Below are 55,612 nucleotides of genomic sequence, written 5' to 3'. Positions count from 1 at the left end.
CGGCAAACCAGCCGTCGTTGCGTTGCAGATACCAGGCAAACGCCCCAAGTGTCAGGCTGCGCAGCAACATGAAAAGCAGGAAGGTCAGCCATAGACCATGGTTGCCCAACCCTTGCAGCGCCCAGGCGAAGGGCAGCAGCAGGGCCACCGTCAACAACATGCCATTGCGCATTTCCCGGGCGCGCGTAGCGCCGATGAACAGGCCATCGAGCAGGTAGCTCCACACGGCAATCAATGGCAGCGCGGCCAGGTAGGGCAGGTAGATGAACGCAGTGTCGCGCACACTCTGGATATCGGTCTGCATCTCGATGAACAGATGCCCGCCAAACAGGAACAGCACGGCAAAACCCAGGCTCGCCAGCAGCGACCAGCCGCAGGCGACCACCAGGGAGCGGCGCAACGCCTGCCGGTCACGGGCGCCAATGGCATGGCCGCACAACGCTTCCACAGCGTGGGCCAGGCCATCCAGTGCATGAGCCGTCAGCAACAGGCCGTTGAGCAGCAGCGCATTGGCGGCGACAGTAGCGTCGCCCAGCCGCGCACCTTGCACGGTGATCAGGAAAAAAATCGACTGCAGCGCCAGGCTGCGAATGAAGATGTCGCGATTGACCGCCAGCAAGGGGCGCCAGCTCTGCCAGATGGCCAGCGCCGCCCAGGCGATGTGCCCGGGGTAGGCGCGCAGGGCCTTGCGGGTCATCAGCAGGCCGATGATTGCTCCGGTCCATTCAGCAATGACCGAGGCCCGGGCGGCCCCTGTCACCCCCCATTCCAGGCCCAGAACGAACCACAGGTTCAAGGCAATGTTGACCAGGTTGGTGCTCAGCAGTATCGCCAGGGGTGCCCGAGCGTTCTGCGTGCCGAGGAACCAGCCAACCAGTGCATAACTGGCCAGGGCTGCCGGCAGCCCGAATAGTCGGGTGTGAAAGAATTCGCGGGTCAGTTGGTCCAGCTCCGCCGAAGGCTGCATGAAGTGCAGCGCGACTCCGCTCAGGGGTACGCCTGCTGCGCCCAGGACAATCGCCAGCCCCAGGGCCAGCAACAAGCCCTGCAACAGGATCTGCCGCAACGCCGCGCCATCGCCTCGGCCGGCCGCCTGCGCGGCGAAACCGGTGGTGCCCATGCGCAGGAAGCCCATGCCCCACGCCAGGAAGGTGTAAAGGCTGGCGCCCACGGCCACGGCGCCGAGTTGATGGGCATGGGGCAGGTGGCCGATGACGGTGCTGTCGACCAGCGCCACCAGCGGTACCGAGATATTGGACAGAATCATGGGCGCGGCAAGCGCCCAGACCCGGCGATGGGTCAGGCGGTCGCGCCAGTCGTTGCTCAGGTTGGACATGCAGGCTCCTTGGGGGAGCCATTGTGTGTCAGTGGATGATCCAGCTCAACAGCCACAACCCGAGCAGCAGCCAGATGATCCCCATGATGATCGACGCATTCATGAACGCCCGAATGGCCGACCACAAGAGCATCAGGCCCAGGACCAGCGCGATGATGCTGATGATCGAAGTGTCCATCCCCAGCGCCCGGGACAGCCCCTCGACGAAGTTGGCGCCGGCATGGCTCAACAGATTGAACAGGCCGCTGAGGCCGTCGACGATAAAACGGATGACTGAGCCGAGTGCCTGCCCGAGCCATTCGAAAAAGCTTTCTACCTGCATGTGTAGTTCGTCCTGAGAGAATGATGAGCCCCGTAGGAGCTGCCGCAGGCTGCGATCGTTTGATCTTGATCTTTGGCGCTAATGACTATGCCAAAAGATCGCAGCCTGCGGCAGCTCCTGCACAGGGCATCGACTGTGGATTATGGGGCAAAGTTCGACACTCCATCGATACGCTTGCAGTCCTGGGCCAACCCCTTGAAGCTATACGTCTTCAGGAGAGCCCGATGAACCTTGTTGAACTGACCGAACGCCTGCACGCCATCCGCGATCGCAATGACTGGCGACAATTTCACAGCCCCAAAAACCTGGCCATGGCTGCCAGCGTGGAAATGTCCGAGCTGGTGGAGATCTTCCAGTGGCTGACCGAAGACCAGTCGCGCCAGCTGCCGGCCGAGAAACTCGCCCATGCCGGTCAGGAAGTTGGCGACATTGTGCTTTATCTGCTGCTGTTGTGCAGCGAGTTGGGGTTGGACATGAATGAAGTGGTACGCAGCAAGCTGGCGGACAGCGAACGGCGGTTCAGCTGATGAGTGACCGTCATTTCGATCAGCTGGCGACGCGCTTCGCCGAAAAAATCTACGGTGGGGCCAAGGGCGCCATTCGTCTGGCCGTGCTCCAGGCCGACCTGGCCGAAACCCTGCCGGACCGGCCGTTGCGCGTTCTGGATATCGGCGCGGGCCTGGGCCACATGTCGTTATGGCTGGCCCAGCGCGGGCATGACGTCACGCTCGCCGAACCTGCCGAACCGATGCTTGAAGGTGCTCGGCAGCGCTTCGCCGAGGCCGGGCAACACGCGACTTTTATCCAGGCACCCTGGCAGGATCTGCTCGGCCAGCTTACCGAACCCTACGACCTGGTGCTGTGTCACGCAGTGCTGGAATGGCTGGCCGAGCCCCACGCGATATTACCAGTCTTGCATCAACTGACCCGGCAGGACGGCTGGTTGTCCCTGGCGTTCTACAACCGCGATGCGCTGATCTACCGCAACCTGCTCAAAGGCCACTTTCGCAAGATGCGCAAAAACGACATGGCGGGGGAAAAACAGAGCCTGACGCCACAACAGCCCCTGGACCCGCGTGAACTTGCGGCGCAACTTGAGGGCCTGTGGCGGGTCGAAACCCAAAGCGGGGTACGGGTTTTCCACGACTACATGCCGGTGGAATTCCAGGCCCGCGCGGAACTGGTGGACCTGCTTGAAATGGAACTCGCGCACCGCCGTCACCCAAGCTTTGCCGGGCTTGGGCGCTACTTGCACTGGATCTGCCGGCCGATCTGATCGGAGCATGAAATGAAAAGTCGTTCGGGTTTACTGATCATCTGCCTGGGGTTGGCGGCCTGCCAGGGCAGCAACCCTTATGTCGCGACCTCCAGGCCGTTGCCGCCCGCGCCACCTCAAGCCGCCACTACCTTCGACCGCAGCGCCTATCCGGCACCTGCGCGCGACTACGGCCGGTATCGCAGTTGGGCCTGGTTGAACGGGCAATTGCCGCCGGGGACTGCCTGGGCGGATTCGGCGCAGGTGGTCGAAGCCGTCAGCAACGCCCTCGACCAGCGCGGCTTGCGACCCTTGCACGACAATCGCCCGGCCGACCTGTTCGTCAGCGCTGACCTGCGCCTGGAAACCCGCTTGCGTCAGGTGCGGGATGACTACTATGGCGGTGCCGGTTATTACGGCGGCGGTGGCGGTTATAACCGCTGCTGCGGCAGCGGCTATGGCATGTACAACACAGTGCCGATCGTGCGCACCTATCAGGAGCAGGTCGTGGTCGTGCGGGTCGACCTGTTCGATGCGCAAAGCGGCCAGCCGGTGTGGAGCGCCAGTGCCGAAACCAGCAACCAGGGCAAGCAGAGCGCCAGGGCCGATGCGATCAGGGAGGCTGTGGAAAAAGCCATGTCGGCGTATCCTCCCGGTTAACTAAAGTAGATAAGACGCATTACGCAGGTTCATGCCTCACTCGGAGAATCATCATGTTCCGCCGTCTCGCTTTACTGGTCGTGGTCGCGCTGCTCGGCGCCTGTGCCTCGGACCAGGTCAACCATGACTTTGATGCCAGTCGTGACTTCGCCGCTTACCGTAGCTGGAGCTGGAAAGAGCCGGCCCTGCAATACCGCCCCGATGACCCGCGAATCAAGAGCGATCTGACCGAGCAGCGCATCCGCCAGGCGGTAACCGAACAGCTCGACCAGCGCGGCCTGCGCCCGGCTGCCGCTGGCATCAAGGGTGACCTGAGCGTCCAGACCTACCTGATTGTCGAGCAGCGCCAGCAGCAGGTCACCACCAACTACGGCGGTGGTTGGGGCGGCCCATGGAATGGTTACTGGGGCGGGCCGATGTACAACGAAACCCGCAACATCACCTACAAGGTCGCGACGGTCCAGATCGACCTGCTCGATGGCAAGGACGGCAAGCTGGTTTGGCGCGGCAGCGACGAACAAATGCTCGCCCGCTCGCCGAACCCGGCTGATCGCAGCACCGCGATACGCGAGACGGTGGCGCGGATATTGGCAAATTACCCGCCTAGATAAAAACTTGAAGCAGCACCGCAATCAACCGTAGGCGCTGTCTAGTGCAACGAGGCTGCGATCTTTTGATCTTGCTTTTGAACATTACACAGCCAAAAGATCGCAGCCTCGTTGCACTCGACAGTTCCTGCACACCGCTCATGTGCAGCTCTGAAAACCCTTGTCTACACTCTCCCATACCCATGGAGGTAACCCCTCGGCAGTACGCCGGCAAAGGAGTGCACAATGTCTCCCCGCTTGCAGTTTCACGGTCCCGCCCGGCAACGTGGCGCGATCGGTCTGGTAGCCGCGCTTACCCTCGGCCTGGCAATGATGTTCATGTTGCTGGTGCTCGACAGTGGCAGGCTCTACCTGGAGCAGCGCAAGCTGCAGCGAGTCGCCGATGTGGCGGCCCTTGAAGCCGTGACGCGCGACGGCGATTGCCTGGCCAATCTCACCGCGGCCAGGTACGCCACTGAAAGCGCCACCCGCAACGGCCTGACCGTCGCAGACGGCATTACCCTGACCACCACCTGCGGAGTCTTGCAGACCGGCGCCGACAAGCTGCGCAGCTTTACGCCGGATGCCAGTAAAAAAGCAGCCATCCGCGTGATCGCCACCCGAGTGGTCCCCACCAGCATCGCCGCCGGTGTCGGTGCACTGTTCAGTCCCGGCCCGGTCAGCCTCAATACCCGGCTCACCGCGACAGCAGTCGGTGCCCCGGCCGTGCTGCCGCCCCTGGCCATGTTGACGATCGGCAGCACAGCGCTGGTGGTCGACTCCAGCAAGTCGGCGGCCTTGAACCTGTTGTTGGGGAAAATGCTCGGCGGCAGCCTTAATCTGAGCGCGGTGGGCTGGCAAGGCCTGGTCGATACCAACATCAATCTGCTGAGCTACCTGAATCAACTGGCCCTGGACGTCAACGTCAGTGCCGGCAACTACACCGAATTGCTCAACAAGAAAATCAAGCTGACCCAGTTGCTGGACACCGCGATCACCGTGCTCCAGGCTGGCGGCACAACGGCTAGCGTGGCAGTCAGTGGCCTGACCGATCTCAAGGTGGTAGCCGGCAGCACCGAGCTTGCATTAGGGCAACTGCTGCAGTTGCAGACCGGCACGCCTTCGTCGGCGCTCAATACCAATCTGCAAGTGTTCCAGCTGGTGGAAGCCTTTGTGCAGCTGGCCAACAGCCAGAACGGCATCGTGGTCGACCTTCCACTGAATATTCCTGCATTGGTCAATGGCTCGGTGCGGGTCAAGGTGATCGAGCCGCCGCAGCTGTCGGCGGTGGGTAATCCGGCACTGGCCAAAGCCAACCCGATGGGGCCCGACCGTATTTTCGTGCGCACGGCGCAAGTGCGCACCGTGTTGTCGCTGAATCTACCGCCGTTGTTGACGGGAGTGGCCGGTCTGCCCGCTGCCATCTTGAATACGTCATTGATCTCAGGCGTGACCGACGCCCTGAACAACGTGTTGCACCTCAACCTCGGCGGAGCGCTCCAGTCAGTCTTCTGTGTTCTGGGCGGCACCTGCCAGCGTACGAACTTGCTCATCCTGCCCACCTCCAGAATTGATATCGCCCTGGAAGTCGGCAGTGCCAACAGCCGTGTGACCGACTACACATGCGCCAGTGATGCCACCAAAACGCTGACGACCCAGACCAATACGGCCCTGGTGAAACTGAAGGTCGGCAAAATCGACACGACCAACGCATTCTCGTCTTCGGCAGATGTAACGGTGCAGCCGTTGCCCTTGATCGACGTTGGCGCCATCACTTGCAAGATTCCCTTGCTGGGCTTGGGGCCAGAAACCTGCGATCTGTCGACACGCAAGCCGTTTTACGGCGGCGGCCTTGGGGTCAAGGTCGATTCGCCCGTCGCCAGCACCCAGAGCACGCACATTTACAACCAGCCTCCAGAGATCAAACAACCTCCGTTGTTTTACAGCCTGGGTACGCAGGGCATTGTCGACAGCTTGAAAACCACCCTGGCGGGTGTTCAGGTGCAGGCCTACAAACCTGTGGCTCCAAATGTACTGGGTGATTTACTGACCACTGTGAAGGGGGCGCTGGACGCAGTTAACAACACGCTGGGCGTGGTCATTGATGGCCTGCTCAGCAAAGTCCTCGACCCCATCCTCGACAACCTGCTCGCCGCCCTCGGCATCACCCTGAACAAAGTCGACGTCGGCGCCAACCTCAGTTGCAAACCCCCGGGTCGCGCCGGGCTGGTGATTTAAGACTGGGGCAATATCGGCAACTCGATGCAGAAGCGTGCGCCGTGTGCCGAATTGCTCACACTGAGCCGTCCGCCCATGTTCTCGACAATGCCGTAACTCACGGACAACCCAAGGCCAGTGCCGACACCCACTGGCTTGGTGGTGAAGAAGGGTTCGAAGATCCGCTCCATCAGCCGCGGATCGATACCGCCACCATTGTCCTCGACCCACAGGCGTACGTGTTGCGCATCGCGCTCGGCGTCCAGCGCGATCCACGGCTGGAACGGGTGATCATCCTCGCGCTTGGCCAGCAGGGCATCCCGGGCATTGACCATCAGGTTGATCAGCACCTGTTCCAGCTGATCGACATGACCGCGCACCTGCACCTCGAAGCCGGCCTCGCCTATTCGCAGCTCCAGCCCTTTGCCGCGCATGCCTTCGGCCAGCAACGCCAGGGTTCCTTCAATGGCATGTAACGGATTGAATGGTTGCTGCTCGATCTCGGAACGGCGACCGAACACGCGCATGTGGTCCACCACCCGCGCTGCGCGCTGGACCTGAGCGTCGATGCGCTTGAGCTTTTCGGTCAGGTAATCGACCTGCACATCGCCATTGCCCAGGCGCTTGAGCACATTGACGACGGCCATGCGCATCACATTCAGCGGCTGATTGATTTCATGGGCCAGGCCCGTGGCCATCTCGCCCAATGTGGCCATTTTTGCGCTCTGGGTGAGTTGCTGTTGGGCGCGCCGCACCTCGGTGTTGTCGCGGCCCACGGCCTGGATTTCAAGAAGGCGCCCCTGATCATCGAACACCCCGCGATCCGACCAGACCCACCATGCATGCTCGCGTCCCGGCAGTTGCAGATTGATTTCCGCGGTACTCACCGCAAACTCGGGGGTCAGTTGGCCCAGGCGCGATACAAACGCCTCGCGCTGTTCCGGCGACATCCAGCTGCCGAGGTTCACACCGGGTAACGCTTGCGGCTCGCATTCCAGATAGGCCGCCAGGGGACGATTGCCGAAGGTCAGCGTGAGGTCGGGCAGGTAACGGCAGATCATCGCCGGGGAGTCTTCCACCAGGAGGCGATAGCGTTCCTCGCTTTGTCGAACCTGCTCGGCAGCCTGGGTGGCTTCAGTGACATCCAGCCACAGGCCCACGGCCTCCACCGGCAGGCCGAGATCGTCGCGCAGCAGGCGGGCTTCATCGAGCAGCCAGTGGTAATCGCCAAGACTGTCGCGCATCCGGTAACGCGCCTGCACCGAACCCTGGCGCAGCAACTGTCGGGTGCGTTCAAAGTACTGGTCGCGGTCATCCGGGTGCACTCGCTCGACCAGCATCGCGGGGCTGCAGTCGGCGAGGGAGAAGCCCAGTAACGGCAGCAGGCTGTCACTGAAGAACGTCGGCAGCAGCGCGCCCTCGACGTAGCGCTGAACATAGATCACCGCCGGTGAACTGGCGATCAGGTTGTCCAGCCGCGCATGCGCCGTTGCCGCGTGCTGCTGCTGGTTTTTGATGTCGCTGATGTCGAGCATGAAACCGATGATTCGCCGCTGTGTCCCCGCGCCGATGGCCTGGCCTTGCAGGCGATACCAGGTCGGCGATTGCGCGGCATCGGCCTGCAGCACGCGGATGCACAGCAGCAGGGGTGCACTGTTGTCCTGCAGGTCGAGCAGGCGGGCATTGAGTTCTTCGCGATCGGCGGGGTGTACCCGTTCGAGCCAGTCGCGCACCGGTAAAAACCTCCGGTCCAGGCCCAGGTCGCTGGCAAGCGATGGGGCCAGTTGCAGCTCGTGGCGATCACCGAAAAGCTCCCACCAGCCGGTGCCCAGCAAGGTTTGCAGGGCTTCCAGGCGCTCCATGTGCAGATGGTGGCGCTGCTCGCGCAAACGCTCCAGCAGGGGCGCTGCCAGCGCGGCCATCAGCTGTAACCAGTCGCGATGGCTCAAGTCGGGCGCGCGCTGTTGCACGGGGTAAAAACCGCACAACAACCAGGCCGCGACACCCTGGGCGTCCTGGTACGGCACGACGAAGCCTTCGGCATGGCCGAAAATATCCTGCAGGCGCGGATGTTCGCCGCTGATCAACGGCTGGGGGGCGCCGCTGTTCAAGGTGTCGAGGCCAGTGCCCAGGCGTTGCCCCAGGTGCCATAACTGCGGCGCGTCGAAGGCCCTGGCATGCTGATGCACTTGCCAGCCCTGTGCCTGCTCGTCGAGCAGCGCCACGGCAATGCAAGGGATGTGCAAACGTTGGGCGAGAAGTTGCAGCTGGTCGGTCAGCACCTGGGGCAAGCGCGGCAGACTGCACAGGCGCAGTTGCTCGCTGATCTGGGTTGTGAGCAGCTGACACTGCTCGCGGCTGCGTGCCTGACGGCGTTCGAGCAACAGGTCACCGATGTCCAGCAGCTGCAATAACCAGCCTTCGGCTTGAGTATGCACCCAGCCGCGCAGGTGCACGGGCTGATCGCCCAGGCCTTGAAAGTCGAGGTCCAGGCTGTGCCCAAGCCAATCCCCAGGCGAACCTTCGATGGACAGGCAACTGTGGGGCATCAGGTAGTCGCGCAGTGGTACCGGCTGGGCGCTCACGGCCTGACGGGCGAGTGCGTGCCTGAGCGGTCCCGCCAGGTGCATCACTCGAGCCGCGGCATCCAGCTGGATGTGTAAACCGACTCCGGGCGCGCTCATGGCGTGCCCGGTGATGAGGGCTTTCGCCGGTTGCCGTTGCAGCAGACGCCCGAGCAACGTATCGCCGGAACTCAAAACTGCAGGCTCGATTGTGCGCTGAGCGTGGTCGGCAGGCTGGGTACCGGGCCGATCCCGGGCAGCACCAGCGAAGGCAGCACGCTGTTCAATTTGCTGCTGGGATAGTCGATGCGCACCGTCAGCACTCCGCCGGCGTACTCCGCCTTCGCGTCGCTGGCGACACTGAAATTCAAGGCCGGCGGGATCCACGACAGGCGTTGAGTCAGGACGCTGGTCGCCAGTGTCTCGACGGTCTGCTTGTAGTTGGCGGTGGTCGGGTCCACGGCCACGCTGCGCCGTACCGCTTCGGCGGTCGACTCGTTGAACGATTGCATCAGCAATAACGGCAGGCTGTAACTGAGCAGGCCATACAGCACCGCGAAAAAGATCACGAACACCAGCGCGAACTCAATCGCCACGGCACCTTTTTGTTTACGGGGAAGGGCGGTTTTCATGTGTGCGTCTACCCTGACAATCACGACGTAATATCAGCATAGAATCATTCAGCCAAAACGGACGGCTTTTACCTCATGCAGAGTTTTTTCCTGATCATCTGGCTGATGGTGTGCGCCGCGCAGGACGCTCGAGAGCGACACATTGCCAATGTCCTGACCCTCGGCGCTGGCGCGTTGGCACTGGTCTGGTTGCTGTGGACCGGCAGCACCTGGCTGGGCGCCGAGGCCATTCAGGGCGGCCTGGCGTTCCTGCTGGCGCTGGCCTTCACGCTGCCGGGCTACTGGATGGGTCGTATGGGCGCCGGTGATGTGAAATTAGTGACAGCTTTGGCGCTTGCGACGGACGGTATGCACGTTCTCGGCACGATCATCGGCGCAGGAGTGGTCAGCGTTTTGTGGTTGTTGATTTCGCCAAAACTCTGGCTATATATGAGTCAATCACTTAGGGAACAATTGCGCTATATGGGCCCGCAAATGTCAAAAAAACAACCATTTGCACCGTTCGTACTGGCGGGCGCCGTGCTGACCATGGCCTGGCTCCGCTAGTCGCTTGTCGTGTGTACAGAGTCGAAAATTACGTCTACTTTCAAGTCAGTCGTAGTTGTACAGCCCGTGGCTGTCAGTACAGGAATAGCCAGATTTTGGCGTTGGCATGGAGTAGCACGTGAACAAGCTCACCTCGGCAGTAAAAGTCCTTGTGGTTGATGATCAGCCGTTGATCGTGGAAGAACTTGGCGAGTTTCTCGAGAGCAGTGGTTATCAGTGCGTACCCTGTGGCTCCAGTCAGGAAGCGATCGAGCGTTTTTCCGATGACGCCGATGTCGGCCTGGTGCTGTGTGACCTGCACATGCCCGGCATGGATGGCATTCAGCTGGTTCAGGAGTTGCAACGCCTGTCCGGCAAGCATCGGGTGTTCGAGGCCATCATGTTGACGGGGCGCGCGGACAAGCAGGACGTGATCAAGGCATTACGCGCAGGCTTTGCCGACTACTATCAGAAACCCATCGACCTGGATGAATTGCTGGACGGTTTGCAACGCCAGGAAGTGGCGTTGCAGGAGCGGCAAAAGAGTCTGCAGCTGGGGCATTTGAATCAGAAGCTGCAGTACCTTTCCGAGTCCATCGATGATCTGTATCAGGACCTGGACAAGGTACGACGCGATCCGTCAGCCCGTGGCGGGGCAGAGGCCTCGGACGATGCTTTCATTGATCCGGACCGGCTGCAGATACCGTCGATTTTCAATCAGCTGTCCCCTCGGCAACTGGACGTGGCACGGCTGGTGGGCAAGGGGCAGACCAACTATCAGATTGCCTGTGAGTTGGGGATTACCGAAAACACCGTGAAGCTGTATGTGTCGCAGGTTTTGCGTCTGACCCACATGCACAATCGCACGCAATTGGCACTGGCGTTGTCGCCCAATAACTCAGGTTTGCGCCAAAGAGTCACAGCCCACTGAGTGGCAAAAATCCACCGTAGGAGCTGCCGAAGGCTGCGATCTTTTGATCTTTAAAAAGACAAAAGATCGTCCGAACGCGGCCCGAGCCTTCGGCAGCGCCTACGCGGATGTGCATAAGGTATCCGAAGGCCTCTCAATTCCCCTCCAGCGACCCGCCCGTATCCTGCTCATAAAACTCCGGTATCGGGTACTCAAAACTTTTCAGGAACCGCGTCATGGCCCGTTCCCGCTCGGCCGCCGTGGCCGTTTGCGGGATGTTGGACGCCACCTGGTTTCGGCTCTGCAAAACCAGCCAGCCTTCGGTTTCCTGCTGTTGTGGTGAAGAGGGGCCGGCGTCGAGGGCCAGGGCTGGCAGGCTCAGCAGGGGCAGGCAGCACAGGATGGTCAGTTTCATGGTGTTCTCCTCTACTTCAGCGCGTCAGTGACAACCGCCACCTGGCCGCTGGTGGACGGCCGTGGCGGGGCGGGTGCCTTGAGTGATTCGGCGCGGGCCTTGGCGTCGCCGAATTGTTCCGGGCTCAAGCCGGCACGGCTGACGAGTTCACCAGCCTGTTGCCAGTTGTCCTGATAGATCAACAATGCCACCAGGTTCACCGCCGCCAGTTGATCGCTCTGCTTGAGTTCGATGGCGGTCAGGAACTCGAAGCGTGCGTCGTCCAGGCGCAGCTGGTTCATGTAGACCACGCCCAGGTCATTGCGGATTCTTTCGTCAGTCGGTGCCAGCCGTGCGGCCCGTTGCAGATGCGCCTGGGCCTGGCCGTTGTCACCCCGACCTGCGGCGAGTTGGCCGAGACCGTGTTCGGCTTCGGCGGCGCGGCAGCTGCCCAGCAGGCTGCGGTACAAGGGTTCGGCATCGCTGCGTCCAAGCAGGCGATACACCCGGGCCTTGCGCAGGCGTACATCCGCCAGGTTGTCCGGCAGGCTCTGCAGGTTGGCGAGGCTGGCGTGCAGCTTGCCGTCCTTGGCCATGTCATCGGCCAGGTTCAGCGCCAGCTCCTGATCGGCGCTGGGTTTGGCGCAACTGGCGGAGGTCGTCAGGTTGGACCAGGGCGCTTGGCCGTTGGTGGCACATCCGCTCAGCATCAGCAGACTCATCACGGCTATCAGTGCTTTCATAAGTAACCTCTTCAAGAGCCCAAATCAGGACGAGAACGCTCGGCCAATCGCGGTAAACCCCGGCCCGGCCAACACGATCAACAGCGCTGGAAACAGAAACAGCATCATCACCACCGACATCTTCGCCGACATCTTGGAGATGTATTCCTGCAGGTTGGTCAGGCGCCGGTCGTCGAGCAGCTGCTTGAGCGCCAGCAGCGACTTCATCGCACCGCCGCCCTGCTGGATCAGTTGCTGCAGGATCACGCAGGTGTCGGTGAACTCGTCGATAGCCAGCACGTTGGCCGCCTTGTTCAGCTCCTGTCCCAGCTCCAGGCCGGAGTCGACCCGGGCCAGAATAAGACTCAGCTCCTGGGTGGTCTGCGGCAGCAGCCGCTGGGCTTCGACGCTCAAAACGCGCAGGGCCTGCTCAACGGCCATCCCCGACTCGAACAGAATGCGCAGCAAAGGAATGAGCGTGGAGATTTCCACCGCGATCTGTTTTTGCCGGCGCTTGGCCGCGTAGGCCAGCAGGCGCTTGGGCAGCAGGTAGCCAATGGCCAAGGCAAAGAATGGCGCGATCCAGTGGTTGCTGGCCTGTGGATAGAACAGCGTTTGCAGCCCGATCACCAGGCCCATCACCACGAACGGCGTGCCTATTTGCAGCGCGGCAAACATCGAGCGCTGGCGGGCGCGGCGCCATCCCACGCGGTTGAGCAGCACCTGGGTTTCGTTGTCGAGACTGACGCTGCGTTGTCCCACCTTGCTGTCGCCCACGGCGCGCAGCCAGGTGCCCAGGCGGTTGTCCCGCACCATCTGCCCCTGCAGGCGCTGGCTGACCTGGCGTTCGCGGCGGTGGCGCTCGAACAGGCTGGCGAACATCAACATCACAGCGCCCAGCAGCAGCAACGAGCTGACAAGCATTGCTATGGCCATCTCACACGCTCCGCAACATGCGCCACAGCGCCAGGCAACCGGTGACTTGCAGGCACACGGCGATGATCAGCATCTGCCGTCCACCTTCGTCGTTCCACATCCCCAGCATGTAGCCGGGATTGCTCATCATGAAATAGCTCACCAGGATCAACGGCAGCGAACCCAGGACCCAGGCGGTCATGCGGGTTTCACCCGTAAGTGCACGCAACTGGCGAGCCCCCTGGTCGCGCTCGCGAATCAGTTTGATCAGGTTCTCCAGCAGCTCGCTGGCGTTGCCGCCATAACGGTGATTGACCTTCAGGCCCAGGGCGAACATGCGCAGTTCGTCCTGCTCATACAGTTCGGCAAAGTCATTCACGGCGTCGGGCAGGTTTACGCCCAACTGCACGTTGCGTTGAACCCTGCCCATGGCGGTTTTCAATGGATCCTCGCTGGCGTCGATCGAGCCCATCACTGCGTCCGCCAGGGTACGACCGGACTTCAGACTGCGTACCGTGTGGTCCAGCATCTGGGGTAACTGCTCGACGATCCGGTGGATCCGCCGGCGATAGCGCCAGGACACATACACCCGTAGCGCCAACGGTGGCACCACCAGCAACAGCAGGAAACCGGCCCAGCTTGCGACGGCAGAACCCATCAGCATCGACACCACCCACAGCGCCAGCCAGATACCCAGGCGGTCGGTGGGGCGCCCCAGGCCTGCGCGCAGGAATGCCCGCTCCAGGCCCGTCCAGCGAGTTTTTTCCGGTAGCCGTTCCGGCTGCCCCTGGCCGAGGCGTTCCAGGACCCTTTCGCTGCCGGATTTGCGCACGCCCTGGTAGAACAGGCGCACGGAAAAGGTCAGCAGCAACAGGCACACCAGGCACAGCAACAGAGGACCGATCATGTGCGCCTCGCGGTCACTGAAGGTCGCCGAACGACTCGCGGCGCAGCTTGTCGCCGGCGGGGTTGACCGCCTCGCGCAGAAAGCCGAAACCGGTGCGTCGATCGAGCCGGAACAGGGTATTGGTGACATACACGTCGTCGCGGATACCCACCACTTCCACGACTTCGCTGACGCAGCGGCGTCCGTCGGGCATGCGCGTCAACTGGATCACCACATCCAGCGCGGCGCAGATCATCTGCCGCAAGGTACGCTCGGCGATGCTGCGGCCGGTCAGGCCCACCAGGGTCTCCAGGCGCAGCAACGCATCCTGCGCGTTGTTGGCGTGCACGGTGCTCATCGAGCCGTCGTGACCGGTGTTCATGGCGGTGAGTACGTCGACCACTTCGACGCCACGGATCTCGCCGAGGATGATCCGGTCGGGACGCATCCGCAGGGCGTTGCGGATCAGGTCGCTGGCCTTCACTTCGCCGTGGCCTTCGGCATTCGGCGGGCGGGTTTCCAGGCGCACCACGTGGGGGTGGCCCAGTTGCAGTTCGGCGACGTCTTCGATAGTCACCAGGCGTTCGTGAGGGTTGATCAACTGGCTGAGGATATTCAGCAAGGTGGTCTTGCCCGTGCCGGTGCCGCCGCTGATCAGGATATTACAGCGCTTGCCGACAGCCTCCTGGATGAAATCAAAGATCGCCTGGTCGATGGTTTGCATCGCCATCAAGTCCGAACTCTTGAGCATGTCCTTGCGAAATTTACGGATCGACAGGCACGGGCCATCGAGGGCGATTGGCGGGATGATCGCGTTGACCCGGCTGCCGTCGGGCAGGCGCGCATCGACCATTGGCGAGGACTCGTCGAGCCTTCGCCCGAGGGGCGCGAGGATGCGCTGCATCACGCGTTCGACATGGTGAGCATCGATGAAGCGCAAGTCGCTCTGATGCAGCACGCCATCGCGTTCGATAAATACCCGGTGCGGGCCGTTGACCAGGATCTCGGTCACCGCCGGGTCGCGCAGCAGCACTTCGAGGGGACCGAAGCCGGTGAGTTCGTCGACAATCTCTTCGGCCAGGCGCTCCATTTCATAGCGGGAGATTGCCAGGTGGAGGCGGGCGATGTACTCGGCGATCTTGTCGATGACAAACTGCGCCAGCACCTGCCGGGTACCCTCCAGCAGGTTTTTTCCGGACTCTTCGATGGCATCGATGATGTAGCGGTGCAACACCAGTTTGAGGCCTTCATGGTCGGTGTTGCCGACGGCGCCACGGGTTGGCGCGCCGAACAGCTTTTCACTGTTCATTGCGCACCCCTCAGGCGGTCGAACCATCCCGCCTTGCGCTTGATGATGCCTTCGGAGCGTTTCGCCAGGCGTTCGCCGAGGGTGCGCAGGCCCTGGGTCAGGGTTTCTCGCGGGGCCAGTTCGAACAGCGACACGCCCTGGTTCTTGGCGTTGAGTCGCACCTGCGGGCTGTTGGCGAGCGTCGCGATGACCTCCATGCCGAAGCTTTTACCCAGGGTCTCGGCGTCTGGGCTAACGTCGCGCAGGTAGCGGTCCACCAGCAGCCGGGAGTGGTCAAGCTTCATGCCTTTTTCGCGCCAGAAATTGAGGATCGCCAGGTTGCGCCGGCAATCGAGCACGTTCTGGTCGGTGTACCACAGCAACTTGTCGCAGTGGCTGACAAAGGTTCGCAGCGCCTCGCTGTCCTGCTGCCCGGTGAGGTTCACCACAATGTGCTGGAAGTGATGACGCAGCGCGCTGAGCAGCATGTACAGCTCGGCCGCACTGGTGTGTTCCAGCGGTTCATCGGTACTGGCATAGGCGAGGATCCGCAAGCCGCCCTCGCAGCGACTGAACGCGCTGTCGATCAACGTGGCGTCCAGGCGTCGCAAGTGCCGCAGGGCATCGCCGAAGTGAAACGAGCTCTCCAGGCCCAGCAAGGCCAGGCTGTCGCCCCGTGGTAATCCGAGGTCCAGCAACAGGGTTTGTTGCCCGCTCTTCTGCACCACTTGCGCGAGATGGGTGGACAGCAAGGCGCCATCGGCATTGCTCTGCACGCTGTACAGCACCGTCAGGCCGCCCAGGTGATTACTGGGCGTGACAGGCGGCAGGCGCTTGCTCAGGCGCCGCACCAGGCCTGCGACCTCACTGGAGCGCGAGCCGTACGCGACGAAATCCCGGGCCCCTGCGCGCATGGCGTTAAGCACCAATTGATTGTCCATGCCATCGCCCAGCGCGACGATTGCCAGCATCGGCTTGGCTTCAAGGGCCCCTTCGATCAGCGCGCTCTGGGCCACCACGTGGTCGCGGTCCAGGCCGATGAACACCAGGCTGGCGAACGTCACATCCACCAGTGCCAGCAGTTCGTCAAGGCTGCCGCCACCGACGCTGACCACCTGGCCCAAGGGTGCCAGGGCGCCCTGCAGCCACTCCAGGTCAGTGTCGTTGCGCGTAATCGCGAGAAAGGTCTGGCTCAGGCTCTGGCTCATTGCGATAACCCGCTGCGTTTATCGAAGTTGCCGTTTTCAAGGAAGTACATGCGGTAGAAATTCGGATCGTAGTTGCGCAACTTTTCCCCGGGCAGCGAGGGCAGTTGCGCGTTCGCCGCCAGTGGCTGCACCAGGTGCGGGGTGACAATCATCAGCAGCTCGCGCTCTTCGCGATTGATGTTCTGGTCGCGGAAAAACGCACCCAGGATCGGGATGTCGCCAAGCCCCGGAAACTTGTTCACTTGGGAGCTGTTGCGGGTGCTGATCAGGCCGCTGATGACAAAACTTTCGCCATCGGCCAAAGAAATGCTGGTGTCGGTGCGGCGTACCGTCAGCGCCGGGACCACGGTGCCAGCAATGTTGACGCCGTTGCTGTAGTCCAGTTCGCTGACTTCCGGCGCAACTTTCAGGGCGATGCGATTGCTGCCGATGATGGTCGGGGTCAGCGTCAGGCGGATGCCGAATTCCTTGTACTCGATCGAGACGTTGTCACTGCCGGAACTGGGCACCGGGATGGGGATTTCGCCGCCGGCCAGGAAACTCGCGCTTTGCCCGCTCAGCGCCACCAGGCTGGGACGTGCCAGGGTGTAGGCGAAACCGCTGCCTTCCAGGGCGTTGATCATCACCATGGTCTTGCCGCCAATCCAGGAAATATTGAACTGATCGTTATTCACCGGCAGTCGCGGCTGCACCACGCCGTCGATGGTCGGCAGGGTGCGGGGCGCGCCGAACAGGAAGTTGCCACGGGTACCGAAAACCGAGGTCGAGGCTTCCTTCAATTTGGATCGGCTGACTTCGACGAAGCGGATGTCGGTCTGCACCTGGGAGGGCAGCAGCGGTTCCTCGGAAGCCAGGGCGACGCCGGTCAGCGCGGCGGTGGCCTTGCCCTGGACGAACACCATGGTCTGGCGCGGTGTGGTCGAGCAGGCCGTCCAGACCATCAGGCTGGTCGCGCCGGGTGCCATCCCGGTGAGCAGGAAGCCGCTGGCGCCGGTGGTGCGCACGTCGGCGATCTTCGGGTCGCCGACGGCCAGGCGAGTGATCGCAACCGCAGATTGCAGCTCCTGCTGCAGGCCTTCGCCGACTTCCAGCACGCTGGGCAACGGGCTCAAGGCCGTGCAATTGCTGGAGGCGGCAAGGCTGGTGTCAGCTGCGGTCAACACCAGGCAAGCGAACAGCGGGCAAAGTATCGGCATGGAACGACTGGGCATAGAACTGCATCCTTGCTCGATCAGGGAGTTTGTTGGGTGATCTGGTTACCACGAATGACTTCCACCCCAGGCCGTGCGACGGCCGTGCGCACAGGGCTGCTGACGGGTGTTTTCGGCGCGCCGCCCAGGGCCAGTTGGGTGAATTGGATCAGGCCTCTGTTGGCAGCATCAAGATTGCCGGGCGTGTCGCTTTCGCCAGCCCAGTAACGGGCCAGGCGCTGCTCCTCGGCGCTGCGCACCGCCAGGCGTAAAGTGCCTGCCTGGGTCGCCAGCATCAGGCGGCTGAGCAATGGTTCCGGCACGGCCAGCAGTACGGTGCGAGCGGCGATGCGGCGCTGATCCTGCTTGATCTTTTCTTCAGCGTTCAGGGGCGGGGTGGCAGGCTTGCCGTCGTTGGTCAGGCCGAGCTGGTCGCCGACCCCGAGCACACGCATGGCCGGGATGACGATCTGTGCCGACTGTTGCGGGTTGCTCTCGTCCTGGCGCAAGTACAGCAGCACGTCGACATAGTCCCCCGGCGCCAACTGCCCTGCGGCACCAATCACTTCATCGACGGCGACCGCGAGTGCGCGCTCGTCACTGCGAATCATGCGTGCCACGGCACCACCGCTTTCAAAGCTGTCCTCACTCAGCCAGGTGCCGGCGGTGAGTGTGCGCCATGGTGTACGCCCGAGCGCCTGGTCGATGTTGCCCAGGCTGCCGGCCGGCGCGCTGCGCAGTTTTTCCACGGCGAGGTCGGCGGCGGTCAATGGCGTGAATGGGGCCACATCGCGTACCACTACGACCACCGACTGGCGGGTCTGGTCTTCGGCAGTGGCGACGGTTTTTTCGATGGCGGCAACCGCGGTTGGAGCCTCGACCGGTTCGGCAACAGGCGCACGACTGAGCATCAAACCCCAGTAGCCGGCGACCACTGCGCCCACTAGCAACATCCCTGCAAGACCCATGGTGACGCGACTGTTCATGACGGGCTCTCCTTTTCCTGCTGCAAGACTTGGCCCATATCCAGACGGGGTAATTCGTGCTTAAGCAGCTATGAACATTCAACGATTTCGCTATTTGACGGTAGCGCAGGTAAAGCGAAATGCCATTAACCACAATGAAAATAGCTGTCAAAAGTTGAAGAAGTGGCCGAAATAGCAGGTTTTTTTTGGGTGCATAAGAAAGTGCTAATACTTAGTAATTAAACCGTTCTTACAGTTGCTGGGGGCCGGTTTGTTGACAATGCTTTGGTGGCACGGAGCAATCATGTCTCGGTCCGTGATACCGGTGCCCAGGGGCCCAAGGAGTTGTCAGATGTTTCTTAAACTGTATGTGAAAATTCGCGTGTTTTTTGAAAGTACTGAAGGCGCTTCGGCGATCGAGTATGCGATTGTGGCGGCGATGGTAGCGGTTGTTGTTGTGGTGTTTATTACCCCCATTGGAGATCGGGTCAGCGAAATTTTCACCGAACTTAACAAAGGAATTGGAGGCAAGGCTGTCGTGCCAAGCAGTTAAGATAATCAGCCGTATTTCTGATCGTCGGCTAATGTGGTTAAACCTAGGATTGCCGTAGCGGAAACGCCACATGACATTATCTTCACCCCCACGCCAGCAGTTGCTCTTGGTCGACGACGAAGAAGACGCGCTGCTGGAGCTTGCCGAACTGCTGGAGGGCGAGGGCTTTTGTTGCTTCACGGCAACGTCGGTCAAACTCGCCCTGCATCACCTAACCCGCCATCCCGATATCGCTTTGGTGATCACCGATCTGCGAATGCCGGAGGAGAGCGGCATGTCGCTGATCAAGCGGTTGCGCGAGCACACTTCACGTCAGCATCTCCCCGTGATCGTCACGTCCGGGCATGCGGACATGGAGGACGTCAGCGACATGCTGCGCCTGCAAGTGCTCGACCTGTTTCGCAAGCCGATCTATCACGTGCGATTGCTGGAAACGCTGAACAACCTGTTCCCTCAGCCCCTGGCCCAAGTGACCTCCGGCTGAACAAACCCGGTCCTACCGATTCATGCCGCCAGCACCCGATCCCGTAGGAGCCTGCGGCAGCTCCTACCGGGGGATCGTTCGGCTTCTACGCCGGCGTGTCGATTTGATCCAGTACGCGGTTCGCTGTGATCTCCGCCAGCATGATCGTGTTCGAAATACCCAGCAGCGCATTGCGCGACTCGCCGTCCAGGTGATCCACCAGGTGATGGACCATCACATCAACCGAGGCCAGGGTCTCGACCAGATACGTCATCAGGGTTTCAGTCGAGGCGCCAGGGTCCACGCTGAACAGGCTACAGGGCGTGCGTGGGGCGCATTTGATGTCGGCGAGGGATGGGGAGTCGAGGGTGCCTTCGGATTCGGCGGGGGTGTTTGATTCGGGGGGATTGGGGCTGTGTTTGATCATTGTGAAACTCCATTCGAGGACAAGGAGTTCGCCACGACTGCGACCAAGCAGGTGGGTGGCAAACCGTACGCAGGTTGGTCGACCAGGGAATGGAACCCGGCAGGGCCGAAGCCCTCCCACGCACAGCTCGCCATGAAGCAAGCACTAAAAGTGCGCCATTCTAAACCCGGGCGACCAAACCCGTTCGCTGAATTTGCAGCGACACCCAAAGCGTACATTCCCCGCTTCCGAAACAACAACCGACACAACCTGTAGGAATTTTCCCCAGCCCACTCTGGGTATGCAGGACGTGCACTTATTTCCTCAGCGCCACCCCGGTCAACTGTAGGAGCGAGCTTGCTCGCGATGGTCGTGAACGATAACGCTGGCAGCCTGACATGCCCGCGGCGTTCCCGGGCTCATCGCGAGCGAGCTCGCTCCTACAGTGGGTTCGTATAGGCCACCGTCCTTCTGGCAATCGTTAACCGTCGCCATCACCAGCAAACCGGTCCATGACTCAAAGCTGGTAACTGAAACTGATGCTGTACCGCGGCTTGCGGTTGAAGGTATCCAGTGCTTGCTCGGACATCGGCTTGGCGGCTTCCAGGGCGATGTTGTAGTACTTGGCATCGCCAAACCGCAACCCGATGGCGCCCGAGGACAGATTATTGCCCTGCACCGGCAGCTTGTTAAACCAGGTCTTGGAGCGATCCAGGACGACGTAGGGCTGCAGGATTTTTACCCAGCTCCAGTCGCGGTTGAAGCTGTAGTTGACCTCGTACGCGATGCCCCAACCCTTGTCGCCCGACGCATGATCGTCGGGATAGCCGCGGCCGAAATTCTGCCCGCCGAATACCGCGCGTTCGCTGTCGGGCAGGGTGTCTTCACTCCAGTAGAGCGCGGCCGAAAGCACCCCCTGCCAGTTGTCGAAAAACCGGTCGCTCTGCACGCCGGATAAACGCAGACGGAAGAAGTCCAGGTCGAGGTCGGTGTTGTTGGTATCGGCCCCCATGCCATCGATGCCCTGATAAACCCCGCCACTGAGGATCCGCAATTGTTTGGCATCGGCCTTGCGCCAGTCACCTTCAAAAGCGAGGGCGCGCACGTCGCTGTTGATGTCGACGCTCAATGGAAAGCCGACCACCTTGTAGCGGGTCTTGTCATTGACCGCGTACACCCTTGAGCTGACGCTGAGTTGTTCGTTGGGTGACGCGATGATTGGGTGGCTCAAGCCGACGGAGTAACGGTCATTCTCCCGGTGAGGTTTGAGCTCCAGGCCATTATCGGTCAGCACGTTGGTGCCAGGGTCGGCGCGGTAGCGTGAGGCGGAGAGCGCCAGCTGCGTGCCCTCGGCATTCAGAAACTGGTTGTAGTCCAGGCGGTAGTACTGCTCGTGATCTTCCCCTGGTGGAAACAGGCCGCTGAGGCTCAGTTGCTCGCCCATGGAAGTCTGGGAGTTGCTGCTGAGGCCGAGCAGGGCCTGGGTGCCGTTGCGGCTGCTTTCTGTGGCGCTCAGGGTGCTGGTGAAGGGTTTGCGACTCGCCTGGGCGACCAGGTAGGCCGCACCGTCGGTGGTGCCCGGTGGCGGCACCTGCGCCTGCAGGGTCACCCCGGGAATTCGACTCATGAGCGTGGTGTAGCGCTCGAAGGTCTTGCGCGTCAGCGGGCGTTCGGCCTGCAGCTTGGCCACCAGCTTGTCGAGCAGGCCCTTGACCCGCCCGACGTCGCCCTGCAACTGGTAATCCTTGATATAGCCTTCCACCAACACCACCCGCGCCACGCCATTGTCGAACGTCTGTTGCGGCAGGAAGGCATAGGACAGCAGGTAACCGTCCTGCTGGTAGCGGCGGGTAATGCTGCGGGTTGCTTCGATCAGGTCGGCGAGGCTGGTTTCCTGGCCGATCAGGGGTTGGTAAAGCGTGGCCAGTTCGCTGAGGGGGTAGACGGTTCCGCCTTCGATCTGCACGGTTCTGAGCTTGATTCGGGTGTTCATCATCAGCGGCTGGGCCTGGGTGGCGCCGGGTTCCGGCACCGAGAGCGGCGCAGTGCTGGGGCGGTAAGCATCGGCGGGCAGGTTGGGTACCGGCAGGTTGCGCGTGGTTTCGTTGCTGTTGAGGAAGCTGGGAAGGGTGTCGGCGAGGGCGCAGGTACTGACGGTCAGAGCTAGCAAGGAAGCCAAAAGGCGCATAGGACACTCCATGTTCAAGTTACAACTTCGCCTGGATCATCATGTTCAAAAGAAAAAGCGGAAGACTCTTTCGAATCTTCCGCCTTCAACCAAGCGTAGGCGCTGTAGATAAGGCCGTCGAATCGGCCAGGTGCAAAAACTAACGGTTCTTGCCACTCAGCTTGCCGGTGAGGCCGCCCAGCAAGCCACCCAGCCCCCCGGTGGCGCCGCCCTCGCCAGGCGCTCCGTTCACCAGGCCGCCTACGGCACCGACGGTGCTGCCCACCGTGGTGACTGTGTTGCCGACCGCCGCCACGACCGGGTTTGGCGTGCTGGTGGCGATCGCTGTACCCAGATTACTGACCGCACCACCCACCTGATTGGTCAGGCCGTTGACGGGTGCCCCAAGGCCTGTCGCTGCGCCGACGTTCTGGGTCAGGCCCGTGACGGCGGTAGTGACTGGATTCAGGCCAGCGCCCACCGCGGTGCCAAGGTTCGCCAAGGGCGCGGTAGCTGCCGTATTGGCGACGCCGGAGCCGCCCAGTACGGTGTTAACCGACGCAACCAGATTGCCCGCTGCCCCGGCCGTTACACCGCCTGCACTGACCACGCCACTGGTGCTGCCAGCGTTAAGCCCGCTGCCGACATTGACCACCGCGCCGCCGACGGTCTGCAGCAGACCTGTGCCGCCCAAGGCGCCACCCAGACCTCCACCCAGGCCGCCACCCGCGCCTGAACCACTGCCATTGGACACCAGCCCGCCAGCTTTGCCGACCGCCGTGCCGGTGTTGCTCAGTGCGCCGCCGACGGTGTTGGTCAGGGCATTGCCCTTGCCGGCCAGGGTAACTTTGTCGCCAACGCCATTCACGGTGCTGCCGACTTTGTTCACGAGGCCCTTGAGTGGATCACCGAGCCCGGTGGCGTCGCCAATCTTGTCAGTGGTGGTCTCGACCATGGCAATCACCGGCACGAGTTTGCTGCCGACTTCCTTGGTCACTGTCCCCAAGGGGCCGGTAGTGGTGGCAGTGCTCAGGGTATCGCCGAGCATGGTGACTTTTTCGCCAACGCCGTCCAGCACGGGGGCGACTTTGGTGACGACCCCGCCCACCACAGGAATGCTGCTGGTGGCCGTGGCGAGTTTGCCGCTGACGTCTGAGACGCCATTGCCGACATCCTGCACCACGCCGCCCACCGATGCCGCCGTGACGCCCAGCCCATTGGGGTCGGTGTCCAGCTTGCCGATGCCGTTGGCGACGCCATTACCCAGGGTGCTGACGACATTGCCGGTGGTGTTGACTGCACTTTGCACCACACCGCCGACCACGGGCACGGTGCCCAGGCTGTCGCCGACCTGGCCGACGCCATCGCCTACGCCACTGACGGTTTTGCCGACGTCCTGGACCAGGGTGGTGGTCACCAGCGGAGTGACGCCCGGGTTGGTTGGATTGGTGGGGTCGGTCGGATCTGTGGGGTTGGTCGGGTTGGTCGGGTCAATGGTGCCGCCGCCAGTGCCACCGTTACCGCCTGTGCCTCCGGTGCCACCCGTGCCCGCAGTATTGTCGCCACCGGTGCCGCCAGTTCCACCCGTTCCGCCAGTGCCTGCGGTGCCGTCACCTGCGCCACCGGTGCCACCTGCGCCTGTTCCGCCCGAGTCTCCGGAACCGCCCGTTCCCGCGTCGGCAGTGCTGTCGGGGGATGAGCTGTCGGAGCTGCTGTGATGACCGCCGCCGCCACTGCTGCAGCCGGTCAGGCCGAGGGACAGGGCGAGCGCCATGGCGATTGCTGATTTGCACCAAACTTGGGTTTTCATGAGAGGTATTCCTTGCACCTGTTACAACGTTCGCTGTCTTCGATGGCTTGCTGGTTTCTGTTGCCAGCAATGCCTTCGTCCGTTGTAGACATAACAGTCGCAAGAGGGCGCCAATACCATTCTCCAGTTGGTATTAACGCCTTGTGTAAGGGGGGCTGACAGGTGAAAAGTTATCCGCAGAATCAACGGCTTAGTATGGCTTTGAATGATTCATAAACTTTGGATATATATACAATTTGAATCACTGTGCGAGAGCAAAGCTTGCCCCGGCCGGCGTTCCGACTATGGCGATCTCCAAGGCGCTCAAGCAATCGGCGCCCAATGCCCCACCATATGCTCCAGGTCACCCGCCCCCAGCAGTTGAAAGTCCCCGCTCGATCCTGCCGCACTGGCCATCAACGTCACCTCACTGGGCAATCGCACCGGCTTCAGGAATTGCACGGCAATGTCCACATTGGCCGTGGGCAAATGATCGGCGAGCGCCGCCAGGGTCCTGGCCTTGTTCCACAACCCATGGGCGATCGCAGTGGGGAAGCCGAACAGCTTGGCGCTCACGGCACTCAGGTGGATCGGGTTGTAGTCCCCGGAGACCTTGGCGTACTGCCGGCCAATGTCCGCCGGGGCTTGCCACTGCGCAACCTGGGTCATCGGCAACATCGGCGCGAGCACTTCCTCCGCCGCTTCGCCCTGCAGCTTGACGCCGCGACACAGCATCCGGCTTTCGGCCTCCCATAGCGCGCCGAGTTGATCGTCCAGGGTCGTTATCAGGTCGAAGGTTGCACCTTTGGCGTGGGGCTGCAGGTTCTGCACCCGCACGCTGACCCGCACCCGGCCCACGCCGCCCATCGGGCGCAGGACGCGAATGCGATTACTCAAATGGATGAGACCGAGCAACGGAAAAGGAAACTCCCTGGCCGTCAGCAGTTGCATCTGCAAGGCAAACGCGAGTACGTGGGGATAGGTGGGTGGAAGCAAGGCATTGTCGGCAAAGCCGCAGACTTTGCGGTAGGCCACAAGGCGCCCGGAATCGACATCGACCCCGGTACGCAGCCCGGAATCAGGCAGGGTAGTGCCCGTGATTTTGCGGCGAGTGGCGGCCTTGACGTACAGGTCGGCCAGGCTCGGCTCGCGATCGAGGGTGTGCCAGTCGGTCGTCATGTCTAGGCCCCCAAAACGCTTTGTCCGCAGACCCGCAAGGCCTGTCCGGTGAAGGCGCCCGTGCCGGGCTGGGCCAGCCAGGCGACCGCTTCGGCGACGTCTTGCGGCAAACCACCCTGGCCCAGGGAACTCATGCGGCGGCCGGCTTCGCGCAGGGCGAAGGGGATGTGTGCGGTCATCTGGGTTTCGATGAACCCGGGGGCCACGGCGTTGATGCTGATGCCGCGCTCCTTGAGCAACGGCGCCCAGGCTTCTGCCAGGCCGATCAGCCCGGCCTTGCTGGCGGCGTAATTGGTTTGCCCGCGGTTGCCGGCGATGCCGCTGATGGAGGCCAGCAGGATCACCCGGGCATTGTCGCGCAGGGTGCCCTGGTCCAGCAGGGCCTTGGTCAGCACTTGCGGTGCATTGAGGTTGACCGCCAGCACGGCATCCCAGAACTCCGGCGTCATGTTGGCCAGGGTTTTATCCCGGGTGATGCCGGCGTTGTGCACCACGATGTCGATGCCATCGGGCAGGTGGTCGATCAGTTGTGCGGCGGCGTCCTCGGCGCAAATGTCGAGGGTGACGCTGCGCCCGCCGAGGCGTGCGGCGAGGGCTTCGAGGTCGGACTTGGCCTGAGGCACGTCCAGCAGCACCACCTCAGCGCCGTCACGGGCCAGGGTTTCGGCGATGGAGGCGCCGATGCCCCGCGCCGCGCCGGTGACCAGCGCCTTGCGCCCGGCCAGCGGGCGGGTCCAGTCGGTCACCGGGGTGTCGCAGGCGGTCAGGCGGATGACCTGGCCGGAGACGAACGCGCTTTTTGGCGAGAGGAAAAACCGCAGCGGACCTTCCAGCTGATCCTCGGCACCTTCACCGACATAGATTAATTGCAGGGTGCCGCCGCTGCGCAGTTCCTTGGCCAGGGACCGGCTGAACCCCTCCAGGGCCCGCTGGGCGCTGGCGGCAAAGGGGTCGTTCAAGCCTTGTGGCGAGCGACCGAGGATCACCAGGTGCGCGCTGTGATCGAGGTTTTTCATCAGTGGCTGGAAAAACTCGCGCAAGTGTTTGAGTTGATCGGTGTGCACCAGGTCGCTGGCATCGAACACCACGGCCTTGAGTTTCGGACCGTGCCCCGGAATCCACGGGGTAGCCACTGAAGGCTCGGTGCCGTAACCGTAGATCGCGTCGGTGAGACGGTTGGCGAAAGCACTGACTTTCTCCGCCAGCGGGCCGCCGCCAATCAGCAGCGCGCCCTCGACCGGACGCAGCCTGCCAGCTTGCCAGCGCTCCAGGCGAACCGGCGACGGCAGGCCCATGGCACCGACCAGGCGATGGCCGATGGATGAATTGGCGAAGTCGATATAGCGGTCAGACATGGAACGCACTCCGGTAGCTGGGGTTCAAAGTGTGGACCATGAATGGCGATCAGTCGTTCGATCCACGAGATAAGGCCTACGCTTGACTCTGCAGGACCCAGCAAGCTGGCTCCTGCAGGGTGTGCCGTTTGAATTGGAATATTTCATCAGGAGCTTTTCATGACTCAACTGCGCCGCGTCGCGATCATCGGTGGTAACCGTATTCCCTTTGCTCGCTCCAACGGACCCTACGCCACCGCCAGTAACCAGGCCATGCTCACTGCTGCGCTCGAAGGGCTGATCGAACGCTACAACCTGCATGGCCAGCGCATCGGTGAGGTGGTTGCAGGGGCGGTACTCAAGCTGTCACGAGACATGAACCTGACCCGTGAGTGTGTGCTCGGCTCGCGCCTGTCGCCCCACACCCCGGCCTACGACATTCAGCAAGCCTGCGGCACCGGGCTGGAAGCGGCGTTGCTGGTGGCAAACAAGATTGCCCTGGGCCAGATCGACTGCGCGATTGCCGGTGGCGTCGACACCACTTCGGATGCGCCGATCAGTGTCAGTGAAGGGTTGCGTCGAATTCTGCTGCAGGCCAATCGCGGCAAGACCACGGCCGACAAACTGAAAACGTTCCTGCAACTGCGCCCCCAGCACCTGATTCCCGAGTTCCCGCGCAATGGCGAGCCGCGCACCGGCCTGTCCATGGGCCAGCACTGCGAATTGATGGCGCAGACCTGGAACATTCCTCGCGAAGCCCAGGACCAACTGGCCCTGGCGAGTCATCGTAATCTGGCCGCGTCGTACACCGAGGGCTGGCATAACGACCTGATGACGCCGTTCCTCGGGCTCACCCGCGACAACAATCTGCGCCCCGACCTGACCCTGGAAAAACTCGCGGGGCTGAAACCGGCTTTCGAGAAAAGCGCCAAGGGTACCCTTACGGCGGGCAACTCCACGCCGCTCACCGATGGCGCGTCCCTGGTGTTGCTGGGCAGTGAGGAGTGGGCCAAGGAACGCGGCTTGCCGATCCTCGCCTACTGGCGCGACGGCGAAACGGCTGCGGTGGATTTCGTCAACGGCGCCGAAGGCCTGCTGATGGCGCCGGTGTATGCCGTGCCACGCTTGTTGGCGCGCAACGGCCTGACGCTGCAGGATTTCGATTACTACGAAATCCACGAAGCCTTCGCCGCTCAGGTGCTGTGCACCCTGAAGGCCTGGGAAGACCCGGAGTACTGCAAGACGCGCCTGGGCCTTGACGCGCCATTGGGTGCCATCGACCGCAGCCGGCTTAATGTCAAAGGCAGCTCCCTGGCGGCAGGTCATCCATTCGCCGCGACCGGCGGACGCATCGTCGCCAACCTGGCGAAGCTGCTGGACGCGGCAGGCAAGGGCCGTGGCCTGATCTCCATCTGCGCCGCAGGCGGGCAGGGCGTGACGGCGATTATCGAGCGTTGATAATCCCGTGCGCCGTTGAAAAGTCCGCTGAAAGCGGCCAAATTGACGGGGCATAATCGGCACATTGTGTGCATCTTTAGGCAGATAGCAGCGTTCATAGGTCGGCAACCCCTCCCACCGGCGAGTGGATTGCCGTATAACGAATGACTTTCGCGTGTTTGGTAATAAAGGACCCACAATAAAAGCTGATGAAGACTCCAAAACGCATTGAACCCCTGATCGAGGACGGTCTGGTCGACGAGGTGCTGCGCCCACTCATGAGTGGTAAAGAAGCAGCTGTTTATGTGGTGCGCTGCGGCAACGAGTTACGTTGCGCGAAGGTTTACAAGGAGGCGAATAAACGTAGTTTCCGTCAGGCGGCCGAATACCAGGAAGGCCGCAAGGTGCGCAACAGCCGTCAGGCCCGGGCCATGGCCAAGGGCTCGAAGTTCGGCAAGAAAGAAACCGAGGACGCCTGGCAGAACGCCGAAGTGGCGGCTCTGTTTCGTCTGGCCGGTGCTGGCGTTCGGGTGCCCAAGCCTTACGACTTCCTCGAAGGCGTGCTGCTGATGGAACTGGTGGCCGACGAGTACGGCGATGCTGCGCCGCGTCTGAACGACGTGGTGCTGGAGCCGGACCAGGCGCGCGAGTATCACGCGTTCCTGATCTCGCAGATCGTGCTGATGTTGTGTACCGGCCTGGTGCACGGTGACCTGTCCGAGTTCAACGTACTGTTGACCCCGACCGGCCCCGTGATCATCGACTTGCCTCAGGCAGTGGACGCGGCGGGGAACAACCACGCGTTCAACATGCTGGAACGGGATGTGGGCAACATGGCCTCATACTTCGGGCGGTTTGCTCCGGAGTTGAAGCAGACCAGGTTCGCCAAGGAGATGTGGGCCTTGTACGAAGCCGGCACCTTGCACCCGGCCAGCATCCTGACCGGCGAGTTCGACGAGCCGGAAGAGTTGGCCGACGTTGGCGGCATCATGCGCGAAATCGAGGCGGCACGCCTGGATGAAGAGCGCAAGCAGGCGGTGCGCGCGGCAGATGACGCGCCACCGAATAAAACCGAAGAACCGCCTCCGCCCTGGATGCAGTGACTGGTTGATGAAAAACCCGGCTTCGGCCGGGTTTTTTGTGAACCCTACCCTGCGGGAGCAAGGCTTGCCCGCGATGGTCGTTAACGATGACGCGGGACAGTTGATACCCAGCAGCGTCTTAGACCCGTGTAGGAGCGAGCTTGCTCGCGATGGTCGTCAACGATGACGCGGGGCAACTGATACCCCGCGGCGGCCTCTGGTTTTTCGCGAGCAAGCTCGCTCCTACAGGGGGGCTCGCGGTCTGGTTGTTTGATGGGCAGGCTCAGCGCAGCAGCCCGACTCCAGGTTCTTGAGGATCGGGCAGTCGGGCCGATGGTCGCCCTGGCAGTGCTCCACCAGGTCCTGCAGCGTGTCGCGCAGCTGGCCAAGCTCGTGGATCTTCTGGTTGAGCTCGTCGATATGCTGGCGTGCCAGGGCTTTTACATCGGCGCTGGCGCGCTGGCGATCCTGCCAGAGGGTCAGCAGCTTGCCGACCTCTTCCAGGGAAAACCCCAGGTCCCGGGAACGCTTGATGAAGGCCAGGGTGTGCAGGTCATCGTCGCCATACACGCGGTAACCGCTGTCAGTGCGATGGGCGGCTTTGAGCAGGCCGATGGATTCGTAGTAACGAATCATCTTGGCGCTCAGGCCACTTTGGCGGGCTGCTTGGCCGATGTTCATCGGTTGTCCTCCAGGTCCTTGGGCTTCCAGGTTTTCAACAGTAGCGCATTGCTGACCACGCTGACGCTCGACAATGCCATCGCCGCGCCCGCCAGCACCGGATTGAGAAAACCGAAGGCTGCCAGCGGAATCCCGACCAGGTTGTAGACGAAGGCCCAGAAAAGATTCTGCCGGATCTTGGCGTAGGTCTTGCGGCTGATCTCCAATGCCGCAGGCACCAGTCGTGGATCACCGCGCATCAAGGTGATACCGGCTGCGTGCATCGCCACGTCGGTGCCACCGCCCATGGCAATGCCGATGTGGGCGGCGGCCAGGGCCGGGGCGTCATTGATCCCGTCGCCGACCATGGCCACGACTGCGGTTTTCTTCAGCTCGACCACGGTGGCGGCTTTGTCGGCCGGCAACACTTCGGCGTGGACATCCTCAATACCCAACGCGTCGGCGACCACTTTGGCGCTGCCACGATTATCACCGGTCAGCAGATGGCTGCTGATGTGGCGCGCGCCGAGTTGTTGCACAGCCTGCAGTGCACCCGGCTTGAGGGTGTCACCGAAGGCGAACAGTCCCAACACCTGCGGCTCGGGGCTTTGCTCGATCAGCCATGACAGCGTGCGCCCTTCGGTTTCCCAGGCGCTGGCCGAGTCCGCCAATGCGCCGGCGTTCAACCCGCACTCTTCCAGCAGGCGTCGGTTACCCAGGGCCAGGCGCCGTCCGTCAAGCGTGCCGGCAATTCCACGCCCGGTCAGGGACTGGCTGTCGCTGACATCGGCGACGCTCAGCCCGCGCTCGGCGCAAGCATCCAGCACCGCTTTGGCCAAGGGGTGCTCGCTGCCTCGCTGCAAGGCGCCGGCTTTTTGCAGCAGTGCATTTTCATCGCCGCCTATGGCGCTCAAGTGAGCGATGCGCGGCGCACCCGACGTCAGCGTGCCGGTCTTGTCGAATACCACTGCACTGACTTCATGGGCGCGTTCAAGTGCCTCGGCATCCTTAATCAGGATCCCGTAGCGTGCAGCGACCCCGGTACCGGCCATGATTGCCGTGGGAGTGGCCAGGCCGAGGGCGCAAGGGCAGGCGATCACCAGCACGGCAACGGCGTTGATCAGCGCTGTTTCGACGGGCGCACCGTAAAGCCACCAGCCCACCAGCGTTGCCAATGCGATCAGCAGCACGGTGGGGACGAAAACCTGGCTGACCTTGTCCACCAGTTTCTGGATGGGAGCCTTGGCCGCCTGGGCGTCTTCCACCAGGCGAATGATCCGCGCCAGCACGGTTTCGGCCCCCAGTGCCTGGGTGCGCACCAACAGCCGGCCCTCGCCATTGATCGCGCCGCCCGTGACTTTGTCCCCAGGTTGCTTGGGCACGGGCAGGCTTTCGCCGCTGATCAGGGCCTCGTCCGCATGGCTTTGGCCTTCGACCACGTCGCCGTCCACCGGAAAGCGTTCGCCGGGTTTGACCAGCACCAGGTCACCCAGGCGCAGGGCGCTGATGGCGACGTCCTGTTCGCGGCCATCGACCACCTGAATCGCCCGTTCCGGTCGCAGGGCTTCGAGGGCGCGGATGGCGCTGGCGGTCTGGCGCTTGGCGCGGCTTTCAAGGTATTTGCCCAGCATTACCAGGGCGATCACCACCGCCGAAGCCTCAAAGTACAGGTGCGGCATGCGCCCGGCAGCGGTGGCCCATTCGTAAATACTCAGGCCGTAACCGGCGCTGGTGCCCAGGGCAACCAGCAGGTCCATATTGCCCGCGCCGGCGCGGACGGCTTTCCAGGCGGCCACATAAAAGCGAGCACCCAGAATGAACTGCACGGGCGTGGCCAGGGCGAATTGCGCCCAGGCCGGGAGCATCCAGTGCACCCCGAACGGCTGCAGCAGCATCGGCAAGACCAAGGGCAGGGCGAGCGCGATGGCCAGGATCACCCTCCAGCGTTCGCGATGCAGGCGTTGTTGTTGGTTGTCGGCAGCAGCGTGCTCGACTTCCCGCACGCTGGCCGAGTATCCCGCCTTGCTGACGGCTTCGATAAGGGTTTGTACAGCGACCTGGCCCAGCAATTCGAGGTGCGCGCGTTCGTTGGCCAGGTTGACGCTGACGCTCTTCACCCCTGCAACCTTGGCCAGCGCCCGTTCCACGCGGCCGACGCAGGAGGCGCAGGTCATGCCATCGATGCTCAGTTCCAGGGTTTGCTGTGGCACGCTGTACCCGGCCTGTTGCACAGCGTCCATCAGGGCCGGCAGGCTGTCGCCGGGCGCCTGCACCCGGGCCTGTTCGGTAGCCAGGTTGACACTGACGGCGCTGGCGCCCCGGACTTTGCTCAAGGCGCGCTCGACCCGCCCGGCGCAGCTGGCGCAGGTCATGCCGGCGATCGGCAGGTCGAACGTAGTGGTCTCGCTCATGGTCAAGCTCCCTGTAGTGGATGCCTACAGGATCAACCTTGCCATGCGGGCAAGGTCAAGCGCCAATATCACCTTGATCCGATCTGTGGCGCTCAGTAGTTCAACGCCGCAGGCTTGAGGTACATCCCTTCCTGCGACATCGCAATCCGGAACTTCAACACATCCCCGGCCTTGAGCGTGATGGTTTGCGAACCCGGTGCGAGCATCCCCGGATTGCACCCCGGGGCCTGGCCCGGCAGCAGTTTCAGGCGCAGGGAGACATTGCCCGGCGGCAAGTTGAATGACGTGCTTTGCTCCTGGAACAGCCGAGCGGACAGCTGGTCTTGCAGGTACACGCCAATTTCGCAATTGGTCGACACTTCCAGGCGCTCGCGGGAAATGATCAGCACCCCGTAGTCCTCCCCGGCAGCGTTGGCCGAAGGCAGGGCCGCGAAGAGGCCAAGGAAGCCAAACAGGCTGAGAGCTGACCAGCGCATGGCTGAATCTCCTGATGTTGAAGTCATTGATACTCGCAGCTTGGCCGAGCGCGACGGCGATTGCCAGCCCGGCCGTTCACTTCAGAACTTGACCTTGCCATGGTGGCAAGCTCGAGACTGGTGTCAATCTCATCAACAGGAGTCATCCCATGCAAGTGTTCACTGTTCAAGGCATGTCCTGCGGCCATTGCGTAAAAGCCATTACCCAGGCGCTTCAAGCCAGAGACCCGGCCGCCAGCGTGCGCATCGATCTGGCCGCCAGGGAAGTCGGCGTCGAGAGCAGCCTGTCGACTGAAGAGGTGCTCGCCGCCATCACTGAAGAAGGTTATGAGGCAAAGGTCGCCTGACGTCTTTATTAGTTAGCGACCTACCGGAATGTTCAAGGCGTCCATCCCCGGCTAGACTGTGGGGCTGCTGACTTCTGTCCAACTGGATGCCTGATGAACTTGCGTACCATTTTAATCCTCGGCGCCCTCAGTGCGTTTGCGCCGCTGGCGATCGACTTTTACCTGCCAGCCTTTCCCGCGATGGCGCTGGCTTTCGGCACCGACGAACAACACGTTCAAGTAACGCTGGCGGCCTATTTTCTGGGGTTGTCGATTGGTCAATTGGTCTACGGCCCGATTGCCGATCGCTTCGGCCGGCGGGTGCCATTGCTCACTGGCGTGGTGTTGTTCACCGTCGCTTCACTGGCCTGCGCGTTTGCGCCGAACCTCGAATGGCTGATCGGCGCGCGCTTCGTCCAGGCGCTGGGCGGTTGCGCAGGGATGGTGATCTCGCGGGCAATCGTCAGCGATAAATGCGATGCGGTGGGCTCGGCCAAGGTCTTTTCCCAGCTGATGCTGGTGATGGGGCTGGCACCTATCCTTGCGCCAATGCTGGGCGGATTGCTGGTCAATACCACAGGCTGGCAGTCGATCTTCCTGGTGTTGACCGGCTTCAGTGCGCTGGCGGCGGTGGCCGTGGCGCTGGGGTTGCCGGAAAGCATGCCGGCCGATATGCCGCGCCAACCATTGTCTGGCTCGTTGCGGCAGTACGGCCGGTTGTTCGCGGATCGGGTATTCCTTGGCCATGCCCTGACGGGCGGTATCGCCATCGCCGGGATGTTTGCCTACATCGCCGGCTCGCCTTTTGTGTTCATCAAGCTCTACGGCGTGCCGGCCGAGCATTTCGGCTGGTTGTTCGGCACCAATGCGGCGGGTTTCATTCTGGTGGCCCAGGTCAACGCCCGGTTACTGGCCAAGCGTGGGCCGGCATTCCTGCTGGCACGTGCGGTATGGGTTTACCTGGCGGCAGGCCTGGCGCTGCTCGCCGTGAGTGCGCTGCACACCGAGAAACTGTGGCCGCTGCTGATTCCGTTGTTCATCTGTATCGCCAGCCTGGGGTGCATACTGCCCAACGCGTCGGCCTGCGCGATGAACGGTCAGGGCGCCCGCGCCGGCAGTGCGTCGGCATTGCTTGGTTGCCTGCAATTCAGCGTCGCCGCCGGCGCTGCGTCACTGGTGGGGATTTTGTACGACGGCACGGCCATGCCGATGGCCATGGTCATCAGCCTGTGCGGGGCTCTGGTGGTGAGCGTCGCAATGCTCACCCGACGTTTGCAAAATACCCGGGCGCTGGTGCAGGCCCAGGTTTGAGGGCGGGTTCAGCCAGCAGCGCGCTGCTGGTCGGGAAAATGGTGAGGCGCCTGCAGCCGCGCTTCCAGTGTTCGGGTAAAGGCGCGCGCTTCGGCTTCGCTGCGGAATGTCACGGCGTGTTGGTCCAGGCGGACCTGCCACTGGGAACGGGCCACTTCTTTTATCAGGATCTTCATTGCTGACCTCCTATAAGTAAAAGATTTGCCTTGCAGAGGCCACGATTGTAGACCCGATCCAGGGCGTAGTTGTGACAAAGGTCAACTCTCTGACTGACGGTGTCGGCCCTGTGCGCACGACACCGTCACCGCTGTTCTAGAAGCCTTCCAGGACAATCTTGCCTTTGGCCTTGCCGCTTTCCAGCAACTCATGGGCGCGTCGCAGGTTCGCCGCGTTGATGGTGCCGAAGTGTTCGCCCACCGTGGTTTTCAGCGTCCCGGCGTCGATCAGATCGGCCACGCGGTTCAACAGTCTGTGTTGTTCGATCATGTCGGCGGTTTCGAACAACGAGCGCGTGTACATGAACTCCCAGTGCAGCGACAGGCTCTTGCGCTTGAGTTTGGTGATGTCCAGCGCCTTTGGGTCGTCGATCAGCGCCAGTTTGCCCTGGGGTGCCAGGGCCTCGACCAGTTGATCCAGATGCTGGTCAGTCTGGGTCAGGCTGGCAACGTGGGTCACCTGTTCCACGCCCGCGCGCTTGAGAGCTTCGCTGAGCGGCTGGCTGTGATCGATCACCAGGTCTGCGCCCAGCTCACGTACCCAGGCTTGGGTTTGCGGGCGCGACGCAGTGCCTATGACCTGAAGCCCGGTCAACTGGCTGGCCAGTTGGGTGAGGATCGAACCGACGCCCCCGGCCGCGCCAACGATCAACAGGCTCTGGCCCTCGGCGGCTTGGCCTTCGCGCACCTGCAGGCGCTCGAACAGCAGTTCCCATGCGGTGATCGCGGTCAGTGGCAGGGCCGCAGCTTCGGCAAAGCCGAGGGTTTTCGGCATGTGGCCGACGATGCGCTCATCGACCACGTGCATTTCGCTGTTGCCGCCCGCACGGGCGATAGAGCCGGCGTAGAACACCTTGTCACCGGCCTTGAACAGTGTCACTTCGCTGCCGACCGCCTTGACCACGCCTGCCACGTCCCAACCCAGGACCTTCGCCTCGCCGTCTTGTGGCTGGACGTTTTGCCGGACCTTGGTGTCCACCGGGTTGACCGAAATCGCTTTGACTTCGACCAACAGGTCCCGCGGGCCGGCGACGGGTTCGGGCAGCTCGATGTCTTGCAGGGCGTTTTTGTCGCTGATCGGCAGGGACGCGTAGTAAGCAATGGCTTTCATGGAGCACTCCAGGAGTCGGGATGATTTCGATGGGCAGATGATTAGCTATTTCTACCGAAGATAAAACCCGCTAAAAGAGCAGTCTCTTTCAATATTTTTTTGATAATAGGCCGCACATGCTGCGTTTTGATGACCTGCAATTATTCGTCCGGGCTGCCGACCTGGGGAGCCTGTCGGCCGCCGCCCGGGGCATGGACATGTCAGCCGCCGTGGCCAGCGCGGCGTTGAAGCGCATCGAACACCAGCTCGGCGCGCGTCTGCTGGCCCGTTCAACCCGCAGCCTGCGCCTGACCGCCGAGTGCGAAGGTTTCCTCGAATACGCCCGCGCGGCGTTGAGCAATATAGAAGAAGGGCGCCGCCTGCTGGCCAGTGGGCAGGATCAGGTCAGCGGAATGTTGCAGCTGTCGGCGCCATCGGACTTCGGCCGCAATGTGTTGCTGCCCTGGCTGGACGATTTTCAGCGCGAGTACCCCAAGCTCACGGTGCGCCTGCTGCTGGGTGACCGCATTGCCGACCTGTTCCGCCAGCCGGTGGATATCGCCTTGCGCTACGGTGAACCGGAGGACTCAAGCCTGGTGGCGCTGCCCATTGCCCCGCAAAACCGCCGCGTGCTGTGTGCAGCGCCGAGCTACCTGGCCAGCCATGGCGAGCCTCGGCAACTCGAGCAACTGGCCCAGCACAATTGCCTGCTGTACATGCTTGGCAGCCGCGTTCACGACCATTGGAGTATCCATGACGGCAAGCGCGAAGTCGGCCTGACAGTCAGCGGTGATCGCTTCAGCGACGATGCCGACGTGGTGCGTTTGTGGGCCGTGGCGGGGGCAGGCATTGCCTATAAATCCTGGCTGGATGTTGCCGCAGATGTCCTGGCTGGCCGCTTGAAAATCCTCATGCCGGAACTGACGGGCGAGCGCGCTTCTCTGAATTTGTTGTGCGCTCATCGCGCACAATTGAGTAAGCCTGTGAACCTTTTACGGGAAATGCTCGCCAGTCGATGCGCGCAATTGAGCAGGCAATTTCCCGGTTTATCAGAAGCAAGGCACTAATTGCTCGAAAATAGCGATCCCTGCCAAGCTTGGGTGGGGGCTGTTCATGCAATCACAAACCCTGTTCTCACAGGTATGACACCTGTGGGAGCAAGGCTTGCCCGCGATGGCGGTGCAGGGTGTTTACGGCTTGACCAGCCGCGCATCCAGGCTGTTCTGCGCCAGCCGCTTGGCCTGATCCTGGGTCATGCCCAAATGGGTGTGCAGGGCATGGAAGTTCTCCGTCACATAGCCGCCGAAGTACGCCGGGTCATCGGAGTTCACTGTGACCTTCACTCCGCGCTCCAGCATGTCCAGGATGTTGTGCTGGGACATGTGATCGAACACGCAAAGCTTGGTGTTGGACAGCGGGCAGACGGTCAGCGGAATCTGCTCGTCAATGATTCGCTGCATCAGCCGCTCGTCTTCGATGGCGCGCACGCCATGGTCGATGCGCTGGATTTTCAGCAGGTCGATGGCTTCCCAGATGTACTCCGGCGGACCTTCCTCACCCGCGTGGGCGACGGTCAGGAAACCTTCGTGGCGAGCCCGGTCGAACACTCGTTGAAACTTGCTCGGCGGGTGACCCATCTCCGAGCTGTCCAGGCCTACCGCGACAAACGCATCGCGAAACGGCAGGGCTTGATCCAGGGTTTTCTGCGCCTCGTCTTCGCTCAGGTGGCGCAGGAAACTCAGGATCAAACCACTGGTGATGCCCAGTTGCTGCTCGCCATCTTTCAACGCCGCGGCGATGCCATTGAGCACCACTTCAAAAGGAATGCCACGATCGGTGTGGGTTTGCGGATCGAAGAACGGTTCGGTGTGAATCACGTTCTGCGCCTTGCAGCGCAAGAGGTAAGCCCAGGTCAGGTCGTAGAAATCCTGGGAGGTGCGCAACACGTCAGCGCCCTGATAATACAGGTCCAGAAACTCTTGCAGATTGTTGAAGGCGTACGCCTTGCGCAGGGTTTCCACATCGCTCCACGGCAGGGCGATCTTGTTGCGTTCGGCCAGGGCGAACAGCAGTTCGGGCTCCAGCGAACCCTCGAGGTGCAGGTGCAGTTCTGCCTTGGGCAGGGCGTTCAGCCAGTCGTACATATTCTTTTCTCATCAGGTGCAGATGACGAGCATTCTACAGATGCTCGCGGCCACCATTGGTAAAACCTGACCAGGTGGTTCATCACCCTGCCTGGGGCTCGCGGCGATAGGCATAGGTGTCGGCGAATCGCGAGAGCAGAAACTCGGCGCAGGTGGTGGTCGGGTACTTCGCCGGATGGTGCTCGTCCTGGCAGCCGGGCAGGCATTCAATCCGGGTGTCGGGGTGCGGTTCGGCGAAGAACGGCATCGAGTATCGGTCCACGCCCAGCGGGCTGATCACCCGGTGGGGCGTCGACAGATAACGGTCGTTGCTCCAGCGCGCCATCATGTCGCCGAGGTTGACCACGAAGGTACCTTCGATGGGTGGAGCGTCGATCCACTCGCCCTTGACGTTACGCACCTGCAGGCCGCCGGCGGCATCCTGGTAAAGCAGGGTGATGCAGCCGTAATCGGTATGGGCGCCGGCACCTTGTTGTTCTTCCGAGCTGGCGGTGTGGCGTGGCGGATAATGGATCATGCGCAGCACGCTGACGGGCTGGCTGAAGCGCGAGTCAAAGAAATCGGGATCGATGTCCAGCGCCAGGGTCATGGCCCTCAGCAAGGTCTGGGCAAGGGCTTGCATGTCGATGTAATGCTGCTCCATCAGGGCTTCCCAGCCGGGTATCGACGGGTGGCGATTGGGACCGCGCAGCGGTTTTTCGGCCAGCACTTCGGGGTGATCGGCCGGCAGGTGCAGGCCCATGTCGAAGGTTTCTTTCAGGTCGCTGGGTTTCGACGGGTCGAGTTGTTCCGTGGCGATTGCGCCATAACCGCGGTGGTGGCGGGTCTGGGTGATGTCGATCTGCAGTTTTGTCGCGCTGGGCTGGGCAAAGAAATGCCTGGCCTGGGCGAGTACTTCTTCGATGCGCGTCGAACTGATCGGGTGACCCTTGATATAGAAAAAGCCCCATTCGCGGCAGGCGCGGTCGATTTGGCTGGCCACGGCCGCCCAGGCGACCTGGTCGTCGCTGTAGAGCGGGGCGATGTCGATGATGGGAAGGCTGTTCATGCGATTGTCCTGAAGAGTGCGCGGTGTGCGGAACATCGGAGAGATAGTGTGGGAGTGAGCCTGCTCGCGATGAGGCCAGGGCATTCAGCATTGATGTTGAATGTAGTTGCGCCATCGCGAGCAGGCTCGCTCCCCCAGGAAGCACAGTGGTTCAACCCAGGCGAGTTACTTCGGTATGTCAGCCTTCATGCCTTCCACGTAGTAATTCATCGAAGCCAGTTCGGCATTGGTCGCCGTCACGCCCGCCGGGATTTTCTCGGCACCGGCCTGGTCCTTGATCGGCCCGGTGAACGGGTGGAACGCACCGCTCTTGATGTCGGCGATGATCTGCTCGGCCTGGGCTTTCACCGGCGCGGGCACCAGGTCGCTGATTGGCAGCTCAACGGTACCTTCCTTCAGGCCACCCCAGTAATCCTGGGACTTCCACGAGTGATCCAGCACGCTCTGCGTCGCCTGGATGTAGTGCGGGGCCCAGTCGTTGACGATAGAGGTCAGCACGGCTTTGGGACCGAAATGTGCCATGTCCGAAGCGTAGCCTACGGCATACACGCCGCGGCGTTCGGCAGCCTGGATCGGTGCCGGGCTGTCGGTGTGCTGGAATACCACGTCCACGCCCTGATCGATCAGCGCATTGGCGGCGTCGGCTTCCTTGCCCGGATCGAACCAGGAGTTGACCCACACCACCTTGATCTCGGTGCCGGGGTTGTACTTGTTCAGTGCCAGCTGGATGGCGTTGATGTCGCGGATCACCTCCGGGATCGGGAAGGACGCGACGTAGCCGATTTTTTTGCTCTTGGTCATTTTGGCCGCGAGGAAGCCGCCAACATAGCGCCCCTCATAAGTGCGCGCCAGGTACGTGCCGAGGTTCTTGTCCTGCTTGTAGCCCGTGGCATGTTCGAAGGTCACTTTGGGAAATTGCTTTGCCACCTTCAGGGTCGGGTTCATGTAGCCGAAGGACGTGCTGAAGATCAGGTCGTATTTGTCCTTGGCCATGTTGCGGATCACCCGTTCGGCGTCGGCGCCTTCAGGGACGTTTTCCACATAGTTGGTGGTGATCTGGTCGCCGAATTTTTCGGCCAGTGCCTTGCGTCCCTGTTCATGCTGATACGTCCAGCCGTGGTCACCGATCGGGCCGATGTAGACGAAACCGACTTTCAGCGGTTCGGCGGCCGTGGCGGTCAGGCTGGCGCTCAAACCGATGGCTGCGGCGACGGCGCAAAGCAGTTTCTTCAACGGGCGGTTGTGCATGAATTGAAACTCCATGTTGTTGTGAGGTTGGCAGTGGGCAATGCAAATTGCTGACCAACAGGACAACAAAATCAAAAGATCGCAGCCTTCGGCAGCTCCTGCACGGTCCGGATTGTTCTGCAGGAGCCGCCGAAGGCTGCGATCTTTTGATTCACCAGGACCAACCCGGTGCACGTGACCGAACCCGCGCCATCCGCTGGTGCGCTAAGGTGTAACGAAACGTTAGCGCCGCACCGTAGTCAGTAGCTCATCACATCAACTGCGCTTCATTCGGTAAAAGGCCCGCAATGCTCACACTCCTCAAGCAAGAAAAGTTTCTGCTGCTGGCCCTGATCGCCGCATTTGTCGCTTATCCACTGGAACACTGGCTGCTCAACAGTGGCCAGGCGGTAGCGCTGACCGGTGGGCTGGTGCTGATCGCATTCATCGTCGTCGCTTCCATGCGAGTCGCGCATCACGCTGAGTTGCTCGCGGAAAAAGTCGGCGATCCCTACGGGACCATGATCCTGACGCTGGCCGCCGTGCTGGTGGAAGTGGTGATCCTGGCGATCATGATGAGCAACGAAGCCTCTCCTACGTTGGTGCGTGACACGATCTACTCGGCGGTCATGCTCGACATCAACGGCATCCTCGGCCTGGCTGCGTTAATGGGCGGGATCAAGCATGGCGAGCAGTCCTACAACGACGATTCGGCGCGCAGCTACAGCGTGATGATCCTGACCGCCATGGGCGTGTCGATGGTGGTTCCGGAGTTTATTCCCGAGGCCAACTGGAAGATTTATTCGGGCTTCACCATTGGCGCGATGGTGGTGCTGTACGCGTTGTTCCTGCGCATGCAGGTCGGGCCGCACAGTTACTTCTTCAGCTACAGCTACCCGGAAAAACGCCGTCGCAAGGAGCCGGCAGAAACAGAACCGGCGCCTGTGAGCCTGGCCGTTTCCATCGGTACGCTGGTGTTTGGGGTGGTAGTGATTGGCGCGCTGGCCGAGGTGATGTCCAAGACCCTGGACCTGGGCCTTGAAGGAACCGGAGCACCGCCAGTGATCACGGCAATCCTGGTGGCGGCGATTTCCGCCGCGCCGGAGATCCTGACCGCACTGCGGGCGGCACTGGCCAATCGCATGCAGTCGGTGGTCAACATCGCCATGGGCGCGTCGTTGTCGACGGTGATCCTCACCGTACCGGTGATGGAGGCCATGGCGCTCTACACCGGCCAGCCATTCCAGATGGCGATGACCCCGGTGCAGACGGTGATGATCTTCCTCACGCTGATCGTCAGCGCGATCAACCTCAACGATGGCGAGACGAATGCCATCGAAGGGATGACGCACTTTGTGCTGTTCGCGACGTTCATCATGTTGTCGCTGCTGGGCCTTTGAGACCTCACAGCAATCAACTGTGGGAGTGAGCCTGCTCGCGATAGCAGTATTTCAGACCCTTTTGATGTCGGCTGACAAGCCGCCATCGCGAGCAGGCTCGCCCCCACAGTTTTTCATGGGTGTGGCGTCAGACGCCGGCAATCAACTGCCGGGCCGCCTGGCTGTGATCCGCTATCAAGCCCTTCAGGTCCAGCCCTTCCACCTGCCCGTCAATCACCCGCCATTTGCCGCCGATCATCACCCGATCCGCGCGATCCGCGCCGCATAGCAGCAGGGCCGACACCGGATCATGGCTGCCGGAGAAACGCAGTTCATCCAGCTTGAACAGCGCCAGGTCGGCCTGCTTGCCCACCGCCAGTTCGCCGATGTCGGTACGTCCCAGCAAACTCGCCGAACCCTTCGTGGCCCAGCCCAGCACCAGTTCCGGAGTGATCTTCTCGGCACCGTAGCGCAGGCGCTGAATGTAAAGGGCCTGGCGGGTTTCCAGCATCATGTTCGACGCATCATTGGAGGCCGAGCCGTCCACACCCAGGCCGAGCAATGCGCCGGCAGCGGTCAGATCCAGCGTCGGGCAAATGCCCGAGGCCAGGCGCATGTTTGAGCTCGGGCAATGACAGATCCCGGTGCCTGCCGCGCCCAGGCGGGCGATTTCATCCGGGTTGAAGTGAATGCCATGGGCCAGCCAGGTGCGCGGGCCGAGCCAGCCGACACTGTCCAGATAGTCGACGGTACGCAGGCCGAAGCGTTGCAGGCAGAAGTCTTCTTCGTCCAGGGTCTCGGCCAGGTGGGTGTGCAGACGCACGTCGAGTTTGTTCGCCAGTTCGGCGCTGGCGGACATGATCTGCGGCGTCACCGAAAACGGCGAGCAGGGCGCCAGGGCGATCTGGATTTGCGCGCCGTCGCCGCGTTCGTGGTAAGCGGCGATCAGTCGCTGGCTGTCGTCGAGTATCACTTCGCCTTGCTGTACGGTCTGTTGCGGCGGCAAGCCACCGTCTTTTTCCCCAAGGCTCATGGAACCGCGGGTGAGCATGGCGCGCATGCCCAGTTCACGCACGCTCTCGACTTGCACGTCGATGGCGTTTTCCAGGCCTTCGGGGAACAGGTAGTGGTGATCCGCAGCCGTGGTGCAACCGGACAGCAGTAATTCGGCGAGGGCCACTTTGGTGGCTAAAGCGAGTTTTTCCGGAGTGAGGCGTGCCCATACCGGATAGAGGGTTTTCAGCCACGGAAACAGCGGTTGGTTGACCACCGGCGCCCAGGCGCGGGTCAGGGTCTGATAGAAGTGGTGGTGGGTGTTGATCAGCCCCGGCAGGATCACATGTTCGCGGGCATCGAAGACTTGATCGCAGGGGGTGGCCGGTTGCTGGCCAGCGCCGAGCACTTCTACGATCACACCGTCTTGCACCACCAGGCCACCACGGGCGTCGAGCTCATTGGCAGTGAAAATGGCGAGGGGATTTTTTAACCAGGTACGGGTCGCAGGCATGTTGGCCGGCTCCTCTGAAAGTTGGGTTCAGGTTAGCCAGCTCAGTGATTACCCTGTCTGCTGATCCAGGGTCGCCGCGGGGACGAGGTGCGCAGTTTCAAACAAAACCGCTTGGCGAGCAAGCCCGGCCCGACCGGACGCTGGCGCTCACTCCTCGTGGGGCTGCCCGTACCCTGTGCAGGAGCCCGCTTGCTGGCGATGCAGGCGCCTCGGTGTTTCAGTAATGCCGAGCAGATGCCATCGTATGCAAGCCGGCTCCTGGAGAGCCGGCCCGTGACCAAAGGAAGTGCTTACCAGGGAATGGTTTCGCCTTTGTAGTTAACGAAATGATGCCCACCCTTACCGGCGTACGCATTGACCTGATCCACCAGCCCGCGGGTGCTGGTCTGCACGTCGATGTCGGCACCTTCACCGCCCATGTCCGTTTTCACCCAGCCCGGATGCAGCGACAACACCGTGAGTTTCTGCTCGCCCAATTGCGTGACAAAGCTGTTGGTCATGGAGTTGAGCGCGGCTTTACTGGCTTTGTACAAGGCCAGCTCAGGCGCGTCCGGCATGGTCACGCTGCCCAGCACCGAACTCATGAACGCCAGCACGCCGCTGTCGGGCTGGATCTGTGCGGCAAATCGTTGCGCCAGGTTGATCGGTGCTACCGCGTTGGTGAAGAACAGTTGCCCGACTTCGGCCAGCGTAGCGCCACCGGGCGTTTGCACGTCCGGGCCCTTGACCCCGGCGTTGACGAACAACAGATCGAACACTTCACCCTTGAGCTTCTGGCTCAGGGCAATCACGGCTTGCTGATCGTCCATGTCGAGTTTTTCGATGCGCACATTGCCCAGGGCCTGCAAGGCTTCGGCGTTCTGCGGGTTGCGCACGGTGGCAGTGACCTGCCAGCCATCGGCCAGCAGGGTTTTCACCAGGCCTAGCCCGAGGCCCCGGGAGGCGCCGATGATGAGTGCGGTTTTTGCCTTGGACATGAGTGGCTTCCTTGATGAATGAGGATCACGGATTTAATGGACAACGCTGGCCGAGTCGTTGTTGCAACTGATGACGCAATTCGCCAAGTTCTACCATGCGCGCCTCGATCAGTTTGAGCTTGTCTTGCAGCAATTGAGTGACGGCACCGTCCGGATTGACGGCGGGGCGGTTTTTGTTTGCGGCCTGGCAGCTCAATGCCCTGCTGCAGGGGGGAAGCTCGTTGCTGGTGGTGTTCCTGGTGTTTGAATTGGCGTGGGGCATTGTCCAGGTGTTGCCTGTGAGCGCCCCATCGCGGGCAAGCCCGCTCCCACAATGGCCGAGTTGAACTCGATATTATCGGTCGGCACCAAACCCTGTGGGAGCGGGCTGGCCCGCGATGAGGGCCTGACAGTCACCCCTAACGCCCAGCCTGCCAAGGCTGCCCCAACGACACCGGCGCATACAACCGAGTGCGCACTGCATCCCGGGACAGCAGCACCAGCACCACGATGGTCGCGACATACGGCAGCATCGCCAGCAGGCTCGACGGAATCGCCAGCCCCAACCCCTGCGCCACCAGGTGCAGGATGCTGGCGAGACCGAACAGATAGGCGCCCAGCAACAGGCGCCACACCCTCCAGCTGGCAAACACCACCAGCGCCAGGGCAATCCAGCCGCGTCCGGCGCTCATGTTCTCGGCCCACATCGGCGTGTAGGCCAGCGACAGGTATGCCCCGGCCAGCCCGGCCATCGCCCCGCCGAACAACACTGCCAGGGTGCGCACGCCCAGTACCGGCAGCCCCATGGCGCTGGCCGCGTCGGGGTTTTCGCCAACGGCCTGAATGATCAGCCCCACGCGACTTTTCAAAATCACCCACGCCACCAGGCCAAACAACACAAAGGACAGGTATACCAGCAGGTCCTGGGCGAACAGCATGCGCCCGATCAGTGGAATCTCGCTGAGATACGGAATCGCCACCGGCTCGAATCCGGCCAGGGGTTTACCCACCCACGCCGCGCCGACAAAGGTCGACAGGCCCACGCCGAATATCGTCAGCGCCAGCCCGGTGGCTACCTGGTTGGCGTTGAAAACCAGAGCGACCAAGGCGAACAGTGAGGACAGCAGCATCCCGGCGAGCATCGCCAGCACCACTCCGAGCCACAGGTTGCCGCTGTTGAGTGCGACGATAAAACCGATCACCGCGCCAAACAGCATCATCCCTTCCTGGCCCAGGTTGAGTACGCCGCTCTTCTCGCAGATCAGCTCGCCCAGCGCCACCAGCAGCAACGGCGTGCCGCAGCGGATCATGGCGTAGAAAATATTGCTCAGCAGATCGATGTCCATCACAGGGCTCCAGCGTGTGCGGCGGTGGCTGGGGCGCGACGGGCCCAGCGCAGGTTCAGGCGCGGTCGGTAGAGAATCAGCACATCACTGGCGAGCAGGAAAAACAGCATCATCCCCTGGAACAGCTGCGTGATCGCCTGCGGCAGATTCATGCTCATTTGTGCGCTCTCGCCGCCGATGTACAGCAGGGCCATCAGCAGGCTGGCAAACAGAATGCCCAGCGGATTCAGGCGCCCGAGAAAAGCCACGGTGATCGCCGCGTAGCCGTACCCTGGCGAGACCTGCGGCACCAGTTGGCCGATCGGCCCGGTGACTTCGCAAACACCAGCCAGCCCGGCCAAGCCGCCGCTGATCAACAGTGCCAACCAGATCAGACGCTTCTCACGAAAGCCGACAAAACCGGCCGCGCGGGTGTCCAGCCCGAGGACTTTTATCTGGAAGCCGACGAAGCTTTTTTGCAGCAGCACCCACACGGTCACCAAGGCCAGCAGGGCGAAGTACACACCGGCGTGAACCCGGCCATCCTCCATCAACAGCGGCAGGCGGCTGGCGTCGCCAAACATCGCCGACTCGGGGAAATTGAAGCCTGCCGGGTCCTTGAGCGGCCCGTGCACGCAGAACAGCAACAGGTTGAGGGCGATGTAATTGAGCATGATGCTGGTGAGAATTTCGTTGGCGTTGAAGCGCGTGCGCAGCCACGCCGTCAGCCCGGCCCAGGCGGCACCGGCCAGGGTACCGGTGAGCAGGATCAGCGCCAGTGCCCAACGACTCTGCATATCAATGATGTTCACTGCCAGGGCACTGCCGGCCAACGCGCCGAGGAGCAGTTGGCCTTCGGCGCCGATGTTCCAGATTCGCGCCTGGTACGCCACTGCCAGGCCCAGGGCGCAGAGCAGGATTGGCAGCGCCTTGACCAGCAATTCGGAGACCCCATACAAATCGCTCACGGGGGCGATCAGTAGCGTGTGCAGGGTCAGGAGCGGGTCATGCCCCAGTGCGATAAATAACAACGAGCCGCAGGCCAGCGTGAGGACTGCCGCCAGTAACGGCGAGCACCACAACATCAGGCGCGATTGGCGGCCACGGGGTTCGAGAGAAAGCAGCATGAAAGACTCCGTTATACCGTCGCCGGTGCGGGTGAGCAGGAAGCGTCGAACTGGCCAGCCATCCAGCCGCCGACATCGATCAGGCGAGTGTCGACGGTGGCCCTCAGGGGCGACAGTCGACCACCGCAGAGCGCGCCGAGGCGGTCGCTGATCTGGAACAATTCGTCGAGATCCTCGGAGATCACCAGGATCGCTGCGCCGGCATCGCGTAAGGTGATCAGCGCCCGGTGGATGACCGCCGCCGCACCCACGTCGACGCCCCAGGTAGGGTGTGCAGCCACCAACAGCTTTGGTTGCTGCAGGATTTCCCGGCCGAGGATGAATTTTTGCAGGTTGCCGCCGGACAGGCTGCGCGCCGGGGTCTGGGTATCAGGTGTCTTGACGCCGAAGCGGCGAATGATCTCTTCAGCCAGGGCTTTGACCTTGCTGCGCTGGATCAGGCCCTTGCTCACCAGCCCCTGCTGGAAGGCGGTCAGCAGGGCATTGTCGGCCAGGCTCAGGTCCGGCACTGCGCCATGGCCCAGGCGCTCGGCGGGGACAAAGGCCAGGCCGAGTTTGCGCCGTGCATCGGGGCGCAGATGGGCGACGGGTTTTGTGCTGAAACGGATGATGTTGCGGTCTCTGTGGGGCAGACGTTTCTCACCGCTGAGCAAGGCCAGCAATTCATCCTGGCCATTACCCGCAACCCCGGCGATACCGACGATTTCACCGCAGCGCACGGCAAGGTCGAGGTCTTTGAGCGAGCAGCCAAACGGATCCGGGTTGGCCCACGACAGGGCGCTCACGCCCAGGAAGACCTCGCCACCTTGCGCTTTCGGGTAATCGGTCATCAGCTCGGCAGCTTCCCCGACCATCAGCCGTGCGAGTTGCGGGTCCGAGCATTGCGCCGGAACGCAGTGCCCGGCTACTCGACCGCCGCGCAACACCGTGGCGCTGTGGCACAGGGCGCGAACTTCGCCGAGCTTGTGGCTGATAAACAGAATGCTGCAACCTTCGGCGGCCAGTCGGCGCAAGGTCACGAACAAATCGTCGGCTTCCTGGGGCGTCAGCACTGAAGTCGGTTCATCGAGAATCAGCAGTTTGATGTCCTGCATCAGGCAGCGAATGATCTCCACCCGCTGGCGCTCGCCGATCGACAGGCTGTGAACCAGGCGTTCCGGCTCCAGGGCCATGCCATAACGGCGTGACACTTCACGAATTTTCGGTTCGAGCTGTTTCGGCGTGCCGGCGGCGGCGCCCATTGCCAGGGCAATGTTCTGCGCCACGCTCAGGGTTTCGAACAGCGAGAAGTGCTGGAACACCATGCCGATCCCCAGCTCGCGAGCCTGCCCCGGGTTGCGCATGACCACCGGCTGCCCCTGCCAGATCATTTCCCCGGCGTCGGCCTGGGTAACGCCGTAGATGATCTTCATCAGGGTGCTTTTGCCAGCACCGTTCTCACCCAGCAAGGCGTGGATCTCGCCAGGTGCGATGGTCAGGTCGATGGCGTCGTTGGCCAGGCAACCGGGGTAGCGCTTGGTGATTCTGCGCAGTTGCAGACGCGGTGTTCGATCAGGGCTCGGCGCTTGGATAGACATGACAGGCTCGGTCGATTGAAGTTATGCCTGTGGATAAAGCAATTTCCTGGCCATTGAGTCAGGAAAATTCAAATAATCCTGAATCACAGGCCGTCAAGCCAATGCGCGGTCGGCAGCGCCTGCCGATCCGGGCACCAACAAGGGGCAGAGCCCTTGGTGACGCTGTGATTTCGCGCAGGAACATTTGGTTAAAAATCGATCAGTAGGCCGCAACCCATGCAGTATCTGGGGTCGCGACAGGAGTGAACGGGTTATCCACAGATTGCTCCACAGTATTTGTGCGCAAGCGCGAACACCGGGCATAAGCGCTGCTTTGCTTTCTTCTAAAGGACATAAACAGGGCTAACTGATTGTTTTAATGAGAATTTGCAGGTGTTATCAGCAGCATTGGACGAAAAATGAACAAAGCCCGCAAAGCCGCATGACAGAAGGGTTACAGCCGTATGTGCTCAGGTTATCCACAGGCGGGTGCACAGTAGATGTGGGCAATTAGTGGTCGTCGGGAAATTGGGTGATGCCCTAAAAGATCGCAGCCTTCGGCAGCTCCTACGGGATCGGGGTGCCCATTGGATTGCGGCGCCAAGCAAATCCGCAGGCGTCCGGCAAGCATGCTCCTGCAAGGTGGCGCTTTACGTAGGAGCTGCCGAAGGCTGCGATCTTTTGATCTTAGCGCTCCAACACTATCCGCCCACGACTCAGATCCGCCAACAACGACTGCAGCGCATCGATCTGATGCTCACCCACCGCCAGCTGCAAATCCACCCCATTGCCGGTAAACGTCTCCTGCACCACCAGCCCGCCTAATTCCGCCACCCGAATCTTCACCAGGGCCAGCTCGGCGAAGCCGCACGCGCAGCTCACGGGCACGCGGCTGATCAGTTCGATTTTTGCCGCCGCCTGCAGGCATTTGTTGGCGCCACCGCCGTAAGCCCGGGCGAGGCCGCCGGTGCCGAGTTGAATACCGCCGTACCAGCGAATCACCAGGACTACCACCTGATCACAATCCTGGGCATCGATTGCCGCCAGAATCGGCCGGCCGGCCGTGCCGCCGGGTTCGCCGTCGTCGGTGCTGCGGTACTGATCGCCGAGTTTCCACGCCCAGCAGTTGTGCGTGGCGTTCAGGTCGCTGTGCTGCTCGATGAACGCCTGGGCGTCTGCCGGGCTGCTGATGGGAGCGGCCAGGGTGATGAAGCGGCTTTTGCGAATCTCTTCGCGATACTCGCAAAGCTCGCTGAGGGTATAAGGCATAGTGATCTTAAGTGGGGTGTCTTAAATAGCAGGCGTCACGCCGCAGCCCTTGAGGATGATGCGGATCAGGTTGTTGCCGGCGTCTTCCATGTCCTGCCTGGTCAACTTGCTACGGCCGGTTACGCGGCAGATCTGGGTGGAGAAGTCAGCGTAGTGCTGGGTGCTGCCCCACAGCAGGAAGATCAGGTTGACCGGATCTACCGGGTCCATCTTGCCGGCGTCAATCCACGCCTGGAACACCGCCGCCCGTCCCTGGAACCAGGCGCGATAATCCTGGTTGAAATACTCGGTCAGGCACTCGCCGCCGCTGATCACTTCCATCGCGAAAATCCGCGAAGCCTGGGGCTGGCGCCGGGAGAATTCCATCTTGGCGCGAATATACCGCGTCAGCGCCTCAGCGGGCTCGTCTTCGGCTGTCAGGGTGTTGAAAGTGCTGTCCCACAACTCGATGATGTTACTCAGCACCGCCACGTACAAACCCAGTTTGTTGGTGAAGTAATAATGCAGATTCGCCTTGGGCAAGCCGGCATTCAGGGCGATGGTGTTCATGCTCGTGCCTTTGAACCCGTGACGGGCGAACTCGTCTTCGGCGGCTTTGATGATCGCCTCTTCGTTCTTCTGACGAATGCGGCTGGCGGGTTTGTCGCCGTGAGCAGGGACTTCAAAGGTCATAGTCACTTCCGAACAGGTAGGTGGGTGCAGCCAGAGCGTTGATAGCGCACCCACGGGTATCCGACAAGTCCTGTCTTGATAAAAGCCTTACAGCTGCTTGATCGGCTCGCTTTTGGGCAGGGCAGCGTCAGCCTGCGCTACGGATTTTGCTTCCGGCAGCAGCAGGCACATCAGGATGGCGGTCAGCCCGCCGCTGGTGATGGCCGAGTCGAACAGGTTTTGTACCAGTTTTGGCATCAGGTGCAACAGGTTGGGCTGCGCGGCAATGCCCAGGCCCACGCCGAAGGAAGTGGCAATGATCAACATGCTGCGCCGGTCCAGCGGTGCTTGGGCGAGAATGCGCACGCCGGCTGCCGCGACGCTGCCGAACATCACCAGGGTCGCGCCACCGAGTACCGGTTTGGGGATTTGCTGCAGCACTGCACCAATCAACGGAAACAGACCCAGACAAAACAACACGGCGCCGATGTACAACCCGACGTAGCGGCTGGCTACGCCAGTCAACTGGATCACGCCGTTGTTCTGCGCGAACGTGGTGTTGGGGAATGCGCTGAACGTCGCGGCAATCAGGCAGCTGACGCCATCGCCCAAGACACCACCCTTGAGCCTGTTGATGTAGGACGGCCCGCTGATCGGCTGGCGCGCGAGCATGCAGTTGGCCGTCAGGTCGCCAACGGTTTCGATGGTGCTGATCAGATAGATCAGGGCGACAGGCAGGAAGGCGCTCCAGTCGAAGCTGAAGCCGAACTTGAAAGGAAGGGGCAGGCTGACCAGGGGCAGGTCGGGCAAGGGCTGCGGCACCAGTTTGCCACTGAACCATGCAGCGAGGCTGCCCAGCACCAGGCCAATGATGATTGCCGACAGTCGGACCCAGGGCGTGTTCGAACGGTTGAGCAGGATGATCGTCAGCAAGACGAATACTCCCAGGGCCAGATTGCCCGGGGCGCCGAAGTCCGTGGCGTTGAAACCGCCACCCAGGTCAGTGATGCCAACCTTGATCAGGCTGATGCCGATCAGCGTGATCACGATACCGGTGACCAGTGGCGTGACCACACGGCGCAATTGGCCGATGAAGCGGCTCAGGACCACCTGGACCACCGCGCCGAAGAAACACACGCCGAAGATCATTGCGAGGATGTCCTCCGGGCTGCCACCCCGTTGCTTGACCAGAAACCCGGCCGACAACACCGCCCCCAAAAAAGCAAAACTGGTGCCCTGCAGGCAGATCATCCCGGCACCGATGCCGAAAGGCCTGCGAGCCTGGATGAAGGTCCCGACGCCCGACACCATCAGCGCCATGCTGATCAGGTACGACAAATGGGCGGTCAAGCCCAGGGCCGAGCCAATGACCAGCGGCGGGGTGATGATGCCGACGAAACTGGCGAGCACGTGTTGCAGGGCGGCGAGGATCGCGGCCAGTGGTTGCGGGCGGTCGTTGAGGCCGTAGATCAGATCGCTGGGGTTGGAGGATTCTGGCTGCATGGACGAAGTTCTTCTTGAGCGGGTGACGGTAGTGTCATCCTGCAAAAAGCTGTCCAAGTGCTCAGGTTATTTGCCTTCAGGTTCTCTCCAGCCTTTTGATTACGATGCCTCAATGGATTTTTACCGGGTCGCGGCAAGGCTCTCCAGGAAGCTCTCCAGCACCAAATGGGGGCGACGGCCCTTGCGGGTGACCGATGCGAGGCTCAGGTCATAAAACCGCGCCTTGGGTTTTAGCGCGCGCAGGCGGCCTTGCTGCACCCAGAGGCTGGCGTAATGGTCCGGTAGATACCCGATGAAGCGCCCGGTAAGGATCAGGAACGCCATGCCTTCGCGGTCCGAGGCACTGGCGGTGCAATTGAGTGCCTGGTAGTGGGCCTGAATATCGGCGGGCAGGCGGAAGGTCGGGGCGATGGCGTCCTGGCTGTTGAGGCGCTCATCATCGAGCTGCTTGTCGTCGACATAAAACAGCGGATGACCGACCGCGCAGTAGAGCAGCGAGCGTTCGTCGTAGAGCGGCTGATATTCCAGCCCCGACAATGCGCTGGCCTGGGGCACGACGCCGACATGCAGGCGACCGTCGAGTACGCCTTGTTCGACTTCGTTGGGCGCGATCATGCGGATCTGAATCTGCACGTCGGGCCCGCGCTCCTTCAATTGGGCGAGGGCGTGGGTAATGCGCATATGGGGCAGGGTGACCAGGTTATCAGTCAGGCCAATCGTCAATTCGCCGCGCAGATGCTGGTGCAGACCATTGACCTCGGTGCGAAAACTTTCCAGCGCACTCAACAGCTGCAACGCCGACTGGTACACCTCGCGGCCTTCCTCGGTCAGGGAAAAACCGGCGCGACCGCGTTGGCAAAGGCGCAAGCCCAGGCGCTGCTCCAGATCGCTCATCTGCTGGCTGATCGCCGAGCGACCGATGCCCAGCACCGACTCGGCAGCGGAGAACCCGCCGCACTCGACCACGCTGCGAAAGATCCGCAGCAGGCGGATATCAAAGTCGCTGACTTGCGCCAGTGGATCGGGGCGGCGTGTGCTCATGGGCGAATGACTCAAAGTTTAGTAATGGGCCGACTGAACATTAGAAAAGTTGGATTTCACAGACTTTATCTCCGTGGCAATTTAGCTGCAAGAACGCTTTTGATCTCTATGCCGCTTATTGCCCTACGAGGTTTTGCACATGAACATGCCCGAAAACGCCCGGTCGCCGCTGGCCAGCCAGCTCAAGCTGGACGCGCACTGGATGCCGTACACCGCCAACCGCAACTTTCAGCGTGATCCGCGCCTGATCGTTGCCGCCGAAGGCAGCTGGCTGACCGACGACAAGGGCCGCAAGGTGTATGACTCGCTGTCGGGCCTCTGGACCTGTGGCGCCGGGCACACTCGCAAGGAAATCCAGGAAGCGGTCGCCAGGCAGTTGGGCACCCTCGACTACTCGCCAGGCTTCCAGTACGGCCACCCGCTGTCGTTCCAGCTGGCAGAGAAAATCACCGACCTGACGCCGGGCAACCTGAACCATGTGTTCTTCACCGACTCGGGTTCGGAGTGTGCCGACACTGCAGTGAAGATGGTTCGTGCCTACTGGCGTCTGAAAGGCCAGGCCACCAAGACCAAGATGATCGGCCGCGCTCGCGGCTATCACGGCGTGAACATTGCTGGCACCAGCCTTGGTGGAGTGAATGGCAACCGCAAGATGTTCGGTCAGGCGATGATGGACGTCGATCATCTGCCGCACACGCTGCTGGCCAGCAATGCCTACTCCCGTGGCATGCCAAAGGAGGGCGGTATCGCCCTGGCGGATGAACTGCTCAAGCTGATCGAACTGCATGACGCTTCGAACATTGCCGCCGTATTTGTCGAGCCAATGGCCGGTTCTGCCGGCGTGCTGGTGCCGCCTGAGGGTTACCTGAAGCGCCTGCGCGAGATCTGCGACCAGCACAACATCCTGCTGGTGTTCGACGAAGTGATCACCGGTTTCGGTCGCACCGGTTCGATGTTCGGTGCCGAAAGCTTCGGTGTGACCCCGGACCTGATGTGTATCGCCAAGCAAGTCACCAACGGTGCGATCCCGATGGGTGCGGTCATTGCCAGTTCCGAGATCTACCAGACCTTCATGAACCAGGCGACGCCTGAGTACGCGGTGGAATTCCCCCACGGCTACACCTATTCCGCGCACCCGGTGGCTTGCGCTGCCGGCCTGGCCGCACTCGACCTGCTGCAAAAGGAAAACCTGGTGCAGAGCGTGGCGCAAGTCGCGCCGCATTTTGAAAGCGCGCTGCACGGCCTGAAGGGCTCCAAGAACATCATCGACATTCGTAACTACGGCCTGGCCGGTGCGATCCAGATCGCTCCACGTGATGGCGATGCGATCGTGCGTCCGTTCGAAGCGGGCATGGCGTTGTGGAAAGCCGGGTTCTACGTGCGCTTCGGCGGCGACACCCTGCAGTTCGGCCCAACGTTCAACAGCAAGCCGCAGGACCTTGATCGCCTGTTCGACGCGGTCGGCGAAGTGCTGAACAAAATCGATTGATCGACTCTGTACCTGAATTAATTGGCCCACTACTTGGGACTGATTGACCGAACACTTGTAGGAGCGAGCTTGCTCGCGATGAACCAGAGGGCGCCGCGGTCATCCAGGCAGCCCACGTCATCGTTAGCCTCCATCGCTGGCAAGCTAGCTCCTACATATATAAGCAGGCGTTCCCAAGACGCCCGCGAACACATTTTCTGGAGCCCCGCATGAGCCTTATCCCGCATTTGATCAATGGTGAGCTGGTGACCGATAACGGTCGCACTGCCGACGTGTTCAACCCGTCTACCGGTCAGCCCATCCACAAGGTTCCATTGGCCAGCCGCGAAACCATTCAACAAGCCATCGACGCGGCCAAGGCTGCGTTCCCGGCCTGGCGCAATACGCCACCGGCCAAACGTGCCCAGGTGATGTTCCGCTTCAAGCAACTGCTGGAACAGAACGAAGCGCGCATCTCCCAGCTGATCAGCGAAGAGCATGGCAAGACCCTGGAAGACGCCGCGGGCGAACTGAAGCGTGGCATCGAGAACGTGGAATTCGCCTGTGCCGCTCCGGAAATCCTCAAGGGCGAGTACAGCCGTAACGTCGGCCCGAACATCGATGCCTGGTCGGACTTCCAGCCGCTGGGCGTAGTGGCGGGTATCACTCCTTTCAACTTCCCGGCAATGGTGCCGTTGTGGATGTACCCGCTGGCGATCGTCTGCGGTAACTGCTTCATCCTCAAGCCGTCCGAGCGTGATCCGAGTTCCACGCTGCTGATTGCTCAGCTGTTGCTCGAAGCCGGTCTGCCCAAAGGCGTGATGAGCGTGGTGCATGGCGACAAGTCCGCAGTGGACGCGCTGATCGAGGCGCCTGAGGTCAAGGCCCTGAGTTTTGTCGGCTCGACGCCGATTGCCGAGTACATCTATGCCGAAGGCACCAAGCGTGGCAAGCGCGTGCAGGCACTGGGTGGCGCCAAGAACCATGCGGTATTGATGCCCGATGCCGACCTGGACAATGCGGTCAGCGCACTGATGGGCGCGGCCTATGGTTCCTGTGGCGAGCGTTGCATGGCGATTTCGGTGGCCGTCTGCGTGGGCGACCAGGTTGCCGATGCGCTGGTGGACAAGCTGGTGCCGCAGATCAAGGCGCTGAAGATTGGCGCGGGCACTTCCTGCGGCCTGGACATGGGGCCACTGGTGACCAGTCAGGCACGGGACAAGGTCAGCGGTTATGTCGATGACGGCGTTGCTGCGGGCGCGAAGCTGGTGGTGGATGGTCGTGGCCTCAGCGTATCCGGTCATGAAGAAGGCTTCTTCCTGGGCGGTTGCCTGTTCGATCACGTCACCCCAGAGATGCGCATCTATAAAGAAGAGATCTTCGGGCCGGTGTTGTGCGTAGTCCGCGTCAACAGCCTGGAAGAAGCCATGCAGCTGATCAACGATCACGAGTATGGCAACGGTACTTGCATCTTCACCCGTGATGGCGAAGCGGCGCGGTTATTCTGCGACGAGATCGAAGTCGGCATGGTTGGGGTTAACGTGCCGCTGCCGGTACCCGTGGCGTATCACAGCTTTGGCGGCTGGAAGCGTTCGCTGTTCGGCGACCTGCATGCCTACGGTCCGGATGGTGTGCGCTTCTATACTCGCCGCAAGGCGATTACCCAGCGCTGGCCACAACGGGCGAGCCATGAGGCATCGCAGTTCGCATTCCCTAGCTTGTAAGCAGGGGACAAAGGCCGGCCCATTGGGCCGGCCTTTGTGTTTTCGGGGCTTTTTTGACTGATATGACAGATTTGTGAAAACAGCGCTTGACGGCAGATTTCAGATGTCTATAATTCGCCCCACTTCCGGCGCAGCCGAAACGGAAAACTCCTTGGTAAACAATGAGTTACGCAGTTTTGACGGTCAGCTGCTTCAGGTCATCGAAGCGCAAA

The 55,612-nt window shown here is 61.8% G+C and carries 51 protein-coding genes and 2 pseudogenes (1 of these 53 cut by a window edge); 18 read left to right on the top strand and 35 right to left on the bottom strand.

Features of this window, described 5'->3' with window-relative positions:
- Together AAEZ09_RS20220 and AAEZ09_RS20215 are read right to left on the bottom strand one after the other, a co-directional pair.
- On the bottom strand, positions 1-1,336 hold the 5' portion of the coding sequence (locus AAEZ09_RS20220; protein ID WP_350600547.1) for an MATE family efflux transporter. It extends 14 nt beyond the left edge of the window; 1,336 of the gene's 1,350 nt are visible here — the first part of the coding sequence; its start codon is at positions 1,334-1,336; the stop codon falls past the left edge of the window.
- A gap of 28 nt (positions 1,337-1,364) precedes the next feature.
- On the bottom strand, positions 1,365-1,658 hold the full coding sequence (locus tag AAEZ09_RS20215; protein WP_045060321.1) for a hypothetical protein: 294 nt from the start codon (positions 1,656-1,658) through the stop codon (positions 1,365-1,367).
- A gap of 224 nt (positions 1,659-1,882) precedes the next feature.
- Here AAEZ09_RS20215 and AAEZ09_RS20210 point away from each other — a divergent pair, with 224 nt between their 5' ends.
- The 5 genes from AAEZ09_RS20210 (at position 1,883) to AAEZ09_RS20190 (ending at position 6,398) form a co-directional block, all read left to right on the top strand.
- Positions 1,883-2,185, top strand: a complete 303-nt coding sequence (locus AAEZ09_RS20210) for a MazG-like family protein (protein ID WP_045060320.1) — start codon at positions 1,883-1,885, stop codon at positions 2,183-2,185.
- Positions 2,185-2,934 carry a methyltransferase gene (locus AAEZ09_RS20205; RefSeq protein ID WP_045060319.1) on the top strand — a complete coding sequence of 250 codons (750 nt, stop codon included), beginning with the start codon at positions 2,185-2,187 and terminating at the stop codon, positions 2,932-2,934. The genes AAEZ09_RS20210 and AAEZ09_RS20205 overlap by 1 nt, the downstream gene beginning before the upstream one ends.
- Before the next feature lie 12 nt (positions 2,935-2,946).
- Positions 2,947-3,573 carry a DUF4136 domain-containing protein gene (locus tag AAEZ09_RS20200; protein WP_350600545.1) on the top strand — a complete coding sequence of 209 codons (627 nt, stop codon included), beginning with the start codon at positions 2,947-2,949 and terminating at the stop codon, positions 3,571-3,573.
- Positions 3,574-3,626: 53 nt separating this feature from the next.
- On the top strand, positions 3,627-4,184 hold the full coding sequence (locus AAEZ09_RS20195; RefSeq protein ID WP_350600544.1) for a DUF4136 domain-containing protein: 558 nt from the start codon (positions 3,627-3,629) through the stop codon (positions 4,182-4,184).
- Between the two features lie 222 nt (positions 4,185-4,406).
- The gene (locus tag AAEZ09_RS20190) at positions 4,407-6,398 is read left to right on the top strand and encodes a pilus assembly protein TadG-related protein (protein ID WP_350600542.1); all 1,992 of its coding nucleotides are present in this window, start codon (positions 4,407-4,409) and stop codon (positions 6,396-6,398) included.
- Here the strand turns inward: AAEZ09_RS20190 and AAEZ09_RS20185 are convergent.
- Positions 6,395-9,136 carry an ATP-binding protein gene (locus AAEZ09_RS20185; RefSeq protein WP_350600541.1) on the bottom strand — a complete coding sequence of 914 codons (2,742 nt, stop codon included), beginning with the start codon at positions 9,134-9,136 and terminating at the stop codon, positions 6,395-6,397. The two genes, AAEZ09_RS20190 and AAEZ09_RS20185, sit on opposite strands and share 4 nt — an antisense overlap.
- Positions 9,133-9,573 carry a TadE/TadG family type IV pilus assembly protein gene (locus AAEZ09_RS20180; RefSeq protein WP_045060314.1) on the bottom strand — a complete coding sequence of 147 codons (441 nt, stop codon included), beginning with the start codon at positions 9,571-9,573 and terminating at the stop codon, positions 9,133-9,135. The genes AAEZ09_RS20185 and AAEZ09_RS20180 overlap by 4 nt, the downstream gene beginning before the upstream one ends.
- 75 nt (positions 9,574-9,648) lie before the next feature.
- Here AAEZ09_RS20180 and AAEZ09_RS20175 point away from each other — a divergent pair, with 75 nt between their 5' ends.
- Together AAEZ09_RS20175 and AAEZ09_RS20170 are read left to right on the top strand one after the other, a co-directional pair.
- Positions 9,649-10,119 carry a prepilin peptidase gene (locus tag AAEZ09_RS20175; protein WP_350600539.1) on the top strand — a complete coding sequence of 157 codons (471 nt, stop codon included), beginning with the start codon at positions 9,649-9,651 and terminating at the stop codon, positions 10,117-10,119.
- Between the two features lie 118 nt (positions 10,120-10,237).
- On the top strand, positions 10,238-11,029 hold the full coding sequence (locus AAEZ09_RS20170; RefSeq protein ID WP_350600538.1) for a response regulator transcription factor: 792 nt from the start codon (positions 10,238-10,240) through the stop codon (positions 11,027-11,029).
- Positions 11,030-11,162: 133 nt separating this feature from the next.
- On the opposite strand, the gene AAEZ09_RS20165 is transcribed toward AAEZ09_RS20170, so the two are convergent.
- From AAEZ09_RS20165 to cpaB, 8 genes are read right to left on the bottom strand one after another with little or no spacing between them, the layout of a single operon-like run.
- Complete coding sequence (locus AAEZ09_RS20165) at positions 11,163-11,423, bottom strand: DUF3613 domain-containing protein (protein WP_350600536.1); 261 nt, start codon at positions 11,421-11,423, stop codon at positions 11,163-11,165.
- Positions 11,424-11,434: 11 nt separating this feature from the next.
- Positions 11,435-12,145: a tetratricopeptide repeat protein gene (locus AAEZ09_RS20160; protein ID WP_045060310.1), complete on the bottom strand. Its 711-nt coding sequence runs from the start codon at positions 12,143-12,145 to the stop codon at positions 11,435-11,437.
- 24 nt (positions 12,146-12,169) lie between these two features.
- The gene (locus AAEZ09_RS20155; protein WP_045060309.1) at positions 12,170-13,060 is read right to left on the bottom strand and encodes a type II secretion system F family protein; all 891 of its coding nucleotides are present in this window, start codon (positions 13,058-13,060) and stop codon (positions 12,170-12,172) included.
- A 1-nt stretch (position 13,061) separates the two neighbouring features.
- On the bottom strand, positions 13,062-13,946 hold the full coding sequence (locus tag AAEZ09_RS20150; RefSeq protein ID WP_045060308.1) for a type II secretion system F family protein: 885 nt from the start codon (positions 13,944-13,946) through the stop codon (positions 13,062-13,064).
- Between the two features lie 13 nt (positions 13,947-13,959).
- Positions 13,960-15,234 (bottom strand): TadA family conjugal transfer-associated ATPase, encoded by a 1,275-nt coding sequence (locus AAEZ09_RS20145; RefSeq protein WP_045060307.1) that lies wholly within the window; start codon positions 15,232-15,234, stop codon positions 13,960-13,962.
- Entirely contained in the window at positions 15,231-16,421 is a 1,191-nt protein-coding gene (locus AAEZ09_RS20140; protein WP_045060306.1) for a CpaE/TadZ family protein, read from the bottom strand. Before AAEZ09_RS20140 ends, AAEZ09_RS20145 begins: the two co-directional genes overlap by 4 nt.
- Entirely contained in the window at positions 16,418-17,617 is a 1,200-nt protein-coding gene (locus AAEZ09_RS20135; RefSeq protein WP_350600586.1) for a type II and III secretion system protein family protein, read from the bottom strand. Before AAEZ09_RS20135 ends, AAEZ09_RS20140 begins: the two co-directional genes overlap by 4 nt.
- 35 nt (positions 17,618-17,652) lie before the next feature.
- A complete protein-coding gene (cpaB, locus tag AAEZ09_RS20130; protein ID WP_350600534.1) occupies positions 17,653-18,597 on the bottom strand; it encodes a Flp pilus assembly protein CpaB in 945 nt (314 codons plus the stop codon).
- 331 nt (positions 18,598-18,928) lie between these two features.
- Here cpaB and AAEZ09_RS20125 point away from each other — a divergent pair, with 331 nt between their 5' ends.
- A complete protein-coding gene (locus AAEZ09_RS20125; RefSeq protein ID WP_045060303.1) occupies positions 18,929-19,129 on the top strand; it encodes a Flp family type IVb pilin in 201 nt (66 codons plus the stop codon).
- Positions 19,130-19,199: 70 nt separating this feature from the next.
- Positions 19,200-19,613 (top strand): response regulator, encoded by a 414-nt coding sequence (locus tag AAEZ09_RS20120; RefSeq protein WP_045060302.1) that lies wholly within the window; start codon positions 19,200-19,202, stop codon positions 19,611-19,613.
- Between the two features lie 85 nt (positions 19,614-19,698).
- On the opposite strand, the gene AAEZ09_RS20115 is transcribed toward AAEZ09_RS20120, so the two are convergent.
- From AAEZ09_RS20115 to AAEZ09_RS20095, 5 genes are all read right to left on the bottom strand, one after another.
- A complete protein-coding gene (locus tag AAEZ09_RS20115) occupies positions 19,699-20,019 on the bottom strand; it encodes a DUF6124 family protein (RefSeq protein WP_350600532.1) in 321 nt (106 codons plus the stop codon).
- Between the two features lie 496 nt (positions 20,020-20,515).
- On the bottom strand, positions 20,516-22,186 hold the full coding sequence (locus AAEZ09_RS20110) for a ShlB/FhaC/HecB family hemolysin secretion/activation protein (RefSeq protein ID WP_350600531.1): 1,671 nt from the start codon (positions 22,184-22,186) through the stop codon (positions 20,516-20,518).
- A gap of 139 nt (positions 22,187-22,325) precedes the next feature.
- Entirely contained in the window at positions 22,326-23,975 is a 1,650-nt protein-coding gene (locus tag AAEZ09_RS20105) for a collagen-like triple helix repeat-containing protein (protein ID WP_045058170.1), read from the bottom strand.
- 303 nt (positions 23,976-24,278) lie between these two features.
- On the bottom strand, positions 24,279-25,133 hold the full coding sequence (locus AAEZ09_RS20100; protein ID WP_045058171.1) for a MaoC family dehydratase: 855 nt from the start codon (positions 25,131-25,133) through the stop codon (positions 24,279-24,281).
- 2 nt (positions 25,134-25,135) lie between these two features.
- The gene (locus AAEZ09_RS20095) at positions 25,136-26,488 is read right to left on the bottom strand and encodes a 3-oxoacyl-ACP reductase (protein ID WP_205891957.1); all 1,353 of its coding nucleotides are present in this window, start codon (positions 26,486-26,488) and stop codon (positions 25,136-25,138) included.
- A 159-nt stretch (positions 26,489-26,647) separates the two neighbouring features.
- Here AAEZ09_RS20095 and AAEZ09_RS20090 point away from each other — a divergent pair, with 159 nt between their 5' ends.
- From AAEZ09_RS20090 to AAEZ09_RS20080, 3 genes and pseudogenes are all read left to right on the top strand, one after another.
- Positions 26,648-27,925 carry an acetyl-CoA C-acetyltransferase gene (locus AAEZ09_RS20090; protein WP_045058173.1) on the top strand — a complete coding sequence of 426 codons (1,278 nt, stop codon included), beginning with the start codon at positions 26,648-26,650 and terminating at the stop codon, positions 27,923-27,925.
- A gap of 188 nt (positions 27,926-28,113) precedes the next feature.
- Positions 28,114-29,007 carry a PA4780 family RIO1-like protein kinase gene (locus tag AAEZ09_RS20085; RefSeq protein WP_045058174.1) on the top strand — a complete coding sequence of 298 codons (894 nt, stop codon included), beginning with the start codon at positions 28,114-28,116 and terminating at the stop codon, positions 29,005-29,007.
- Between the two features lie 149 nt (positions 29,008-29,156).
- A pseudogene (locus AAEZ09_RS20080) lies at positions 29,157-29,234 on the top strand (outer membrane lipoprotein carrier protein LolA); the annotation flags it as partial.
- On the opposite strand, the gene cueR reads toward AAEZ09_RS20080, so the two are convergent.
- From cueR to AAEZ09_RS20065, 3 genes are all read right to left on the bottom strand, one after another.
- Positions 29,230-29,667: a Cu(I)-responsive transcriptional regulator gene (cueR, locus tag AAEZ09_RS20075; RefSeq protein ID WP_045058175.1), complete on the bottom strand. Its 438-nt coding sequence runs from the start codon at positions 29,665-29,667 to the stop codon at positions 29,230-29,232. The pseudogene AAEZ09_RS20080 and the gene cueR overlap by 5 nt on opposite strands.
- Positions 29,664-32,057, bottom strand: coding sequence for a heavy metal translocating P-type ATPase (locus AAEZ09_RS20070; protein ID WP_350600529.1), 2,394 nt, complete (start codon positions 32,055-32,057; stop codon positions 29,664-29,666). The genes cueR and AAEZ09_RS20070 overlap by 4 nt, the downstream gene beginning before the upstream one ends.
- A gap of 92 nt (positions 32,058-32,149) precedes the next feature.
- Positions 32,150-32,533, bottom strand: coding sequence for a hypothetical protein (locus tag AAEZ09_RS20065; RefSeq protein ID WP_045058177.1), 384 nt, complete (start codon positions 32,531-32,533; stop codon positions 32,150-32,152).
- 149 nt (positions 32,534-32,682) lie between these two features.
- Between AAEZ09_RS20065 and AAEZ09_RS20060 the strand changes: the two genes are divergently transcribed.
- Both AAEZ09_RS20060 and AAEZ09_RS20055 read left to right on the top strand, forming a co-directional pair.
- The gene (locus AAEZ09_RS20060) at positions 32,683-32,880 is read left to right on the top strand and encodes a heavy-metal-associated domain-containing protein (protein ID WP_350600528.1); all 198 of its coding nucleotides are present in this window, start codon (positions 32,683-32,685) and stop codon (positions 32,878-32,880) included.
- 93 nt (positions 32,881-32,973) lie between these two features.
- Positions 32,974-34,170, top strand: coding sequence for a multidrug effflux MFS transporter (locus AAEZ09_RS20055; protein ID WP_045058179.1), 1,197 nt, complete (start codon positions 32,974-32,976; stop codon positions 34,168-34,170).
- Positions 34,171-34,178: 8 nt separating this feature from the next.
- On the opposite strand, the gene AAEZ09_RS20050 is transcribed toward AAEZ09_RS20055, so the two are convergent.
- Positions 34,179-34,346, bottom strand: a complete 168-nt coding sequence (locus AAEZ09_RS20050; protein ID WP_177328532.1) for a hypothetical protein — start codon at positions 34,344-34,346, stop codon at positions 34,179-34,181.
- A 136-nt stretch (positions 34,347-34,482) separates the two neighbouring features.
- The gene (locus tag AAEZ09_RS20045; RefSeq protein ID WP_205891955.1) at positions 34,483-35,496 is read right to left on the bottom strand and encodes a zinc-binding alcohol dehydrogenase family protein; all 1,014 of its coding nucleotides are present in this window, start codon (positions 35,494-35,496) and stop codon (positions 34,483-34,485) included.
- A gap of 116 nt (positions 35,497-35,612) precedes the next feature.
- Between AAEZ09_RS20045 and vimR the strand changes: the two genes are divergently transcribed.
- Entirely contained in the window at positions 35,613-36,542 is a 930-nt protein-coding gene (vimR, locus tag AAEZ09_RS20040; RefSeq protein ID WP_350600525.1) for a transcription regulator VimR, read from the top strand.
- A 123-nt stretch (positions 36,543-36,665) separates the two neighbouring features.
- Here vimR and AAEZ09_RS20035 read toward each other — a convergent pair whose 3' ends face one another.
- From AAEZ09_RS20035 to AAEZ09_RS20025, 3 genes are all read right to left on the bottom strand, one after another.
- Positions 36,666-37,619 carry an adenosine deaminase gene (locus AAEZ09_RS20035; RefSeq protein WP_045058182.1) on the bottom strand — a complete coding sequence of 318 codons (954 nt, stop codon included), beginning with the start codon at positions 37,617-37,619 and terminating at the stop codon, positions 36,666-36,668.
- A gap of 82 nt (positions 37,620-37,701) precedes the next feature.
- Positions 37,702-38,667: a 2-oxoglutarate and iron-dependent oxygenase domain-containing protein gene (locus tag AAEZ09_RS20030; protein WP_350600524.1), complete on the bottom strand. Its 966-nt coding sequence runs from the start codon at positions 38,665-38,667 to the stop codon at positions 37,702-37,704.
- Positions 38,668-38,832: 165 nt separating this feature from the next.
- On the bottom strand, positions 38,833-39,915 hold the full coding sequence (locus AAEZ09_RS20025; RefSeq protein WP_045058184.1) for a BMP family ABC transporter substrate-binding protein: 1,083 nt from the start codon (positions 39,913-39,915) through the stop codon (positions 38,833-38,835).
- 287 nt (positions 39,916-40,202) lie between these two features.
- On the opposite strand from AAEZ09_RS20025, the gene AAEZ09_RS20020 reads away from it, so the two are divergent.
- On the top strand, positions 40,203-41,294 hold the full coding sequence (locus AAEZ09_RS20020) for a calcium:cation antiporter (RefSeq protein ID WP_350600522.1): 1,092 nt from the start codon (positions 40,203-40,205) through the stop codon (positions 41,292-41,294).
- 127 nt (positions 41,295-41,421) lie between these two features.
- On the opposite strand, the gene AAEZ09_RS20015 is transcribed toward AAEZ09_RS20020, so the two are convergent.
- The 10 genes and pseudogenes from AAEZ09_RS20015 to AAEZ09_RS19970 all read right to left on the bottom strand — a co-directional run bounded on the left by AAEZ09_RS20015 (position 41,422) and on the right by AAEZ09_RS19970 (position 52,208).
- Positions 41,422-42,780 carry an 8-oxoguanine deaminase gene (locus AAEZ09_RS20015; RefSeq protein WP_350600521.1) on the bottom strand — a complete coding sequence of 453 codons (1,359 nt, stop codon included), beginning with the start codon at positions 42,778-42,780 and terminating at the stop codon, positions 41,422-41,424.
- A gap of 290 nt (positions 42,781-43,070) precedes the next feature.
- Positions 43,071-43,757 (bottom strand): SDR family oxidoreductase, encoded by a 687-nt coding sequence (locus AAEZ09_RS20010; RefSeq protein ID WP_045058187.1) that lies wholly within the window; start codon positions 43,755-43,757, stop codon positions 43,071-43,073.
- Positions 43,758-43,782: 25 nt separating this feature from the next.
- Positions 43,783-43,914 (bottom strand): annotated as a pseudogene (locus tag AAEZ09_RS20005) (MerR family transcriptional regulator); the annotation flags it as partial.
- A gap of 241 nt (positions 43,915-44,155) precedes the next feature.
- Positions 44,156-45,082 (bottom strand): ABC transporter permease, encoded by a 927-nt coding sequence (locus AAEZ09_RS20000; RefSeq protein WP_205894206.1) that lies wholly within the window; start codon positions 45,080-45,082, stop codon positions 44,156-44,158.
- The gene (locus AAEZ09_RS19995) at positions 45,082-46,188 is read right to left on the bottom strand and encodes an ABC transporter permease (protein ID WP_045058190.1); all 1,107 of its coding nucleotides are present in this window, start codon (positions 46,186-46,188) and stop codon (positions 45,082-45,084) included. Before AAEZ09_RS19995 ends, AAEZ09_RS20000 begins: the two co-directional genes overlap by 1 nt.
- A gap of 11 nt (positions 46,189-46,199) precedes the next feature.
- On the bottom strand, positions 46,200-47,759 hold the full coding sequence (locus AAEZ09_RS19990) for an ABC transporter ATP-binding protein (protein ID WP_502947585.1): 1,560 nt from the start codon (positions 47,757-47,759) through the stop codon (positions 46,200-46,202).
- A 672-nt stretch (positions 47,760-48,431) separates the two neighbouring features.
- Positions 48,432-49,013: an IMPACT family protein gene (locus AAEZ09_RS19985; RefSeq protein WP_350600518.1), complete on the bottom strand. Its 582-nt coding sequence runs from the start codon at positions 49,011-49,013 to the stop codon at positions 48,432-48,434.
- Between the two features lie 21 nt (positions 49,014-49,034).
- A complete protein-coding gene (locus AAEZ09_RS19980; protein WP_045058193.1) occupies positions 49,035-49,685 on the bottom strand; it encodes a TetR/AcrR family transcriptional regulator in 651 nt (216 codons plus the stop codon).
- Positions 49,686-49,772: 87 nt separating this feature from the next.
- On the bottom strand, positions 49,773-51,167 hold the full coding sequence (locus tag AAEZ09_RS19975; protein ID WP_350600516.1) for a uracil-xanthine permease family protein: 1,395 nt from the start codon (positions 51,165-51,167) through the stop codon (positions 49,773-49,775).
- A 120-nt stretch (positions 51,168-51,287) separates the two neighbouring features.
- Positions 51,288-52,208, bottom strand: a complete 921-nt coding sequence (locus AAEZ09_RS19970; protein WP_045058195.1) for a LysR family transcriptional regulator — start codon at positions 52,206-52,208, stop codon at positions 51,288-51,290.
- A 139-nt stretch (positions 52,209-52,347) separates the two neighbouring features.
- Here AAEZ09_RS19970 and aptA point away from each other — a divergent pair, with 139 nt between their 5' ends.
- Together aptA and AAEZ09_RS19960 are read left to right on the top strand one after the other, a co-directional pair.
- Positions 52,348-53,697, top strand: a complete 1,350-nt coding sequence (gene aptA, locus AAEZ09_RS19965) for an omega-aminotransferase AptA (RefSeq protein ID WP_045058196.1) — start codon at positions 52,348-52,350, stop codon at positions 53,695-53,697.
- Between the two features lie 209 nt (positions 53,698-53,906).
- A complete protein-coding gene (locus tag AAEZ09_RS19960) occupies positions 53,907-55,400 on the top strand; it encodes a CoA-acylating methylmalonate-semialdehyde dehydrogenase (protein WP_350600515.1) in 1,494 nt (497 codons plus the stop codon).
- Positions 55,401-55,612: the final 212 nt, after the last annotated feature.

Source organism: Pseudomonas sp. 65/3-MNA-CIBAN-0223, assembly GCF_040310425.1.
GTDB lineage: Bacteria > Pseudomonadota > Gammaproteobacteria > Pseudomonadales > Pseudomonadaceae > Aquipseudomonas > Aquipseudomonas gregormendelii.
The sequence above is the reverse complement of the archived record's forward strand: the minus strand, read 5'-3'. Positions and strand labels throughout refer to the sequence as shown.

Bases quoted from the DNA above. Each gene is read 5' to 3' on its own strand.
- AAEZ09_RS20070 (WP_350600529.1), bottom strand. From the start codon at position 32,057: ATGAGCGAGACCACTACGTTCGACCTGCCGATCGCCGGCATGACCTGC.
- AAEZ09_RS20050 (WP_177328532.1), bottom strand. From the start codon at position 34,346: ATGAAGATCCTGATAAAAGAAGTGGCCCGTTCCCAGTGGCAGGTCCGC.
- AAEZ09_RS20110 (WP_350600531.1), bottom strand. From the start codon at position 22,186: ATGCGCCTTTTGGCTTCCTTGCTAGCTCTGACCGTCAGTACCTGCGCC.
- AAEZ09_RS20150 (WP_045060308.1), bottom strand. From the start codon at position 13,946: ATGATCGGTCCTCTGTTGCTGTGCCTGGTGTGCCTGTTGCTGCTGACC.
- AAEZ09_RS20160 (WP_045060310.1), bottom strand. From the start codon at position 12,145: ATGAAAGCACTGATAGCCGTGATGAGTCTGCTGATGCTGAGCGGATGT.
- AAEZ09_RS20015 (WP_350600521.1), bottom strand. From the start codon at position 42,780: ATGCCTGCGACCCGTACCTGGTTAAAAAATCCCCTCGCCATTTTCACT.
- AAEZ09_RS20055 (WP_045058179.1), top strand. From the start codon at position 32,974: ATGAACTTGCGTACCATTTTAATCCTCGGCGCCCTCAGTGCGTTTGCG.
- AAEZ09_RS20020 (WP_350600522.1), top strand. From the start codon at position 40,203: ATGCTCACACTCCTCAAGCAAGAAAAGTTTCTGCTGCTGGCCCTGATC.
- AAEZ09_RS20010 (WP_045058187.1), bottom strand. From the start codon at position 43,757: ATGTCCAAGGCAAAAACCGCACTCATCATCGGCGCCTCCCGGGGCCTC.
- AAEZ09_RS20205 (WP_045060319.1), top strand. From the start codon at position 2,185: ATGAGTGACCGTCATTTCGATCAGCTGGCGACGCGCTTCGCCGAAAAA.
- AAEZ09_RS20085 (WP_045058174.1), top strand. From the start codon at position 28,114: ATGAAGACTCCAAAACGCATTGAACCCCTGATCGAGGACGGTCTGGTC.
- AAEZ09_RS20180 (WP_045060314.1), bottom strand. From the start codon at position 9,573: ATGAAAACCGCCCTTCCCCGTAAACAAAAAGGTGCCGTGGCGATTGAG.
- AAEZ09_RS20115 (WP_350600532.1), bottom strand. From the start codon at position 20,019: ATGATCAAACACAGCCCCAATCCCCCCGAATCAAACACCCCCGCCGAA.
- AAEZ09_RS20035 (WP_045058182.1), bottom strand. From the start codon at position 37,619: ATGTACGACTGGCTGAACGCCCTGCCCAAGGCAGAACTGCACCTGCAC.
- AAEZ09_RS20065 (WP_045058177.1), bottom strand. From the start codon at position 32,533: ATGCGCTGGTCAGCTCTCAGCCTGTTTGGCTTCCTTGGCCTCTTCGCG.
- AAEZ09_RS20165 (WP_350600536.1), bottom strand. From the start codon at position 11,423: ATGAAACTGACCATCCTGTGCTGCCTGCCCCTGCTGAGCCTGCCAGCC.
- AAEZ09_RS20140 (WP_045060306.1), bottom strand. From the start codon at position 16,421: ATGAGCCAGAGCCTGAGCCAGACCTTTCTCGCGATTACGCGCAACGAC.
- AAEZ09_RS20000 (WP_205894206.1), bottom strand. From the start codon at position 45,082: ATGGACATCGATCTGCTGAGCAATATTTTCTACGCCATGATCCGCTGC.
- AAEZ09_RS19980 (WP_045058193.1), bottom strand. From the start codon at position 49,685: ATGACCTTTGAAGTCCCTGCTCACGGCGACAAACCCGCCAGCCGCATT.
- vimR (WP_350600525.1), top strand. From the start codon at position 35,613: ATGCTGCGTTTTGATGACCTGCAATTATTCGTCCGGGCTGCCGACCTG.
- AAEZ09_RS19995 (WP_045058190.1), bottom strand. From the start codon at position 46,188: ATGCTGCTTTCTCTCGAACCCCGTGGCCGCCAATCGCGCCTGATGTTG.
- AAEZ09_RS20090 (WP_045058173.1), top strand. From the start codon at position 26,648: ATGACTCAACTGCGCCGCGTCGCGATCATCGGTGGTAACCGTATTCCC.
- AAEZ09_RS20125 (WP_045060303.1), top strand. From the start codon at position 18,929: ATGTTTCTTAAACTGTATGTGAAAATTCGCGTGTTTTTTGAAAGTACT.
- AAEZ09_RS20215 (WP_045060321.1), bottom strand. From the start codon at position 1,658: ATGCAGGTAGAAAGCTTTTTCGAATGGCTCGGGCAGGCACTCGGCTCA.
- cpaB (WP_350600534.1), bottom strand. From the start codon at position 18,597: ATGAACAGTCGCGTCACCATGGGTCTTGCAGGGATGTTGCTAGTGGGC.
- cueR (WP_045058175.1), bottom strand. From the start codon at position 29,667: ATGAACATCGGCCAAGCAGCCCGCCAAAGTGGCCTGAGCGCCAAGATG.
- AAEZ09_RS20120 (WP_045060302.1), top strand. From the start codon at position 19,200: ATGACATTATCTTCACCCCCACGCCAGCAGTTGCTCTTGGTCGACGAC.
- AAEZ09_RS20145 (WP_045060307.1), bottom strand. From the start codon at position 15,234: ATGAACAGTGAAAAGCTGTTCGGCGCGCCAACCCGTGGCGCCGTCGGC.
- AAEZ09_RS20095 (WP_205891957.1), bottom strand. From the start codon at position 26,488: ATGTCTGACCGCTATATCGACTTCGCCAATTCATCCATCGGCCATCGC.
- AAEZ09_RS20060 (WP_350600528.1), top strand. From the start codon at position 32,683: ATGCAAGTGTTCACTGTTCAAGGCATGTCCTGCGGCCATTGCGTAAAA.
- AAEZ09_RS19975 (WP_350600516.1), bottom strand. From the start codon at position 51,167: ATGCAGCCAGAATCCTCCAACCCCAGCGATCTGATCTACGGCCTCAAC.
- AAEZ09_RS20175 (WP_350600539.1), top strand. From the start codon at position 9,649: ATGCAGAGTTTTTTCCTGATCATCTGGCTGATGGTGTGCGCCGCGCAG.
- AAEZ09_RS20105 (WP_045058170.1), bottom strand. From the start codon at position 23,975: ATGAAAACCCAAGTTTGGTGCAAATCAGCAATCGCCATGGCGCTCGCC.
- AAEZ09_RS20190 (WP_350600542.1), top strand. From the start codon at position 4,407: ATGTCTCCCCGCTTGCAGTTTCACGGTCCCGCCCGGCAACGTGGCGCG.
- AAEZ09_RS20100 (WP_045058171.1), bottom strand. From the start codon at position 25,133: ATGACGACCGACTGGCACACCCTCGATCGCGAGCCGAGCCTGGCCGAC.
- AAEZ09_RS19970 (WP_045058195.1), bottom strand. From the start codon at position 52,208: ATGAGCACACGCCGCCCCGATCCACTGGCGCAAGTCAGCGACTTTGAT.
- AAEZ09_RS19960 (WP_350600515.1), top strand. From the start codon at position 53,907: ATGAGCCTTATCCCGCATTTGATCAATGGTGAGCTGGTGACCGATAAC.
- AAEZ09_RS20195 (WP_350600544.1), top strand. From the start codon at position 3,627: ATGTTCCGCCGTCTCGCTTTACTGGTCGTGGTCGCGCTGCTCGGCGCC.
- AAEZ09_RS20155 (WP_045060309.1), bottom strand. From the start codon at position 13,060: ATGGCCATAGCAATGCTTGTCAGCTCGTTGCTGCTGCTGGGCGCTGTG.
- AAEZ09_RS20030 (WP_350600524.1), bottom strand. From the start codon at position 38,667: ATGAACAGCCTTCCCATCATCGACATCGCCCCGCTCTACAGCGACGAC.
- AAEZ09_RS20210 (WP_045060320.1), top strand. From the start codon at position 1,883: ATGAACCTTGTTGAACTGACCGAACGCCTGCACGCCATCCGCGATCGC.
- aptA (WP_045058196.1), top strand. From the start codon at position 52,348: ATGAACATGCCCGAAAACGCCCGGTCGCCGCTGGCCAGCCAGCTCAAG.
- AAEZ09_RS20025 (WP_045058184.1), bottom strand. From the start codon at position 39,915: ATGCACAACCGCCCGTTGAAGAAACTGCTTTGCGCCGTCGCCGCAGCC.
- AAEZ09_RS19985 (WP_350600518.1), bottom strand. From the start codon at position 49,013: ATGCCTTATACCCTCAGCGAGCTTTGCGAGTATCGCGAAGAGATTCGC.
- AAEZ09_RS20045 (WP_205891955.1), bottom strand. From the start codon at position 35,496: ATGAAAGCCATTGCTTACTACGCGTCCCTGCCGATCAGCGACAAAAAC.
- AAEZ09_RS20200 (WP_350600545.1), top strand. From the start codon at position 2,947: ATGAAAAGTCGTTCGGGTTTACTGATCATCTGCCTGGGGTTGGCGGCC.
- AAEZ09_RS20135 (WP_350600586.1), bottom strand. From the start codon at position 17,617: ATGCCGATACTTTGCCCGCTGTTCGCTTGCCTGGTGTTGACCGCAGCT.